27 protein-coding genes and 2 pseudogenes are annotated in these 54,186 nt (G+C 42.3%); 23 read left to right on the forward strand and 6 right to left on the reverse strand.

Features of this window, described 5'->3' with window-relative positions; genetic code table 11:
* Positions 1-186, reverse strand: a 186-nt coding sequence (locus RM347_RS29055; protein ID WP_428850631.1) for a hypothetical protein, incomplete at its 3' end; no start/stop codon positions are given.
* On the opposite strand from RM347_RS29055, the pseudogene RM347_RS29060 reads away from it, so the two are divergent.
* The 6 genes and pseudogenes from RM347_RS29060 to RM347_RS29085 all read left to right on the forward strand — a co-directional run.
* Positions 153-449 (forward strand): annotated as a pseudogene (locus RM347_RS29060) (M48 family metalloprotease); the annotation flags it as partial. The gene RM347_RS29055 and the pseudogene RM347_RS29060 sit on opposite strands and share 34 nt — an antisense overlap.
* Before the next feature lie 85 nt (positions 450-534).
* A complete protein-coding gene (locus RM347_RS29065; protein ID WP_322718801.1) occupies positions 535-1,317 on the forward strand; it encodes a COP23 domain-containing protein in 783 nt (260 codons plus the stop codon).
* Between the two features lie 267 nt (positions 1,318-1,584).
* On the forward strand, positions 1,585-1,746 hold the full coding sequence (locus tag RM347_RS29070) for a hypothetical protein (RefSeq protein ID WP_322718800.1): 162 nt from the start codon (positions 1,585-1,587) through the stop codon (positions 1,744-1,746).
* A 157-nt stretch (positions 1,747-1,903) separates the two neighbouring features.
* A complete protein-coding gene (locus RM347_RS29075; protein ID WP_322718799.1) occupies positions 1,904-7,879 on the forward strand; it encodes an SdiA-regulated domain-containing protein in 5,976 nt (1,991 codons plus the stop codon).
* Positions 7,872-8,069, forward strand: a complete 198-nt coding sequence (locus RM347_RS29080) for a hypothetical protein (RefSeq protein WP_322718798.1) — start codon at positions 7,872-7,874, stop codon at positions 8,067-8,069. The genes RM347_RS29075 and RM347_RS29080 overlap by 8 nt, the downstream gene beginning before the upstream one ends.
* 44 nt (positions 8,070-8,113) lie before the next feature.
* Positions 8,114-13,528 (forward strand): phytase, encoded by a 5,415-nt coding sequence (locus RM347_RS29085; RefSeq protein ID WP_322718797.1) that lies wholly within the window; start codon positions 8,114-8,116, stop codon positions 13,526-13,528.
* Between the two features lie 98 nt (positions 13,529-13,626).
* Here RM347_RS29085 and RM347_RS29090 read toward each other — a convergent pair.
* Positions 13,627-14,043, reverse strand: a pseudogene (locus tag RM347_RS29090) (IS4 family transposase); the annotation flags it as partial.
* Complete coding sequence (locus RM347_RS29095) at positions 14,003-14,293, reverse strand: hypothetical protein (RefSeq protein WP_416211901.1); 291 nt, start codon at positions 14,291-14,293, stop codon at positions 14,003-14,005. The pseudogene RM347_RS29090 and the gene RM347_RS29095, both read right to left, overlap by 41 nt.
* An 891-nt stretch (positions 14,294-15,184) precedes the next feature.
* Here RM347_RS29095 and RM347_RS29100 point away from each other — a divergent pair.
* The 11 genes from RM347_RS29100 to RM347_RS29150 all read left to right on the forward strand — a co-directional run bounded on the left by RM347_RS29100 (position 15,185) and on the right by RM347_RS29150 (position 44,806).
* Entirely contained in the window at positions 15,185-18,292 is a 3,108-nt protein-coding gene (locus tag RM347_RS29100) for an esterase-like activity of phytase family protein (protein ID WP_428850630.1), read from the forward strand.
* 650 nt (positions 18,293-18,942) lie between these two features.
* Positions 18,943-20,970, forward strand: coding sequence for a non-ribosomal peptide synthetase (locus RM347_RS29105; RefSeq protein ID WP_322718796.1), 2,028 nt, complete (start codon positions 18,943-18,945; stop codon positions 20,968-20,970).
* Between the two features lie 3 nt (positions 20,971-20,973).
* Positions 20,974-25,890 (forward strand): aminotransferase class III-fold pyridoxal phosphate-dependent enzyme, encoded by a 4,917-nt coding sequence (locus RM347_RS29110; RefSeq protein WP_322718795.1) that lies wholly within the window; start codon positions 20,974-20,976, stop codon positions 25,888-25,890.
* A 377-nt stretch (positions 25,891-26,267) separates the two neighbouring features.
* Complete coding sequence (locus RM347_RS29115; protein ID WP_322718794.1) at positions 26,268-27,419, forward strand: acyltransferase family protein; 1,152 nt, start codon at positions 26,268-26,270, stop codon at positions 27,417-27,419.
* Positions 27,420-27,492: 73 nt separating this feature from the next.
* On the forward strand, positions 27,493-30,774 hold the full coding sequence (locus RM347_RS29120) for a non-ribosomal peptide synthetase (protein ID WP_322718793.1): 3,282 nt from the start codon (positions 27,493-27,495) through the stop codon (positions 30,772-30,774).
* Complete coding sequence (locus RM347_RS29125; protein WP_322718791.1) at positions 30,771-35,117, forward strand: amino acid adenylation domain-containing protein; 4,347 nt, start codon at positions 30,771-30,773, stop codon at positions 35,115-35,117. Before RM347_RS29120 ends, RM347_RS29125 begins: the two co-directional genes overlap by 4 nt.
* A gap of 379 nt (positions 35,118-35,496) precedes the next feature.
* Positions 35,497-38,148, forward strand: a complete 2,652-nt coding sequence (locus tag RM347_RS29130) for an FG-GAP-like repeat-containing protein (RefSeq protein ID WP_322718790.1) — start codon at positions 35,497-35,499, stop codon at positions 38,146-38,148.
* 920 nt (positions 38,149-39,068) lie between these two features.
* On the forward strand, positions 39,069-42,071 hold the full coding sequence (locus tag RM347_RS29135; protein ID WP_322718789.1) for a peptidase domain-containing ABC transporter: 3,003 nt from the start codon (positions 39,069-39,071) through the stop codon (positions 42,069-42,071).
* Between the two features lie 87 nt (positions 42,072-42,158).
* Positions 42,159-43,742: an HlyD family efflux transporter periplasmic adaptor subunit gene (locus RM347_RS29140; protein ID WP_322718787.1), complete on the forward strand. Its 1,584-nt coding sequence runs from the start codon at positions 42,159-42,161 to the stop codon at positions 43,740-43,742.
* A gap of 258 nt (positions 43,743-44,000) precedes the next feature.
* Positions 44,001-44,498: a DUF427 domain-containing protein gene (locus RM347_RS29145; protein WP_322718786.1), complete on the forward strand. Its 498-nt coding sequence runs from the start codon at positions 44,001-44,003 to the stop codon at positions 44,496-44,498.
* 14 nt (positions 44,499-44,512) lie between these two features.
* Positions 44,513-44,806, forward strand: coding sequence for a GrpB family protein (locus RM347_RS29150; protein WP_428850629.1), 294 nt, complete (start codon positions 44,513-44,515; stop codon positions 44,804-44,806).
* A gap of 101 nt (positions 44,807-44,907) precedes the next feature.
* On the opposite strand, the gene RM347_RS29155 is transcribed toward RM347_RS29150, so the two are convergent.
* Positions 44,908-45,900, reverse strand: coding sequence for a metal ABC transporter solute-binding protein, Zn/Mn family (locus tag RM347_RS29155; RefSeq protein ID WP_322718785.1), 993 nt, complete (start codon positions 45,898-45,900; stop codon positions 44,908-44,910).
* A 744-nt stretch (positions 45,901-46,644) separates the two neighbouring features.
* Here RM347_RS29155 and RM347_RS29160 point away from each other — a divergent pair.
* The 6 genes from RM347_RS29160 (at position 46,645) to RM347_RS29185 (ending at position 51,795) form a co-directional block, all read left to right on the forward strand.
* Positions 46,645-46,980 carry a hypothetical protein gene (locus RM347_RS29160; RefSeq protein ID WP_322718784.1) on the forward strand — a complete coding sequence of 112 codons (336 nt, stop codon included), beginning with the start codon at positions 46,645-46,647 and terminating at the stop codon, positions 46,978-46,980.
* Positions 46,981-47,439: 459 nt separating this feature from the next.
* Positions 47,440-47,790 (forward strand): YtxH domain-containing protein, encoded by a 351-nt coding sequence (locus RM347_RS29165; RefSeq protein WP_322718783.1) that lies wholly within the window; start codon positions 47,440-47,442, stop codon positions 47,788-47,790.
* Between the two features lie 11 nt (positions 47,791-47,801).
* Positions 47,802-48,344, forward strand: coding sequence for a DUF948 domain-containing protein (locus tag RM347_RS29170; RefSeq protein WP_322718782.1), 543 nt, complete (start codon positions 47,802-47,804; stop codon positions 48,342-48,344).
* Between the two features lie 370 nt (positions 48,345-48,714).
* On the forward strand, positions 48,715-49,524 hold the full coding sequence (locus RM347_RS29175; RefSeq protein ID WP_322718781.1) for a TPM domain-containing protein: 810 nt from the start codon (positions 48,715-48,717) through the stop codon (positions 49,522-49,524).
* Positions 49,525-49,649: 125 nt separating this feature from the next.
* The gene (locus RM347_RS29180; RefSeq protein ID WP_322718780.1) at positions 49,650-50,279 is read left to right on the forward strand and encodes a precorrin-8X methylmutase; all 630 of its coding nucleotides are present in this window, start codon (positions 49,650-49,652) and stop codon (positions 50,277-50,279) included.
* 100 nt (positions 50,280-50,379) lie between these two features.
* The gene (locus tag RM347_RS29185) at positions 50,380-51,795 is read left to right on the forward strand and encodes a right-handed parallel beta-helix repeat-containing protein (RefSeq protein ID WP_322718779.1); all 1,416 of its coding nucleotides are present in this window, start codon (positions 50,380-50,382) and stop codon (positions 51,793-51,795) included.
* A 187-nt stretch (positions 51,796-51,982) separates the two neighbouring features.
* On the opposite strand, the gene RM347_RS29190 is transcribed toward RM347_RS29185, so the two are convergent.
* The gene (locus tag RM347_RS29190; protein WP_322718778.1) at positions 51,983-52,669 is read right to left on the reverse strand and encodes a phosphate ABC transporter permease; all 687 of its coding nucleotides are present in this window, start codon (positions 52,667-52,669) and stop codon (positions 51,983-51,985) included.
* Between the two features lie 32 nt (positions 52,670-52,701).
* Entirely contained in the window at positions 52,702-53,538 is an 837-nt protein-coding gene (gene dapB, locus RM347_RS29195; protein WP_322718777.1) for a 4-hydroxy-tetrahydrodipicolinate reductase, read from the reverse strand.
* Positions 53,539-54,186: the final 648 nt, after the last annotated feature.

The raw sequence follows: 54,186 nt of genomic DNA on the forward strand, positions 1-54,186 counted from the left end.
TGAGGGTGAGGCACTTGCTTTATGCAGGTGTTCCCGTCCACCGCAGTGGCTCACCTTTTTACTTTTGACTTCATCTTGGGGAACAGGGAGCAGGGGGAGAAAGAAAAATCTTATCTGAGTAAATTTGGATAATTTATTTTCTGGAAGTCCCTTACAGCCGCGACATGGAACGTTAAGCAGATACACTCAGCACACGCCTAATTGTTGCTAATGGCTACGCTGCTGATGGTTTACGTAACTTAATGGTGACACTAGAAAAACAGCAAAAAAATGCTCATCCTAGTTGGTTATCTTCGCACCCAGGCGGTGGTGAGCGAGTTAGTGATTTAGAAACCCTCATTACCCGTAGTAGCTACAATCGTTATGCCTACGAAAGAGTGGGGCGTCATACAGAAATTCAAGCACGGGTGAAAAAGCTACTTGAAGAGAAAAAAGCAAGAAAGGAAAAAAATAGCGTTTTTGCTGAATCAAAAGCCAGAATTATTCGTCACTTAAACTATCAGTTCCCTACTTATTTATACTGGAGGATGATTTATGTCATCACAACTGCTTCGATTGATATCTTTGGGCAGTCTTGGCTTATCTTTGTGCCTGGGCAATTCCGCAGCAATGGCACAATATGATTCTACTAGCGATGGTGTAGTCGTACCAACAGTACCATCAGGCGGCACATCAGCACCTGTTCCAATAGACACATCGACAGGTATACCACCTTCACCCTCAGCTGATGGTACAACTCGGTTTACCTGTCAAACTTACAATGGACAGTACACTGTCATGTATCAGCCACAAAGTCAACCAGGACAATTCTTTCCTTGGGCAGCACCTGCGGCTTTGGGCGGTGGTTGGGACGCACAAAAGCGTTGTGCAGCAATTGCCAGTCGTTTAGAACTTTATCGCCCAGATGGCTTACAAGAACTTCAGACATCCGTAGAAAATAACGAAAATATTGTTTGTGTGACAACTGAAGTTAACCCAACGTGTAGAATTGTGTTGACAGTACCGCGTGGGAAAGATGCCGTTCTTGTCCGCAATAGCATTTTTCAGAACTTGACTACTGCTGACAGCGGACAACAAACTATAGCCGTTAATACTTATGGCGATCGCAGTAGTGGAGGCAACGAATTATATAATTTAGGACGCACACTTCTGGGTAGTGGTAATAATCGGGTTAGTTCATCTAGAAATGGGATTAATCTGAAACCTTTCCTTGATCGCCAAGATGGCGGTACTGGAAACAATTTGCGGAGTGGTGTAGCAATTCGTCGTCAGTCTCAGCCTAACGGTGCTCGTCTAAGTCCTGGTAAGTTCCGGTAAGCAAGAGTGGCTTTTAATACTAAATCACTTTCAAATAAAAAATATCCAACTACTTATTGTGGGGCGGGCATCTTGTCCGCCTTTTTTTATGGGCGAGATGCTATTACTAACAAAGTGTATATCTGAGCGCAACTTACTACCAAATATTTGTTGTTTTAACCTTTTGCTAGCTGTTTCTTAAACTTACCGGGATAGGTTGAAGTTGAGGAATACGAATTAATACTAGTAAATTACTTAGCTATTTTGTGCTATGTAGTTTATTTTTTCATGCTGATATTGTCTTGTGTTCGCCCAAATGGTGAAGTAAGTTTTTGCATCCATCCTTTTGTGGTTATGGGAGGCGATCGCCCTGCCAATGAGTGTAATTGCTCTGGTAGGTTTAGCGATCGCTTTTGGACTGGTTACGAAGTGGTGAATAACTTTGGATAATTACCAAGGGCGATCGCACTTAATACACAAGCAATTGCAGTTCATCTAGTAAGAATTGCACTTAATACAATCCGCAATGAATTTTAACTTCTCTGAGTTTTAAGACTGTTGCTGATTGCTCAAAAAAACTATCTATTTAATTTACTGGGGTTTCAGTATGGCTGTTAGTTTCAACGGTTCCTATTCTCAAGACTTTGATGGTCTTACCACAAGTACTTCTACTACTCCTTGGAGTAATGATACTACATTAACTGGTTGGTCTCTTTTCAGTCAGCCTGTTCCTGGTACTGCTATCACGACTTACGTAGCAAACAATGGAAGTAGTAATACTGGTAGTTTTTACAGCTATGGTTCAACAGGCTCGACTGATAGAGCTTTAGGGGGGCTTGGTTCTGGAGGAGCCTACTTTGGTAGTCCCGCATCAGGAGCCGTTGCAGGATGGATTGCCTTTTCTGCCATAAATACCACCGGCTCAACCATTAACAGCCTAAATGTTGCTTTTAATGGTGAACAATGGCGCAATAATGGAAATACTACTGCCCAGTCAATGGTTCTACAGTACGGATTTGGTACATCCTTTACTACAGTTCCTAATTGGACTACCCCTGGTGGAAACTTTAATTGGACTTCTCCTGTGGCAACTGCAACTGCTGCTGCGGTTGATGGTAACGGATCTGGTCGAGTAACTAATCTGGGTGGCACACTCAATACTTTAAACTGGGCAAATAACGATACACTCTGGTTTCGTTGGATTGAAAATAATGATACTGGAAACGATCATGGTCTAGCGATCGATGATTTTTCTTTGTCAGCATCTGTAACCCCAACTGTCACGATCACAGCCCAAGATGCCAACGCAGCCGAAACTGGCACTGACCCTGGCACCTTCCGAATCTCTCGCACAGGCAGTACCACCAATGCCCTGACGGTAAATTACAATTTTGCAACGGGTTCTGCTACAAGCGCAGATTACACACCAACCCTAACAGGCACAGCAACGATCGCTGCCGGGCAATCCTTTGTGGATATCACCATTACACCTGTGGATGATACGACAATTGAAGGAACTGAAACCGTTACTCTGAATCTGAATAGCACCGCTAACTATACTCTGGGTACTGCTACTACTGCTACAGTGGCGATCGCTGACAACGATACGCCTGTAACTTCCATCGATCTCTCCACCTATGTCCGCATCGGACGTTACGATCTACCCGAACCTACGCGAACCAATCCGCCAACCAACAGCTTGCTGGCTCAAGAAGTCTCGGCAGTTACCTACAACAAGGATACCGACACGCTGTTCGTTGTCGGCGATGGCGGCAGAGCGATCGTGCAAGTATCGAAGACGGGACAATTAATCGACTCAATGACGTTAGGTCTTGGCAACAGTCCTCAAGGAACGGAATTTTACGATACAGAAGGGCTTACGTATGTTGGTGACGGCAAGTTTGTCTTGATTGAGGAGCGAGACAGGCAGGCTAATTTGTTTACCTATGCCCCAGGAACCACCCTTACCAGAAGCGATGTCCAGACTGTAAAGCTCGGTACGACGGTCGGAAATATTGGGATTGAAGGTATCTCCTATGACCCACAGACTGGTGGCTTCATCGCAGTTAAGGAGATTACACCCGAAGGAATTTTTCAAACAAACATCGATTTTGCTGCGGGAACTGCCAGCAACGGTTCGGCCACCACAGTCAACTCTACCAACCTTTTCGATCCAGCTTTAGCTGGGCTTGCAGACTTCGCGGATGTTTTCGCATTGTCGAATCTATCGTCCTTGAACGGGCAACCCGACTCAAGCCGCCTGCTGATTTTGAGCCAAGAATCGGGCAAGATCGTCAACATTGATCGCACTGGGAATATCTCTAGCTCATTAACCATCGTCTCCGATACGGGTAATCCTTTGTCGGTTGTGGATCAGGGGAATGAAGGAATCACGGTAGACAAGGATGGATTGATTTATGTCGTTAACGAGAATGGCGGAGGTGATATCGATCACCCTCAACTTTGGGTCTATGCACCATCCTCATTTACCTATGCTAATCAAGCTCCTGTAGCCGTCAGCCTTGCAAATACCGTCACCAGCTTGTCTGAAAGCACCAGTACTGCAACTCCCTTTAAAGTCGCCAACATTATCGTCAGTGATGACGCTCTGGGAACAAATACTCTCAGCTTGACTGGTGCAGATGCCAATTCCTTTGAGATTACGGGCAATGCTTTGTTCCTCAAAGCGGGAACCATGCTAGATTTTGAAACTAAGACCAGCTACAACGTCAGCGTCAATGTAAATGACACCACCGTTGGCAATAACCCAGACGCAACTACGGCATTTACCTTATCAGTCACCGATGTGAATGAGAATCCCACCACCAGCAGTATCTTCATCACTGAAGTAGCTCCTTGGAGTAGTGGCAATTCGCCCGTCGGCGCAGACTGGTTTGAGCTTACCAACAAGGGTTCGAGCGCCGTGGATATCACAGGCTGGAAAATTGACGACAACTCGAATAGTTTCGCAGCGTCTGTCGCCTTGAACGGGATCACCAGCATCGGCGCAGGTGAATCGGTGATCTTCCTCGAAGGAGCTACCGTCAATCCTACTTTCCTATCCAACTGGTTCGGTGCGAACCCACCAGCTAGCTTGAAGATCGGCAACTACTCTGGTTCGGGCGTGGGCTTGGGTACGAGTGGTGATGCCGTGAATATCTATAATTCCACTGGTGCTTTACAGGCTAATGTTGTCTTTGGAGCATCTCCAGCCGCAGCCCCATTTGCCACCTTCGACAATGCCGCCTTGTTAAACAATGCCACGATCGCAACGTTGAGCGCTGTGGGAGTCAACGGTGCATTCGTAGCTGTAAATTCAAGCACGGAAATCGGCTCTCCAGGGACTATTGTTTCGTCTCTACCCACGATCGCGATCGCAGCCCAAGATGCCAACGCAGCCGAAACTGGCACTGACCCTGGCACCTTCCGGATCTCTCGCACAGGCAGTACCACCAACGCCCTGACGGTAAATTACAATGTTGCCACGGGTCTTGGACAAGCCATAAGCGCAGATTATACACCAACCCTAACAGGCACAGCAACGATCGCTGCCGGACAATCCTTTGTGGATATCACCATTACACCTGTGGATGATCCGACAATTGAAGGTACTGAAACCGTCACTCTGACTCTAAATAGCACCGCCAACTATACTCTGGGTACTGCTACTACTGCAACAGTGGCGATCGCTGATGATGACGCAGTTCGGATTCACGACATTCAAGGAGCGGGGCATATCTCACCCTTGAGAAGTCAAACCGTCAGCAATGTAGCGGGAATTGTCACGGTTAAAACAAGCAACGGTTTTTACTTGCAAGACCCCACCCCAGACAGCGACGATCGCACTTCCGAAGCAATTTTTGTCTTCACCTCATCAGCGCCAACCGTATCCGTTGGAGATTCTATATTAGTCAATGGAACAGTCACGGAGTTTCGTCCCGGTAATAATGCCAATAACCTGACGACTACAGAAATTACTAGCCCCACGATAGTCAAACTCTCCAGTGGAAATGCTTTGCCAACTGCTACGATTTTGGGTAATAGCGGCAGAACTATTCCAACGACGGTAATTGATAACGACACTACTGGTAATATTGAAACTGGAACGACCACTTTTGATCCAGCCCAGGATGGCATTGATTTCTACGAAAGCTTAGAAGGAATGCTAGTACAGGTAAATAATCCTGTGGCAGTTAGTCCGACAAATTCTTTTGGGGAGATTTGGGTACTTGCAGACAGTGGCGCTAATGCCACCGGACGTACAACCCGTGGCGGGATCGTGATTAGCCCTAACGATTTTAATCCAGAGCGTATCCAAATTGATGACACGCTGTTTACCTCTGGTAGCTCACCTAAAGTTAACGTCGGTGCTACTTTCAACACGATTACAGGTGTGGTCGATTATAACTTCAGCAACTATGAAGTTCTACCTAGCTCAGTGACTGTGACTTCAAACACACTGACCAAGGAAGTCACTAATTTAACTCCCACCGCCGACCAACTTACAGTTGCTACCTTCAACGTCGAAAACCTTGACCCCGGCGATGGTGCAACTAATTTTAACAATCTTGCCAGCCGCATTGTCAATAACCTAAAATCGCCAGATATCATTTCTCTAGAAGAAATTCAGGACAATAACGGGCCGACCAATGATAGCGTCGTTGATGCCAGCCTTACCTTCCAAACATTAATTAATGCGATCGCATCTGCTGGTGGCCCCACATATCAATATCGCCAAATTAACCCAGTAGACGATACTAATGGCGGTGAACCTGGTGGAAATATCCGGGTAGGCTTCTTGTTTAATCCCAATCGTGTCAACTTTGTAGATCGCCCTGGTGGTACTTCCACTTCCAATACCACAGTCAGCAACGTCTCTGGTGTTCCTACAGTTTCTAATAGTCCTGGTTTGATTGACCCCACCAACTCGGCCTTTACTAGCAGTCGTAAGCCGTTAGTTGGGCAATTTACTTTTAACGGTCAAACTGTGTATGTAATTGGTAACCACTTTAATTCTAAAGGTGGCGACCAACCGCTATACGGGCCAAATCAACCGCCAACCCTTAGTAGTGAAGTGCAGCGCCAGCAACAAGCTACGCTAGTGAAAAACTTTGTCGAAAGTATTTTAGCGATCGACCCCAATGCCAATGTAGTAGTAGCGGGTGACTTGAATGACTTTGAGTTTTCCAACCCTGTTAATACCCTAGAAAGCGCTGGACTGACTTCCTTAATTGAAACTTTGCCTCAAAATGAGCGTTACACCTACAACTTTGAAGGTAACGCCCAAACCCTTGACCACATTTTGGTGAGTAGTAGCTTGCTCAACAAGCTAGATGGGTATGATGTAGTTCATATCAACTCAGAGTTTGCCGATCAGGATAGCGATCATGAGCCTAGCCTAGCTCGGTTTAATATACCTGCAAACCAAGCACCGACAGCCGTAGCTGATACAGTCAATATCGCCGAAAACGCAACCACATCTAATCTCTATCTCAGCTTACTGAGCAACGACACCGACCCCAATCAGGGAGATACTAAAAATATTGTTGCTGTTAACACCACAGGCACAAAAGGGCAAGTTTCCTTTAACCAGAATACGCAAAACTTGAGTTACACAGCCTCTAATTTTGACTATCTATCCCAAGGGCAAACAGCCAGCGATAGTTTTACTTATGCGATCGCAGACAGTAAAGGTTTACAATCTACTGCGATCGTTAACGTCACCGTCACTGGTGTCAACGATGTCCCCACGCTGGTGCAACCGATTGATGACCAAATCATCTCTACCAACAAGTCGTTTTCTTTCAATGTCAGTAACAAATTTGCTGACATCGATCAAGCTGACACCCTCAGCTACAGTGCAACGGGTTTACCTACAGGCTCTAGTATCGTTGCAAACACTGGTTTGATATCCGGCACTATTTCCCAAGTCGGCATTTTTGCAGTTACAGTTACCGCTGCTGATGGCAAAGGTGGCAATGTTAGCGATACCTTTGACCTGACTGTTGCCAATAACAAAGCGACAACTGGCAACGATATCATCTTTGTCAGCGAACTTACTGGTTTGAACAAATACATAGTCAATGCTCTAGCAGGGAGCGATCGCGTAATCGGCACTAATGGCAATGAGTTAATCGACGGTGGATCAGGCAACGATTACCTTGATGGCAAGGGAAGCGCCGATGTACTCCTTGGGGGCGATGGCAATGATACAATCTTGGGTGGACTTGGCAGTGACGCACTTTCGGGGGGTAATGGCAATGACCGCCTGATTGGTTGGGGGGGTGGCACAAAGGAAATCGACCTCCTCAACGGTGAGCAGGGTGCAGATACTTACGTTTTGGGTGATGCCAGTTCAGTTTTCTATACTAAATCCGGCAACAGTGACTACGCTGATGTTATCAACTTCCAAGCAAACGATCAGATTCAGCTTAAAGGAGTTGCTAATAATTACTCACTAGGATCGGTTAGGTCGGCTGTAGGCATTTTCACCAACAATGGGACGGAATTGATTGCTGTTGTGGAAAACGGGTTAAACCGCAATACAAATTTGGCTACAGATACTCGTTTCGTCTTTGTTTAACGCAGATTCAAGCGATCGCGATCGCCCTCAAGTTTTCGCAAAGGGCGATCGTTTTAGTTACGCAGAGATATTCAAACACAGAGAGTACGAGTTTGAAATGAAGGCTTTCTCTGCAACGCCCATTCCATACTCGGCGTTGCAGAGAAAGCGGGATGATTTAGCAACTTCCAAAATCCCTGCCTACTCCTAATTTTCCAAGCAGTCTCATATCTGGAATCTTTCTCAGAATTAAACATGGTAACTACTAATACAATTCGCTTTTCACAGTTCAATGCTTCTTTGAATCGTAACGCTGAAGGTCAGTTAGTAAGTGATTTATCTACCCCTAACAATGCTCAGGCAAAGGCGGTTGCGGAAATCATCCAGCGTAATAACCCGGATGTACTGCTGATCAATGAGTTTGATTACTCCCCAGAGGCAGTTCAACTATTCCGGAAAAATTATCTAACCGTTAGCCAGAATGGTGCAACTCCTATTGATTACCCTTATTTTTACATCGCTCCTTCCAATACTGGTATTGCCTCTGGCTTTGACTTGAACAACAACGGCACAGCAGTTACAACCCCAGGCGCAGCCGGATACGGCGATGATACCTTCGGATTCGGTAATTTTGGTGGTCAATACGGAATGTTGCTGCTGTCTAAATATCCCATCGATACTGCCAACATTCGCACCTTCCAAAACTTCCTCTGGAAGGATATGCCAAATGCCTTGCTTCCAGATGATCCCACAACACCACAGCCAAATGATTGGTATTCTGACGAGGAACTGGCAGTTCTACGCCTTTCATCCAAGAGTAATTGGGATGTACCCATCCAAGTGAATGGAAAGACAATTCATGTCCTCGCCAGCCACCCTACACCCCCAACCTTTGATGGCGCAGAAGATCGCAACGGTAAGCGCAACCACGACGAGATCCGCTTTTGGGCAGACTACATTACCCCTGGTAAAGCTAATTACATTTATGATGATGAGGGTAAAACTGGCGGTATTGCTTCTGCATCAAGCTTTGTGATTGTAGGCGATCAAAATGCAGACCCGTTGGATGGTGATAGTTTTGACAATGCTATTCGCCAACTGTTGCAAAATCCCAATATCAATACTAATGTCATTCCTAGCAGTCTGGGTGGTCTCCAACAAGCAGACTTACAAGCTGGTGCAAACGCTAGCCAAAAGGGTAATCCTAGCTTTGATACCGCAGACTTTGCTGATAATGCTCCCGGAAACCTGCGGACTGACTATGTGCTACCCTCTGCTGACCTGACAATTGCCAACTCAGGAGTATTTTGGCCTCTAAATACCGATTCAACGTTTCCCTTGGTAGGTACTTTTCCCTTTCCCAGTTCTGACCATCACTTGGTGTTTGCAGATGTGCAAACACCAAGTGAACCAGGTAAAACCATCCCCAATGTAGGATTTGTGGGACAAACTACCTTCGCTACTAGCTTTATTCCTGCTGGCGCGGCAGGAACTGTGAATAGCACACCGACTCCACTAGGGGGGCTATCTGGTGTTACCTACGATGCTGTTAACAACCGCTACTACGCTATCTCAGACGATCGCTCCCAATTTGGCCCTGCCCGCTTCTATACTTTCACTGCCGATTCCGGAGTGACTTTTACAAATGTTACACCCCTAAAAGATAGCACTGGCAACTTTTTTGCACTCAATAGCCTTGACCCAGAAGGTATTGCTTTAACCAACAATGGCACAGTCTTCATCTCTTCTGAAGGTGAAGTTAATCCTGGGGCTGGTCGTGTTACCAATCCGTTTATTAAAGAGTTTTCGTTAGCCACAGGGCAAGAAGTGCGATCGCTACTTGTCCCCAGCAAATTCTTACCAGTAGTTGAAGATACCAACAAAAATAGTATTGTCGATGCAGGTGACATGCAGACATCAGGTGTTTACAATAACTTAGCCTTTGAAAACCTCACCATCACACCCGACCAAAAAACCTTATTCACAGCTACTGAAAACGCACTGTCCCAAGATGGATTAAAAGCTTCACTCACCAGTGGCAGCCGTTCCCGAATCCTGCAATACAATCTGATTAGTGGACAACCAGAAAAAGAATACCTCTATATCACCGATGCAATCGCCCAAGCACCCAACCCTAGCACAGGCTCCGGTGACAATGGTTTGACAGATTTACTCGCGATCGACAACCGAGGAACCTTACTGGCCTTGGAACGCTCTTTTTCTGCGGGTGTAGGCAACACCATCAAAATCTACGAAGTTTCCTTGCAAGGATCAACAGACATTAGCTTCTACGATTCTCTCAATAATTTGAGTGCTGAACAACTAGCAGCGATCAAACCCGCTCAAAAGCGTTTACTGTTGAATTTAAATGATCTGGATCTACCTACAGATAACATCGAAGGCATCACCTTTGGTCCCAAACTAGCAGATGGTCGCCAGTCGATTGTGCTAGTAAGTGATAACAACTTCAACCAAAGCCAATTTACCCAAATCCTCACTTTGGATGCAGACTTAGTTCCAACTGCTGTACCCACAGTAGAAACCCGTCCCGATTTGTTGGATGATGAAACACTGCCAGTAGATCAACGTGCTGATGCTGATGATCCTGCCATTTATGTTAATGCCACCAACTCTGCCGACAGCCTAGTATTAACCTCAGTGAAAAATGGCGGACTGCGGGTTTATGACTTGTCTGGTAATTTATTGGAAACAGTTAATCCCGGTGGTATTCGCTACAACAATATTGATCTGCAATACGGTTTTAAATTAGGCAATCAATCGGTTGATATTGCCGTAGCTAGCGATCGCGGCAATGATAAACTAGCAATCTTCAAAATTAACCCCAATCCTGGCGCTAACGGTAATTACCTGCAAGACATCACCGATAGCAGTATCGGGACTCTCTTCCAAGCAGCACCTTTTGCAGAACCTTATTCCTCCTCTTCTCGGAGTGCTTACGGACTTACTTTATACCGTAGCCCCATCACCAATGATTATTACGTCTTTACCAGTCGCCGAGAAACCGGAGATATCGCTCAGTTTAAACTTATTGACAAAGGTAATGGCAAAATTGGGGCTGAACGGGTGCGGGAGTTCACCATCCCAACAATTGAGGGTCGCGATCCCCAAACCGAGGGTATGGTGGTAGATCAAGAAACTGGCTTCCTCTACATTGGACAGGAAGATGTTGGTATCTGGAAGTTTCAAGCAGAACCAAATGGTGGCACAACTGGCAAGCTAATTGATAAAGTCAAAGATTTGGGCGGTACTCACCTCACCAATGACGTAGAAGGACTGACCATTTATTACGGTAAAAATGGCACAGGCTACTTACTAGCCTCCAGCCAAGGCGACAACACCTTTGTTGCCTACACTCGTGAAGGGAACAACGAATATGTGGGTAACTTTGCGGTTGGTAACAATGGGCCAATTGACAGTGTACAAGAGTCAGACGGTGCAGATGTTATTAACGTACCATTGGGGACTAACTTCCCATTTGGTTTATTTGTCACCCAAGATGGCTCCAATGAACCTGCCAAAATAGTTAGTGATGGAGATGAAGAAGAAAACATCAGTTCTAACTTCAAGCTGGTACCTTGGGAAAATATTGCCAATGCCTTCCCCAATTCTCTAACTATTGACACCACTAGTTACGATCCCCGTAATCCTGTTGCTCAACCCAAGCTAACTATCTATGAATTTGAAGACCTACCCAAGTTAGGTACGACCTCTAAAGGCCAAGATATTTTCTTAGGCGGTTTCTCTGGGTTGTATTTTCAAGGATTTGCAGCAAATGGCAATCTGAAGTTTGTCACTCACACTGACCGAGGCCCCAATGGAGAACCTGATGGTGTAAATAGACCATTTTTATTACCCAACTTCCAACCAGAAATAGTCAGCTTTGAACTCAACCGCACTACAGGCGAAATCAGCATTACCAAAAGAACGGGACTATTCCGCCAAGATGGGACGACGCCATTAACTGGGCTGCCTAATTCGCAAGGTGTAGCAAACGGTTTGGCTTACACAGATGAAATTGCCATTGACTTGGACAACAAGATCCTAGCTAACGATCCTTTGGGTGCTGACTTAGAGGGGATTGTAATTGCGAAAAATGGAGATTACTGGATGGTAGATGAATACCGTCCAGCAATTTACCACTTTGATGTTAATGGTAAACTGATTGACCGCTTTATCCCCAAAGGAACTGCTACTGCACCCGACCCAGATCAACCAGCGGGAACTTTTGGCACTGAGATATTGCCAGCGGTTTATGCCCAACGCCGCAATAACCGAGGATTTGAAGCTGTAGCCCTAGAAGGTAATAAATTATATGCCTTTGTTCAGAGTCCAATTGATAATCCAGATGTCGCCAATGATGCGACTTCCAAGAGTTCTCTCAACCTACGAATTCTAGAGTTTGATATCGTCACCAAGAAGGTAACAGGAGAGTATTTATATCGCCTAGAAGGTTTACCGGGAACCGATAAAATTGGTGATGCAGTCTCCTTGGGTAACGGCAAATTTGCGGTAGTTGAGCGAGACGACAATGCTACATCTGCTGGCAATAAACTGATTTATAAAATTGATTTAGCCAAGGCGACCAACATCAATAACCCTGCTAACTTTATCTTGCCAGCCAATAAAACTATTGAACAACTTACTTCTGCGGAGTTAGCTGCTGCTAATATTGCCCCTGTCACCAAAAGCCTAATCGCTAATGCTGCTCAGTTGGGTTACACCGGGGTGGAAAAATTAGAAGGACTGGCACTGGTAGCACCCAACACTCTAGCCTTGATTAACGACAACGACTTCAACGTTACGGGTAATACGGCTGCTGAAAAACTCGGCATTCTCGAACTCCCCAAAAACCTGACAACTATACAGCCTACTTTCCCAAACGGTTTTGGTTCTAGCAACAGCGATACTGTCAATCTTCAGCCAGGACAATTCTTTTTTGCAGGTGACGGGGCAGACTTTGTAGAGGGTACAAAAGGTAACACAATCGAGGCTGGGAACGGTGATGACACAGTGCTTGCAGGCAGTGACTCCTCAGTATCCGGGAATAACGGTGACGATCAGATATTTATTGGTCAAAATGGCCCAGTTAAAAATACCAGTGCCGATGGTGGCAATGGTGATGATGTTATTACCATAGTAGAAGCCAGTGGTAGTAATAATTTGTTTGGGGCAGCAGGTGATGATACTCTCACAGTAATTGAAGGTTCTGGTCAATTGTTATTTGGTGGCTCAGGAAATGACAGTCTCACCAGTAACGGCAGCAATAACCGTCTATATGGTGGTTCCGGTGATGACATCTTGTTCTCGAATGACAATGACTGGTTGTTTGGTGGCGATGGTGATGATATCTTATTTGCTGCTCAGAAGGGTGACAATCGCCTCAATGGCGGTACTGGTGCTGACCAATTCTGGATTGCTAATAGCAGTCTGCCAACTAGCAAGAACATCGTCACTGACTTTAAAGTTGGGATTGACAAAATCGGACTTGGCGGTATTGTTGCCACTCAATTTAGCGCTTTAACCCTATTGCAACAGGGTAATGACACCTTAGTGAAAATCGGAAATACAGAGTTGGCTTCATTGGTTGGAATTAAATCAACTAGCCTCACAGCAAATAATTTTGTTTTCTCTGCTAGTGTCGTGGTTTAATTTGTTCGCCTAGTTTCTCGTAAAGAAGATACAGCCGTTTGTAATTGCGTACTAAAAAGGTTTTTGGTAGGGGCGTATAGCTGTACATTGGTGTCAACTTAAGAAGATAAAGCCCAAATTTGTTGGGTGTAAGCGTCAATCTCTCGATGGCGCTTACGCCTGGTTTTGATTAATCCAAACAGCTTTTGATGTTCGACAAGATAAGGAACAGCCTCAGATGCATCACCACGGAGAACAGCTTGTGAAAAATGGTATAAAGCACAAAATACCATTTCTGTAGAAATTCGGTCTAAAGGTTGGTTGAGAGCGATCGCTACATCGATACACAATTGGTTAAGAACAGCATAAAAAATCCAAGTAGCCAGAATTTGGATTTGTACGCCATTTGTATCGCCTACCCAGATATAAGCTAAACCTAAAAGCCTTTTTGTGAGCAGAAAAGCATCTTCCACACGCCAACGCCTGCGGTATAGTTCACAGACTTGTTGTGCAGATAAAATTTGCGGGTCGAGTAATCTGACGATAAACTAAACTCACAACAATCGCGATCATTACTGGCAATGTTAATATTCGCGATGCCTGCGGCGGGCTGCGCCTACGCAATTTTTTCTTGTCTTTGCCTTCACACAACTTGAGTGGCTTGAAGTTGCCTGGTGAGAGCAATGAATATAGTTGTTTGTCGATTTCCTCTATCGGCAGTGCTGGTAGATGCTTTTGCTGCCGCAGATCCGGGTTTCCTTTTCGCGCTGGACATTTTGTACTCATGATGTATCACTAAGAACATCTTGATTGATGTTCTTAGTGATACATCTTATGGTTACTTCTTGCTTAAGTTGACACCAATGATAGCTGTACGCCCCTACAGTCGATTTATTTGTTGCAAAGATTTTTGCAAATGGCTAATGCCATTGCGAGTGAGAGGAAATTTTATGCGATCGCTAGCCAATTTCAACTGCAAAAATTCAACTTTTATTTTTTAAAACATTTCAAAAATAGTTTGCAGACTAAAGCATAAATATTTAAAATATATTTTTTAAAATTGAGCTTTATATATTTTAATAAATATTACTTTTTATCTAAGTGGATTTTAATCGTTTCTTTCGTTTAATTTATTCTTTTCTTAATCTTCTAATGAAAACATCTTTAAGGCTAGCTAAGTTCTCTTGTAACTACTATCAAAAAACTTAGAGGATTTTTTAAAAGTATGTATGAAATACCAAAAACCTCAGAACCTAACCCTCTAGACCTCATATCCTTATAGGGAATGAGGTTTTCAAAGCCTCTTTCATTGCATTAGAGATATTTTAAGAGGTTTTTAGTATACATCATTTTGACTTTTAAAACATCCTCTTAAACTTAGAATGAAAGTGTTATACACCCTTAGCCACTAACACAGATTAGTAGTTGACATAGCATTATCATTACTCAATCTTTCGATAACTCTGGGAAAATACGTTTTTTGTAAATGTATTCTCGGTGTTAATGGTGAAATCGGACTTAACGGACTTATTCCAACTATATGCTTGTGACCCTGAACTTTACCCGTAGCTCCGATTTTTAGCGTAAAAAAAACAATTGTTTGTTTCGTACAACTAATGCAATTAGAGAACTTGTATAGCTGGCGATAAAGCGAAAATCAAATATCCAAAAAACATTCTGATTATGGCAATTGAATTAGTAGGTTTTGCTTCATTACCCGCTGATACCTATGGTGATGGGCCAGCTTCTGGTAAGGAAATTTCCGCCAACGGCAGAACGGGACCTTTCCCAGGACAGCCAATACAGGGCTTCAGTGGTGTCCAATTTGCTAACAGTAACTCTTTCTACTTCCTGTCAGACAATGGTTACGGTAGCAAAGACAATAGTGAAGACTTTCTATTGCGGATCAATCGTCTAGACCCGAATTTTAAGGGAACAGAAAATGGAGACGGCAGCGTTAAAGTTTTAGACTACATTCAACTGTCTGACCCTAACCACAAAGTTCCTTTTGGAATTGTTAACGAAGGAACTAATGACAGATTACTAACTGGTGCAGACTTTGATGTAGAGTCATTCGTCTTTGATAAAGACGGTACAATTTGGATTGGAGACGAGTTTGGCCCTTACCTGCTGCATTTTGATGCCACTGGTAAGTTATTAGAGGCTCCCATTGCTACACCTGACCATTTCAAAACTTTAGATGGAGAAGCACCTAAAGTTATAGGTCACAGAGGTGCAAGTGGCTATCGTCCAGAACACACCTTAGAGTCTTATAAGCAAGCAATTGAGCGAGGTGCTGACTTTATTGAGCCTGACTTAGTTGTGACAAAAGATGGTGTACTAATTGCTCGCCATGAGCCTGCTTTAGCAGTTTTGAACGCTGATGGCACTGTCAATTTCAACAATACAACCACAGATGTTTACAAACATCCAGAGTTTGCCGATCGCAAAAAAACAGTAAGCTTAGATGGAAACACAATCACAGGTTGGTTTGCTGAAGACTTCACTTTAGCTGAAATCAAGACTTTACGGGCAGAAGAGCGTCTACCTTTCCGCGACCACTCCTTTGACGATCAATTTGAAATTCCTACCCTCACGGAAATCATCAATTTGGTTAAGCAAGTAGAAGCCGAGACAGGTAAAAAGATTGGCATCTACCCTGAAACTAAACATCCAACCTATTTGGCCGATGAAGCCACTTATGTAGGCACTACGGACAAAGTTAACAGAAACATCAGTCAGTTATTAATTGATACCCTCAAGGCAAATAACTTCACTGACCCCAGTCGTATCTTTATCCAGTCCTTTGAAGTGAGTAACCTCAAAGAACTGCATGATGTTATCATGCCTGCGGCGGGAGTGGATATTCCACTAGTCCAATTGCTAGATGCAAAAGACATTGATATTAACGGTAAGATCATAGAAAGTCAGCCTTATGACTTAAAGGTGAGTGGTGATACTCGCACTTATGGCGACTTGCGGACTCCAGAAGGTTTGGCTGAGATTGCCACCTATGCTGATGGCATTGGCCCTTGGAAGCGGATGATTGTTAGCGTCAAAGGTACTGATGCGAATGGCGATGGCAAAGCCGATGATGTCAATGGAGATGGAGCAGTCAATGATGCTGATAAGACTACATTACCTCCCTCTACCTTAATTCAAGATGCTCACAATGCAGGGTTGCAGGTTCATCCTTACACCTTCCGGGCGGAAGATCAATACTTAGCAGCAGATTACAAAGGTAAGCTAGCACTAGAAATTCAGCAGTTCTATCAATTAGGCGTAGATGCGCTATTTACAGATTTTCCAGATATTGGGGATCAAGTACGGGATCAACTCAAAGATGATCCCGAGTATAATGTAGTGCGATCGCCACAAAATCCTGATGTCCTTTCAGGAGATGCCTTTGCTAACTTGGGTGGCTCGAAAGGTTTTGAAGGTGGAGCAATCAACGCCAGCAAAACCAAGCTTTATTTCCTACTAGAAGGTACGGTTCAAGGTGATACTCCCGCTGCTTTGCGGATTAACGAATTCGATTTAGCCAGCCACGAGTACACTGACAAAAAGCTTTACTACAGATTGGATAATCCGTCAAATGCGATCGGGGATTTGGCAGTCATTAATGACAATGAGTACCTAGTCATTGAACGGGATAACAATCAAGGTTCTGCGGCTAAATTTAAGAGAATCTACAAAATAGACTTGTCTAAGACAGATTCTAATGGCTATGTAGCTAAAGAAGAAGTTGCAGACTTGTTAAACATCCAAGACCCCAACGACCTGAATGGGGACGGTAAGACCACCTTCGACTTCCCATTCCAAACCATTGAAAATGTTCTAGTTGTTGACAAAAACACCATTTTGGTAGCTAATGACAACAACTATCCCTTCTCAACAGGTCGTCCGGGGAAGGATCCTCAAAATCCAGTCATAGACAACAATGAGATTCTAGAACTGAAGTTAGAGAAGCCTCTTAACCTTGCTCCCGGTTTAGGTCAACCTCAAGCTGAAGAAATTAATTTTGGCTCCACTACCAGCGATGATATTACCGTTCAGCCAAATCAAACCCTATTTACAGGTGACGGAGCAGACTTTGTAGAAGCTACTACGGGTAACACAATCCAGACTGGAAACGGTGAAGACACGGTGCTGGTTGGCAGTAACTCTTCAGTATCCGCAGGGGATGGTGATGATAATATCTTTGTTGGTCAAAATGGCCCTGCTAAAAACACTAGTGCCGATGGTGGCAATGGTGATGACCAACTTACAGTAGTCGAAGCTAATGGTAGTAATAATTTGTTTGGAGGCGCAGGTACTGATACTCTCACAATAGTTGAAGGTTCGCATCAATCATTATTTGGTGGCTCAGGCAATGACACCCTCAAGAGTGAAGGTAGCAATAACCGTCTCTATGGTGGTTCTGGGGATGATAAACTTTTCTCCAGTGTCAATGATTCGCTGTTTGGTGGCGATGGTGATGATGTGCTATTTGCTGGTCAACAGGGCGGTAATCGCTTGAGTGGTGCTGCTGGTACTAACCAATTCTGGATTGCTAACGCCAGTCTGCCAACTAGCAAGAACATTGTGACTGATTTTACAATCGGCATTGATAAAATCGGGCTGGGTGGTATTGGTGTTACTCAATTTAGTGCCTTAACACTGTTGCAACAGGGTAGTGATACTATCGTGAAAACCGGAAATACAGAGTTGGCCTCGTTGCTGGGCATTACATCAACCAGCCTGACTGCAAATGAGTTCGTTTTCTCTGCTAGCGTCCTGGCTTAGTCCATTCACCTAGTACAGCACGGCTGAAATAACTATCCAGTTGAAACAGCGGTTATCAATTACGTAGACTACAGCAAATAGTTCCTTATTCTGGGGTGAGCATTGTAATGCTCACCCTATTGTCGTTTCGTTGGTCATATCCTGCTACCTGCGAAGGAAGAGTTTTTATTGCTTATACCAATTCTTTCTGAAGCTGCACAAAATCCACCTTGGTGAAACAATTTGCTTTGAGCAACTGGTTCTATCCAAGCTCACAGATAATCATATTACTTATTGGCTGTTAAAATCGCTGTGTTCCTTACCCCTCAAGACATTAATTCTTCTTATCCTCTCAAGATGAGCGAACGTACAGTTAATACTCCCATTGCAAATCATCTCTAAAGTTTTAATTTTCAATGAAGATGAAGTAAAAATAACTACGATTTTGACGAAATAGGTCAGAATGAGATAACTAAATCTTAAAGTCAGTGCCATTTCATACAAACATTGTAGGATTACGGCATAATTTCTTGTTGAGTTAGTTTCTCAATATAATTTCAAGACTAACAATGTCACTATAAATCAAAAGAAAAATATTAATAAATGTGTTGATTTTAAAATTCAGCACTAGTTAAAAAACACGTATTTTGCAAATTTTTTTGAAATTGAATATGGAAAAAATAACTGATTCATTGGCTCACAATCAAAATGAATTGCTGGTAACTGAGCATCAAACCTCATTATTAGAAAATAATTTAGAACAAGATGATTTAATATTACCTATTTTGAAAGAATCCGAAAAATACCTAATGGTAGAGTTGAATTATACTCAAACTGATTATCCTCGGCAAGCGTGTATTCATCAGTTATTTGAAGCACAAGTAGAGAAAACACCTGATGCTATAGCACTAATCTTTAATAATCAGCATCTCACTTATAGAGATTTGAATAGTCGTGCTAATCAACTAGCACGACATCTGCAATTACTAGGGGTAGGAACAGAAATTCTTGTAGGAATCTTCATAGAGCGCTCCTTAGAAATGGTTGTAGCACTTTTAGCTATCCTCAAAGCAGGTGGAGCTTATGTACCACTAGATCCAGGGTATCCACAAGAACGTTTAGCTTTCATGCTCTCAGATACTCAGGTATCAGTACTATTAACTCAAAAAGAACTGGTTGGCAAATTACCTACTCATACAGCATTTGTAATTTGCCTAGATTCAGATTGGAATGGAATCACCAAAAATAAAAAAGAGAACCTAAGCACTAGCTTCACTGGCGATAACTTGGCTTATGTCATGTATACCTCAGGTTCTACAGGTACACCCAAAGGTGTTAGCGTTATCCATCGTGGTGTAGTTAGGTTAGTCAAAGAAACTAATTATGCTCACCTCACGGCTGAAGAAGTAATTCTGCAACTGGCTCCTATTTCCTTCGACGCTTCAACTTTTGAAATTTGGGGTTGCTTACTTAACGGTGGGCGACTAATAATTTACCCTCCTCATACACCATCTTTAGAAGAATTAGGGCAGATTATTCAGCAATACCAAGTTACTACTCTTTGGCTGACAGCCGGCTTATTCCATCTGATAGTGGATGAAAAAATTGATGCTTTAAAATCCTTGCGTCAACTTTTAGCAGGTGGTGATGTCTTATCTGTTCCCCATGTTCAAAAATTTCTCCAAACAGTAGAGAACTGTCAGCTAATTAATGGTTATGGCCCAACTGAAAATACAACTTTTACCTGCTGCTATACGATCACAGCGCCACTGCAACCAGATGTCTCTATTCCTATTGGTCGCCCAATTGCTAATACCCAAGTTTATATATTAGATAGCAACTTCCAAGCAGTAGCAATTGGAGAAGTTGGCGAATTGTACATTGCTGGAGATGGATTAGCTAGAGGGTATTTGAATCGCCCCGAATTGACTGCTGAAAAATTTATTTATCACTCTTTTGATAGCAATTTAGCAACGCGCCTTTACAAAACTGGAGATTTAGCTCGTTATCTTCCAGATGGTAATATCGAGTTCTTAGGTCGGATTGACAATCAGGTAAAAATTCGCGGTTTCCGAATTGAACTAGGGGAAATTGAGCGGGAGATTGCACAACATCCTGATGTTCGGGAAATTGTTGTTTTAGCTCGTCAGGATGAAACAGGTGAAAAGCAGTTGACTGCTTATATTGTTCCTCACTATAACAGTAGATATACACACAATAATTTACGTAGTTTTTTACAGCAGCAACTACCTCATTACATGGTGCCATCAGCGTTTGTGATGTTAGAATCATTGCCTCTAACCGCAAATGGCAAAGTAGATAGACATAAATTGCCAGCACCAAGTAGAGAACGTCCGCAACTCGAACAAGCGTACATTGCTCCCCAAACTGATTTAGAACGTTTGCTTGCAGGTATTTTATCCGAACTGCTCAAAATCGATCGCGTTGGGATTGATGATAATTTCTTTGATTTGGGAGGAACTTCAATCTCAATTCTACAAGTTGCTGCACGAGTCAAACAGGAACTTGGTATTGAACTACCTGCTGTGAAGCTATTTCAGTATTCAACGATTGGCTCTTTAGCAAAATATTTAGATTCAAACCAGAACAGCCAACCGTCTCATGACAAGCTGCAAAATCGCGCTCAACGCCAACAAGCAGCTCAAGCTCGTCGCCGTAATCATCAACAAGGTGTTTAAGCAATGGTAAATATGCAAACCTCAGATAATCAAGATCCTATTGATGGTGTTGCCATTATCGGCATGGTAGGAAGATTTCCTGGCGCTGGCAATGTCGATGAGTTTTGGCGCAATCTGTGTGAGGGATTAGAGTCAACGACTTTTTTTCAAGATGAGGAATTAGATCCCAGCATTGACCCGAACCTTTGCAAAGATCCCAGTTATGTAAAAGCTAGAGGAATCATTCCTGGGGGAGAAACTTTTGATGCAGCCTTCTTTGGCATTAATCCAATGGAAGCTGTGGTTATGGACCCACAAGCCAGAGTTTTTCTAGAGTTGGTTTATGAAGCTCTAGAAAATGCTGGTTATGAATCAGAATCTTTCGATGGTTTGATTGGTTTATACGCTGGTTGTGGTCAAAATACTTATTTTGCCAACCATATTTCTGGACGCATGGAAATTGTCGATCGCATCGGCGAGTTCCAGACCATGTTAGCAAATGAAAAAGACTTTTTAACCACCCGTGCTGCTTACAAGCTCAACCTCAAGGGTCCGGCTGTCAGTGTTAATACAGCTTGCTCTACTTCTTTAGTAGCAATTATTCAAGCTTGCCAAGCCTTAAGCAGCTATCAGTGCGATATGGCTTTAGCTGGTGGTGTATCTATGACTACACCTCAAAATAGCGGTTATATGGCTCAAGAAGGCAGTATGCTGTCTGGAGATGGTCATTGTCGTCCCTTTGATGCCAGCGCTCAGGGCACAATGTTCAACAATGGTGCAGGAATAGTTGTCCTCAAACGTTTAGAAGATGCACTCAATGAAGGCGATCGCATCTATGCTGTAATTCGTGGTTCAGGTATTAATAATGATGGTGCTGATAAAGTAAGCTTTACAGCTCCCAGCGTAGACGGACAAGCAGAAGCCGTTGCAATGGCGCAAGCTTATGCCAACTTCCACCCAGAAACCATCTCTTATATTGAAGCTCACGGTACAGCTACACCTTTAGGCGACCCCATTGAAATCGAAGCGCTGACGCAAGCATTTCGTGTACATACAGATGCCAAACAATTTTGTGCGATCGGCTCTCTGAAAAGCAATGTCGGACATTTAGTTGCGGCTGCTGGGGTAGCAGGATTAATTAAAACCGTTCTTGCCCTGTATTATAAAAAGATTCCACCTAGCTTAAATTTTGAGGCTCCCAACCCCAAGATTGACTTTGCCAACAGCCCCTTCTATGTAAATACCAAACTAGCTGAATGGTCAGAAGGTGAAACTCCGCGACGAGCCGGTGTAAGTTCTTTTGGTGTCGGTGGGACTAATGCTCATATTGTGCTGGAAGAAGCGCCACAAATTCAAAATTCTGGATCTTCTCGTCCACAGCAGCTATTGTTGCTCTCGGCAAAAACTAGCACAGCCTTAGAAGCTGCAACAGCAAATTTACAGCAACATCTTCAGTACAATGCTGAAATTAACTTAGCCGATGTAGCTTATACCCTACAGCGAGGGCGCAAAGCCTTAAATTATCGACGTAGTGTAGTTTGTCACGACATCACAGATGCGATCGCAGCGTTACAATCTTTAGATCCCAATCAAGTAAATACCCGCCATACAGAAATCCGTAATCCAGCCGTTGCCTTCATGTTCCCCGGACAAGGGTCGCAATATGTGGATATGGGACTGAATCTCTACAACCGCGAACCTGTGTTTCAGGAGGTAGTAGATGAATGTGCAGAAATCCTTAAACCATTACTGGGCGGTGATTTACGAAAAATTATATATCCCGCGCCAAGCGATCGCGAAACTGCGGCTATCTCCCTACGGCAAACCTGCTTTACCCAACCAGCATTATTCGTCATTGAATACGCTTTAGCGCAACTGTGGCAAAGTTGGGGAGTCAAGCCCCAAGCCATGATTGGTCACAGTATTGGTGAATTTGTCGCCGCCTGTGTTGCGGGTGTATTTACCTTAGAAGATGCGCTGATGTTGGTTACAACTCGCGGTCGCTTCACGTGGGAGTTACCAAAAGGGGCTATGCTCTCAGTGCGCTTACCAGCCAAAGAAGTAGAGCCGCGATTGAGTGCAGAACTAGCGATCGCAGCAATTAACGGCCCTTCCCTGTGTGTAGTTTCTGGCCCCATAGAGGCGATCGCGGCTCTGCAAAAACAACTAGAAAGCGAAGAAGTTGTCTGTCGCCATTTACACACTTCCCATGCTTTCCATTCCCCAATGATGGATGGAATTATAGCCCCCTTTGCTGAGGTAGTTAGGAAAGTTAAATTATCACCTCCTCAAATTCCCTTTGTTTCCACAGTTACCGCCGACTGGATTACAGCCCAGCAAGCAACTGATCCGATGTATTGGGCTACACATCTACGTCAGACTGTGCGATTTGCACAGGGCATACAAACCTTATGGCAGCAACCAGAACGCGTACTGTTAGAAGTTGGGCCGCGAATCACAACTACGACCCTAGCCCGCCAACAAGCAAAAGATATTAAACAACAGATAGCGATCGCTTCTCTGAGTGATAACGCCGAGAACGAAGCCGAATGGACAGCATTACTCAAGGCAGTAGGACAACTGTGGCTAGCAGGAGTATCTATTGACTGGAGCAACTTCTATCAAAGGGAAACGCGACAACGAATTCCTCTGCCTACCTATCCCTTTGAACGCCAACGCTTCTGGATTGATCCTTTACCTCATCCCAATCGCGCAGCAACTCCCAAACCTTCAAATCCCCATTTAGAAAAAACCCAAGATATGACAAAATCTCCTCAGCAAAAGCTTATTCCTCTGCTAAAAGAAATTATTGAAGAAACGTCAGGATTGGAAATCGCTAGTGTTGACGATTCGACAACATTTTTAGAAATGGGATTAGATTCTTTATCACTGACTCAAGTGGGGCTAGCGTTAAAGAAAAAATTTCAAGTAAAGGTAACACTTCGGCAGTTATTAGAAATTTACCCCAATTTAGAAACACTGGCTGACTTTATCAATCCAGCCTTGTCTCCCGAAACTTTATCCGCATTAGGATTAACAGAAACCGTTGCAGAATCCATTCCAGAAGTACCATTACCAGCACCTGCAACCACATCACCCACTTTGGTAGTGCATGAAGTTCATACAAATGGATCTGCACCTCAGATTTCTCCCCAACCTGCTGCATCCAGTTTCTTCGAAAATGTGATTAATCAGCAGCTACAAATCATGAGTCAGCAATTGGCACTATTGAGTAACAACAGTCAACCTGTAACAATCCCAATTGTACCTGCAGCGACACCTCAAAATAATGGTGTCAAGCCACAAAATGCCGTATCTATCCCAGCGACTCAAACGAGCAAAGAATCACCTGCATCGGTAGACACGGAATCAAATGGCGCTAAAAAGGCATTTGGTGCGGCTGCTCGAATTGAAAAAACCCAGACTAAAACTCTGACAACGCAACAACGCACTCATCTAGACAAAATTATTCAAAGATACACACAACGGACTAAAAAATCCAAAGAATATACTCAATCCCATCGCCCTTATCTGGCAGATCCAAGAACTGTTTCTGGTTTTAATCCGACGATGAAAGAGATGGTTTATCCCATCGTAGCGTCTCGTTCATCGGGTTCTAAACTTTGGGATCTTGATGGTAATGAATATGTCGATTTAAGCAATGGCTTTGGTTTGAATTTGTTTGGTTGGTCGCCACCTTTCATTACCGAAGCAATTGAAGCGCAACTGAAACTAGGCATGGAAATTGGGCCGCAGACTCCCTTAGTTGGAGAAGTGGCAAAGCTGATGTGTGAGTTGACCAACTTTGACCGAGCAGCCTTTTGCAACACAGGTTCGGAAGCGGTTTTGGGAGCGATGCGGATGGCACGCACCATCACAGGGCGTAATTTAATCGCCATCTTTTCGGGAGCTTATCACGGTATTTTGGATGAAGTAATTGTTCGGGGGACAAAAAAACTCCGGTCAATTCCTGCTGCTCCTGGTATCCCACCTGAAATGGTAGAGAACATTTTGGTGGTGGACTACGATTCACCTGAGTCTCTAGAAATTCTTAGAAGTCGGGCTGATGAATTAGCAGCAGTGATGGTTGAATCTGTGCAAAGCCGTCGCCCTGAATACCAGCCCAAGGAATTCCTTCAGCAATTGCGTGATTTCACGGAAGAAGCTGGTATTGCTCTAATTTTTGATGAAATCGTTACCGGATTTAGAATTCATCCAGGTGGCGCTCAGGCACATTTTGGTATCAAAGCTGATATAGCAACCTACGGCAAGATTGTGGGCGGTGGACTACCGATTGGAGTCATTGCTGGAAAATCGCAATATATGGATGCTTTAGATGGTGGATTTTGGCAGTTTGGGGATGACTCAGTTCCAGAAGTTGGCGTGACTTACTTTGCCGGCACTTTTGTCCGCCATCCTTTAGCACTAGCAGCCGCCAAAGCAGTACTTCAACATTTAAAACAGAGTGGCCCCAGCTTGCAGCAAAATCTCAATGCAAGAACCGATAAGTTTGTAGCGGAACTTATGGGCTATTTCCAGAAAGTTCAGGCTCCGTTTACAGCTTATAACTTCGGCTCCCTGTTTATGGTGAAATCTGCACCAGAGTTTCCTTATGGAGACTTACTATTTTATTTACTGCGGGATAAGGGAGTGCATACTTGGGATCACCGTCCTTGCTTCTTGACGACAGCCCATTCCGAAGCCGATTTAGCTTTTGTAATGGCAGCCTTTAAAGAAAGTATTGCCGAAATGCAGTCTGCTGGCTTTTTGTCTGCACCGCCCATAGAAGTAACAAACAGCGAAGTTACCAATAACAGCCTACGTAATCGTCCTCCGCAACCTAATGCCAAATTAGGACGAGATCCCCAAGGCAACCCCGCCTGGTATATCCCCGATACCGAGCGGCCTGGGAAGTATTTACAAGTTGCAAGTGTTTCCTAAGTGCTTTAAAAATTTGGCGTTGCTGATTGAAAGTATGAAGCCATATCAAAAAATGTCAATTCTTACTCCAATTCAGCAACACCAAAAATTAACTGTTTTTGCAAATATTAAATACTCATCGATTAGGGCTTTTATATTAACTGATAATGTAATTAAACCTGGTTCAAGTAAGTCTTAATCAGATCATAGTAGAAATTAAAAGCTAAACTTTTGACAGATTTGATATAGCAAAATGATTTTGATAAATAGCGTGGGTAATGCCCAGCAAAACCATAATCTGGTGAACAATGTTTAGCATACTTTTATTTCAAACATCCTATGAAACCATCAATATTATCCTAAAAATATCTAACTGTTTATATTCTTGAGATAATTCAATGCCAAAAATATCAATGTATAACCAAATCAATTCGCTCACCGCTCTGCGTGGTATTGCAGCTTTGGTTGTTGTTGTACATCATTTTTCATATTACACTTTACCTAAAACTGGTTCAACTTTATCAGCATATAGCAATTTTTTTCGTAATGGATATTTATGGGTTGATTTTTTCTTCATTCTGAGTGGTTTTATCATGACCCACGTTTATATTGAAGATTTTTCATTAAAAGTTAATTCAACTAAATATCGATCATATTTATTTTCACGTTTTGCCAGAATTTATCCTTTACATGTATTTATTTTATCTCTATTTATCGGATTAGAAACTTTAAAAATATTTTTACTAGATAATTCTGCTTTTACTGGTAAATTTAACTTAACCGCCCTTTTTGCTAATATTTTCCTTCTTCAAGCATTCGACTTAAATTGCCCACCTTTATTTTGGTGTGATACTTATTGGAATGAGCCAGCTTGGTCAATTAGTGTAGAGTTTGTTGTTTATTGCATATTTCCATTTCTCTTATTTTTATTATTACGAAATAAGCAGAAAAATGATTTAAAGATTTATGTTTTTGCTCTCTTCAGTATATTACTACTAATCGCTTTTTCCCGTGGAAATCTAGATAGTATTATTGGCATACCTTCCATAGCTAGGTGCGGGCTAGAGTGCATACTCGGCATTATAACCTATAAAATCTATCGCAGAGGTAATTATAGAAATTATTTTAATCTTAACTTACTAGCAATCATAGCTGTAATTTGGATAATTTTGATTATGAATTACTACTGGACTTATTGGCGTAGTCTTCATGATTGGCTCATTTTGCCAGCTTTTTCTCTCCTAATTTTAGCTGTATCTATAAACAATAATAGTGTAATATCAAAAATTTTAAATTCACGGTTAATGCTGTATTTCGGGAATATATCTTACTCGATTTACATGGTTCATTGGTTTGTTCAAGAATTGTTAAAAACATTATGGATTTATAAATTTCACCATGCTTTTGGTAAAGGATTCACAGAATATGAAGCCTTGACATCTCTAGGAGTATTTCTTATGATTATCATATTGGCTGCATCATTGACATATAGATTTGTAGAGGTTCCAATGCGTAATTATTTAAAGTCTACAATCTTGGCTAAACAATGAATTTAAATGCCAATATTTTGACAAGTAAAAATTAAATTTTACTTAGAATAAACTGAGAAAATAAGAGAATTTTATGAGCTTATTACCTGTAGATTACCAATCCAGTTTAACTGCGGTTGATTTCGATCCATTTGCAGATGGAGAATTACTTCTAACCGCCCCTGCCACAGAATCACAAAAAGAAATCTGGGCTTCTGTACAAATGGGGGATGCTGCCAATTGTGCTTACAACGAGTCCCAATCTTTGCGGCTAAAAGGCGAACTTGATGTCAAAGTTTTCCAGTCTGCGGTGGAAAAGTTAGTACAACGTCATGAAGCACTCCGAACAACTTTTAGCACCGATGGCAATACACTCTGCATTGTTGCTTCTGGGCAAATTGAAATCCCTATTATTGATCTTTCCAGCTCAGAACCACGGGAAAAACAGGAAAAATTAGCTAGTATCTTGCGACAAGAGGTAGAACAACCTTTTGATTTGGAACATGGGCCGCTATTTCGGGCAAAAATTGTCAAATTGCAGCCGCAGGAGCATCTAGCTACTTTGACAGCACATCATATTATTTGTGATGGTTGGTCTTGGGCAGTGCTGATGCCAGATTTGGGTAAACTTTATTCTGGCTTGCAACAGGGTATTGTTCCTGAATTAGAAGAACCAGACAATTTAAGTGAATATGCGATTTTGCAGGAAGAAGAGGCGGATAGCCCAGAAGCGATCGCCACAGAAAAATATTGGTTGGAACAATTTGCTGACTCTGTACCTGTTGTAGATTTCCCCAGCGATCGCCCCCGTCCACCACTCAGAACCTTTAACGCCGCGCGTGAAGATTGGCATTTAAGTCCCGAACTAGTTGCCAACCTCAAACAACTAGGCACAAAACTAGGTTGTAGCTTTATGACTACTATCCTGGGAGGATTTGAGGTTTGGCTGCACCGTCTGACGGGACAAAACGACTTGGTTGTTGGGATTCCAGCCGCCGGACAAGCTGCTTTGGGGCAGTATAATCTTGTAGGTCACTGTGTAAATTTATTACCATTGCGTAGCCAGATTGATGGCGAAAAATCTTTCAGCGACTATTTGCGATCGCGGCGATCGGCTGTATTAGATGCTTACGATCATCAACAATTTACCTTTGGTAGTCTGGTCAAAAAATTAGTTTTGGCACGGGATTCGAGCCGTATTCCCTTAGTTCCCATTACATTCAATATTGATCAGGGTTTAGACAGTGATAAACTCCCCTTCACTGGGTTAGAAGTAGAATTTTTCTCTAACCCCCGTTCCTTCGAGAATTTTGAACTGTTCATCAATGCTACAGAATTACGTGGTCAGATGACCCTGGAATGTCAGTACAATACTAATTTATTTGACGCTGACACTATTCGCCACCGGATGGCAGAATTTGAAACTTTGTTATTGGGTATAGTTGCTAACCCCAATCAAAGTATTGCTAAACTGCCAATTTTACCAGCAGTAGAGCAACAGTTATTAGCAACATGGAACCAGACACAAACAGGCTATCCCCAACATAAATGCATTCATCAGTTATTTGAGGAGCAGGTAGAACGTACTCCCAATGCTGTGGCGTTGGTATTTCAAGAACAACAACTTACTTATCGAGAGTTAAATATTCGCGCCAACCAATTAGCGCAATACCTGCAAACATTAGGAGTAGGTGCAGATGTTCTTGTGGGGATCTGCGTTGATCGCTCCTTAGAAATGGTAGTAGGTCTTTTAGGGATTCTGAAAGCAGGTGGAGCTTACATCCCCCTAGATCCGGGGTATCCGCAAGAACGTTTGGCTTTCATGCTTTCAGACACTCAGATCAAATTACTATTGACCCAAAAACAGTTAATTAACAAACTACCTGCTCACGCAGCAAGTGTAATTTGTCTAGATACTGACTGGGATACTATCAACCAAGCAACGCCAGAGAACTTAATTAGTAATGTCAAGGCTGACAACTTGGCTTATGTAATGTACACATCTGGTTCTACAGGTCAGCCCAAAGGTGTTAGTGTTATCCATCAAGGTGTAGTTAGATTAGTCAAAGAAACTAACTATGTAAGCCTCACTAACAAAGAAGTATTTCTGCAAATTAGCCCTATCTCTTTTGATGCTTCAACTTTTGAAATTTGGGGTTGTTTGCTTAATGGTGGAAAACTAATAATATTCCCTCCCCATACGCCATCTTTAGACGAATTAGGGCAATTTATTCAGCAATATCAGGTGACAACTTTATGGCTAACGGCGGGTTTATTCCATCTAATAGTCGATGAAAAAATTGATGCTTTAAAACCCTTACGTCAACTGTTAGCAGGTGGTGATGTTTTATCCGTTACCCACGTCCAGAAATTTATCAACACAGTAGAAAACTGTAAACTAATTAATGGTTATGGTCCGACAGAAAGTACAACTTTTACCTGCTGTTATGACATTACATCACCACTAAAGCCAGGGGCTTCTATTCCTATTGGTCGCCCCATTGCTAATACCCAAATTTATATATTAGACTCCCATTTACAACCCGTCCCAATTGGAATCATAGGTGAGTTGTATATTGGTGGCGATGGTTTAGCACGAGAATATTTCAATCGCCCGGATCTTACAGCTGAAAGATTTATTGCCAATCCCTTTAGCTCAGATATCCAATCACGCTTATATAAAAGTGGAGACTTAGCTCGCTATTTGCCAGATGGAAAGATTGAATACCTGGGTCGGATTGACAATCAGGTAAAAGTGAGCGGTTTCCGCATAGAATTGGGTGAAATTGAAATTGCACTTTTGCAATATCCGGCAGTAAAAGAAGCGGTAGTAATTGTTCGAGAAGATGCTCCTGGTGAGAAAGTGCTGGTTGGTTATTTTGTAGCAGAAACTAGTCAAGATAACCCGCAAATAATCTCCGAGTTACGTCGATTCTTAAAACAGCAGCTTCCTGAGTATATGGTGCCCAAGATTTTTATGGCACTGGAAGCCTTGCCGCTAAATGCTAACGGCAAAGTTGATCGTCGGGCACTACCAAAGCCTGATTCTTTCCGTCCAGAACTGGAAGCAAATTATGTAGCGCCTCGCACTGCCATTGAGCAGCAGATTGCAGATATCTGGACACAGGTTTTAAATGTCAGGCAGGTTGGGATTTACGACAACTTTTTTGAACTGGGTGGATATTCTCTACTAGGAATTCAAGTGGTTTCTCGACTGCGCCAAGCCTTGCAAGTAGAAATTCTCATGTCCAATTTATTTGAATTACCAACGGTGGCAGAATTGGCTGAACGAGTGGAAACTCTGCGTTGGGCCACCCAAGGAGTTCAGGCTGCTGATAGTGAAACAGCTGATGATTACGAGGAAGGTGAGCTATGAAAACATTAGATGAACTACTCTCTGAACTACGTCAGCGCGATGTCAAACTTTGGCTAGAGGGCGATCGCTTACGCTATCGGGCAGCAAAAGACAGTCTCACACCAGAATTGCTCACCGAGTTAAAAACTCAAAAAGCCGAAATCATCAACTTTCTCCGACAAATTACTACAGCTGCCAGTTCACAGATTCCCCCAATTGTCGCTTGTGAACGGAATGGCAACTTGCCGCTTTCCTTTGGTCAGCAACGGATATGGTTCCTGCATCAATTTGAACCTAATAGTTCCTCAAATAATATGCCCGTTGTGGTGCGTTTTACGGGGAATCTCAATGTTGCTTTCTTAGAGGAAAGTTTGAGAGAAGTCGTCCGTCGCCATGAAGTCCTGCGGACAACTTTTCCAGCAGTGAATGGAAAACCTACTCAAGTCATCGCCACTGATGTTTCTTTGACGCTGCCAATAATTGATTTGCGGCAAGTACCAGATGAAAAAAGAGAGGCAGAAGCTCTCTTACTGGCAACTAAAGAAGCTCATCAACCCTTTGATCTCGCCAATGGGCCGATTTTGCGGTTGCTGCTGCTGCGGTTGAGCGATCGCGAGCATCTGCTAATCTGGAATATGCACTGCATAGTTTGTGATGGAGCTTCTTCCGATATATTTTATCAAGACTTCACTACTATCTATAAAGCATTATCGGCAGGGAAGGCTTCTCCCTTAACTCCCTTACCAGTGCAGTATGCCGATTTTACCAATTGGCAATACCAATGGCTCCAAGGAGAGGTTTTAGAGTCACAGGTAAACTACTGGAAGCAAAAGCTAGAAGGCAATTTACCAATTATTGAGTTACCTTACGATCATCCGCGTCCTCATGGTGTGCAGACATATCGAGGCGATCGCGCTGCCCTGCTGCTATCAAAGACGCTGAACCATGCCCTGACAGACCTGAGTCAAAAATGGGGTGTTACCCTCTTTATGACTCTCCTGACAGTGTTTGAGCTATTGCTCTACCGTTATTCTGGACAAGAAGACCTACTGATTAGCTTTGCAAGTGCAAGTCGGGGACAAGTAGAAACCGAGCGGCTGATTGGATTTTTCTCTAATACTCTTGTAATGCGGGGTAACTTAGCAGGAAATCCAACTTTTCGACAATTGTTAGACCGCGTGCGTAAGGATTGCTTAGAGGCTTATACCCATCAAGACTTACCATTTGAGAGACTAATTGAAGAACTTAGACCAGAACAACAAAGTCGGAACAGTTCGCCTTTATTTCAAGTAAAGTTCTCCCTCAATCCTCCTTGGTCAAATGGTCGTGGTATGGGAGCATTGCAACTACCTGATTTGACTATTACTTCTCTATTTGGTTACATCTATCATGGTAAAACCAAATACGATCTGACATTAGTCTTGCGGGAACAGGATAATGGTCTAGGTATGGTATTTGATTACAATGCCGAGATGTTTGATGCCAGTACCATAGAGCGAATGTTGGGACACTTCAAAACTTTACTCGAAGGTATTGTTGCTAATCCCGATCAGCCGATATCTGAATTACCTCTGTTGACAGCACCTGAACAGCATCAATTATTGGTTGATTGGCATGGCAAACAGGCTGATTATCCGCAAAATACTTGTATCCATCAGTGGTTTGAGGCTCAAGCTAAACGAACTCCAGATCATATTGCAGTAAGTTTTGAAAATCAGCAACTAACTTATCAGGAACTCAACCAGCGTGCAAATCAATTAGCCAACTATTTGCAAACTCTAGGGGTAAAATCGGGGATATTCGTCGGTCTTTATGTAGAGCCTTCGCTAGAGATGATTGTGGGGCTGTTGGGTATTTTGAAAGCTGGGGGAACTTACGTACCGATAGCTCCGACATCTGGGCAAGATAGTCTGTCTTTCATTTTAAAAGATGCCCAAATATGCTTATTGTTAACCCAAAGCTCATTAGTTGAGAAGTTCTCTGAGCATCAGGTACAAGTTATCTGTTTGGATAATAATTGGGAAGCGTTGGCAAAGCCTACCGTTCGCGTAGCGTCTCGCAGAGAAGGTATCGCACTACACACAACAGAAAATCAAGATTACTATACCACAGATCAGACTCTCGCCTGTGTGATGTATGTGTCCGGCGGCAATGGAAAACCCAATGGTATAGCCATTACCCACCGTAATCTTGTCACCCACAGCCTAGCAATCAGTGACACTTGGGAATTGACCCAGAGCGATCGCCTCCTACTCTCACCTAGTATCACTTGCAATTCTTTTATAGAATCATTGTTCCCTACTTGGATTGCTGGTGCTACTGTAATTCTCCAGTCTCAAGAGCTACAAAACTCGACGACACAGTTTTTCCCATTCATTGCTCAACAACAGATTACCGTTGTTAATCTATCTACGTATTTTTGGCATCAGTTAGTTAAAGAGCCATCTCTATCTCCACAAACCTTGCCAGTCAGCCTGCGCTTAGTCATGGTTGGTGGAGAAAAAGTCTCACGTAATGCTTATTTAACTTGGGTAGAAAAAGTTGGCAAGCAAGTACGTTGGCTTAATGCCTATGGATCGCTAGAAACGACTTTAACCGCCACGGTTTACGATCCGGTAACTGCCACTGAAGTCAGTAACAATCGATCAGAAATTCCTATAGGAAAAGCGATCGCCAATACAAAAATCTACATTCTCGATCAGCGATTGCAACCCTTGCCAATTGGCGTTACTGGCGAAATCTACATCAGTGGTATCGGTGTTACACAAGGCTACTTCAACCGTCCCGAATTAACATCTGAGAAATTTATCTCCAATCCCTTTAGTAGCGAATCTGGGTCATACCTTTACAGAAGTGGCGACTTTGGACGCTACTTAAGTGACGGCAATATTGAGTTTATTGGTCGCCGAGATAATCAGGCTAAAATTCGCGGTTTTCGGATTGAGTTGACAGAAATTGAGACAATTTTGGCTCAATATCCAGGCGTGCAGAACGCTGCGGTGATTGCCAGAGAAGATGTTTCTGAGGACAAACATTTAGTTGCTTATCTTGTCCCCAAACAAGACGAGACGATTGGGAGTGAGCAACTACTGAGTTTTCTCCAGCAAAAGCTACCTGAGCATTTGTTGCCTACCTTTGTCATAGTTGATTCTCTGCCGTTGAATGCTAATGGTCAAGTTGATCGTAAAGCCTTACTTGCTCTTAATCCAACTAATACTGAAAGAGAAAAAATATTTGCTACGGCAGAAAATCCATTACAACTTCAATTAACAGAAATCTGGGAAAATGTTTTAGGAATTCATCCGATTGGAATAACAGATAACTTTTTTGATTTGGGTGGACACTCACTGCTGGCAGTACGTCTATTTTCTCAGATTGAAAAGATAGTGGGTAAAAATCTAGCTCTATCTATCCTTTTGCAAGCCCCAACTATTGAGCAGTTAGCTAATATTGTTGAGCGAGAAATATGCTCAAAACCTGGGATTGCGGCGGTGCTAACAGCTGATGTCAAATCTGAAACATCAATTCCTTGGTCATCTTTAGTAGCTATTCAGCCCAACGGTTCTAAGCCCCCTTTCTTCTGTGTACATGGTTTGGGTGGAGAAGTTCTACGTTTCCGTGAATTGGCTGTGCATTTAGGATCAGATCAACCATTTTATGGACTACAACCACAAGGGTTAGATGGAAAACAGCTTCCTTATACCCGAATTGAAGATATGGCAGCGCACTACATTCAACAAATCCAAACTATTCAGCCCCGTGAGCCTTATTTAATCGGTGGATACTCCTCTGGGGGTATAGTTGCTTACGAGATGGCTCGGCAATTGGTCATGCAAGGTAAAGAAGTAGCTTTATTAGTTTTATTTGATACCTACGGCTCAAAACATACTGAATCTATATCATTGCAAAAGCCAGCCTCTCATGATTGGAAGAGTCTTTTAGCAATTGCATCTAACTATCTTATTGAGCAGGTAAAAGGAAATACAGAACGGTTTAAGTATCAAATTAAAGAGATACTCTGGCGGTTTGTCTTTTACTTTCACCTGATTCTCGGTCGCCCCTTACCTTACTCCAACCGGAAATACATGGTGGAACATGCTACCATACAAGCGCTCAGAAAATATGCTCTACAAGTTTACTCAGGTCGAGTAACCGTATTCCGAACAGAAGATGGTCTTGTGGTTGGACAACGAGAGGCTGATTCCAAAATGGGTTGGGGTAAATTGGCATTAGGGGGAGTGGATATTTACGATATTTCTGGGATTCATAATTCCATTTTTAAAGAACCCCATGTACGATCTGTGTCCGAAAAAATGAAGTCTTGCATAGATCAAATTATTGCAGAAACCATAGGAAAGAAGTAACTCAGTGAAGTACAAAACTTAAGTCTTTAAGTCAGATATAAAGGCTATTTTTACCCGCTCAAAGTTCTTTCTGAATTGTGCTTTAGTGATAGCTTCTCAACCTCATCTCACTTGCGGGATGGGGTTGTTTTATATTTGCGGGTAATAACTTCCACTGGCGGCTTGATATATGTGTAAATGCGATTGCTAATAAAGCCTTTGCATAAGCCTTAAATTGGGATTTGCTCAGTATATTTACTGAGGTAATATCGCGATTTATACAATAAGCTGTATGGTGTATTCCTCACCTTGCTAGCAAAGAATATTACCTTTACTAACTATCTTGCAATCTCAATAGAAACAGGTGTGAGGCAACCAAATATCATACTTCAAAACAATTATGACCGCATCATTTACAAATGCAACTAACTTCATAGCTGGGACAAATCCTTATTCCGTTGCAGTGGAAGATATTGACGGTGACGATAACAAGGATTTGGTGGTAGCTAATTCCGGTTCCAACAATGTTTCGGTGCTGCTGAACGATGGTAATGGCAGCTTTGGCACTGCCACCGACTACCCAGCTGGAACATTTAGCAATTTTGTTGCTGTAGCGGATTTCAACGGTGATAGTCAACTAGATTTTGTAGTCACGAACTATAATTCCAGCACTGTCTCGCTACTAGTGAACAATGGCAGTGGCGGCTTCAACGCTGCCACCAGTTTCTCAGTTGGGACACAACCCAATTCCATTGTGGTAGGAGACTTTAACGGTGACACCAAACTGGATTTGGTAGTAGCTAATTATGGTGGCACCGATGTCTCGCTACTAGTGAACAATGGCAGTGGCGGCTTTAACGCTGCTAACAGTTTCACAGTCGGGACAGCACCTCGTTCCGTTGCTGTGGGAGACTTCAATGGTGACGGCAAACTGGATATTGTAGCCGCAAACTATAATTCCGCTAATGTCTCTGTATTGCTAAACAATGGCAGTGGTAGCTTTAACGCTGCTACCAACTTCACGGCTGGGTCAAATCCCGGTGCTGTTGCTGTGGCAGACATTGACGGTGACACCAAAATGGATTTGGTGGTAGCTAATTATGGTTCCAACGATGTCTCGGTGCTTCTGAACGATGGCAATGGGAGCTTTGGCAATGCCACCAGTTTCGCAGTAGGGACAAGTCCCGTTGCCGTTGCCGTGGCAGACATTGACGGTGACACCAAACTTGATTTGGTGGTAGCTAACTCCGGTTCTGGCAATGTTTCAGTGCTAGTGAACGATGGCAATGGTGGCTTTGGCACTGCCACTGATTTCACAGTTGGTTCAAATCCTGAGTACGTTACCGTGGCAGATATTGACGGTGACACCAAACTGGATTTGGTGGTAGCTAACTCCGGTTCTAGCAATGTCTCAGTGCTTCTAAATACTTTCAATTCTGACCCTACAGACTTGGACTTGAGTGCTCTGGTTGTGGATGAGAATGTGGCTGGCGCAAGTGAAATTGGCAATTTCTCCACCACCGACCCAGACACTGATGATGAACACATCTATAGTTTAATAGCTGGTACTGGTGATACTGACAACGCCTTATTCACCATTGTCGGCAATAGCTTACAAATAAATAATTCCCCCGACTTTGAAACCAAATCAACTTACAACATCCGAGTAGCTAGCACCGACCTTGGCGGAATCTCCTTTGAGAAAGATTTAGTTATCAATGTCAACAACCTCAATGAAAAACCCACAGACTTGGAATTGAGTCCTGTAGGTGCGGATGAGAATATAGAGGCAGGAAGTGAAATTGGTACTTTCACTACCACTGACCCAGACCAAAACGATGACCACACTTATAGTTTAGTGGCGGGTACTGGCGATACTGATAATGATGCATTCATCATTGACGGAGATAGCTTAAAAATTAAATCTGACGCGATTAAATCTAGTTATAAAGTTCGCGTCCGCACAACTGACCTTGCGGGACTTTCTTTTGATAAAGAGTTGGATGTTAATATTGATGGCTTTGGGTCTACTACAAATACCCAGATAACAACAATTTTCCAACTGATCAATATTACTCAGAATATCTTTATCGTCAACAGTAAAGTTAAGGGTCGTAAAGGAAAGCTCTCTCTTAAAATTAAAAACAACACCGCTAAAGAGGTGAACGAACTGTGTGTATTTGCCGTTGACGATGAAGAAGGTAGGATTAACGGTATAGCCCCTGGTGCAGAAGGTTATACGCGAGTCGCTCTAGAGCGTTCAAAGGTGATTTTCTCCTCCATTGCTAAACTGCCCAAGGGTTTTAAGAACGAGGATCTGAAAAATATCTTAGAATTCGAGTCTGGTACGAAACTCAGATTCTATCTGGTATCCAATAGTACTACTCAGGCTGTACTATCTGGAACAACTTCTTTCTCAAGTGTCCTTTTTTCCTCAGCTACAAATAACAACACAGAACAAGAAGGGTTTTCTCTCAACTTCCAGGATTTCGTTGTGACGGTTCAGGCAACAGAAGAAGAGGTATCTTTAGGTACTGGTCTGCAAGGCAAAAAGCAAGGCGAACTGATTGATTTTCGAAGTGTGACACAATTAGTAACAGCTGAGTTTGCAGTCAACAGAGAAGCATCTTATAACAACTTTGTCGGCTTCTATCAGGTGGCTGATGAAAATGGTGGTATTGACACCAATGGTGATGGTAAAGCAGATATTCTCGTTGGACAGGCTGGTTATGCCAAAGCCGCTGTAAGTGGGCGTGTTGCAGGCATTGATTTGGCGGTGGACAACCAAGGTACTGCAAAATACACTGGCACTTTTGAGCCTAATTCTTTGTTTGCACCATTTATTATTGTGGATGGTAAACCCGATGCCATTCTCAATAGCGATGCCAATAAGAATGTTTACTTCGCATTCTTGGGCGCTAACTCAGATAAGGTAGATCACATTCGGCTGTTGGGAAATAACACCTTTGGTTTTGAGGATTTACCAAATGGTGGTGACAAAGATTACAACGATGTGATTGTACAAGTTAAATTGAGTGTCAATGCTGCGTAATATCAAATGCGAGTAATTACGTAGTAAAATTGAACAGCCTCATCCCGGTTGCGGGATGGGGTTATTTTATGCATAGTGATTAAACTGGCTTGATATTAATTAAACTAGTAAATCTACTGAAGGCAGTTATGATCTTTCCTTCATAAATTTAATAGTTGATTCCTCTAATACCAATTCTCTATGAAGATGCACAGAATAAAACACTTGAAATTCCATGCCTTGCAAGGGAATTATTCTATGCAGGTTCACATAGATTTGGTATAAAGTGATAAAAATCTTCACTTTTACTTTTCCAGTTAATTTTTATTAAATTAAGCTCCCAAAAAAGTGGTAAAGAATTCTTTCATAAATCGGGCATGACTTTGTTTACCCAGGAAAGCTTACTGTCTTTCGCCATTAGTGATACTGTCAATCTCTGTATTCAATAATTTGTAAAAAACAATTCAGAAATTTAAGGTTTTTTTTATTACATAATTTTTAATTAGGGTATTTACTTAGGAAAGCATCTGTGATAGTTTCATGTTGATTATCATAAATTAAAATATGCGAGGCTAAATTTAACAACCGCGTTTCTGTATCTTGGTTTGATGATAAGTATCCACCTTGCATACTTGCAATTTTAAATATTAATTTTAAACTTGTATAAATTATGTAGCATATTAACCAAGTAATAACTTGTCTTATATCTATTTACACTATCTTTGTTTTGAACAATGGATAACAGTAGGAACCCTGTGATGCAAATGCAGGTATGCAATTAGACGAAACTACCCTCTGTGCATTTACATATTTAGGCACACTGAATGCCACAGAAGTCTTGCCACTGGTGGCATAAAACCAAACACTGCCACTGTTAGTAAAAGAGAGACTCCCTAATATTTTCGACTTTATTCCTCACTTTTACCTGCGACTTGTTTTATATGACTTATATTAAGAACACTTTTCTCGAATTTCTCACCACCCTAGAAGGGTTTGATCGCTTACCAGATGGAGCGATCGCTAATCTATCAGAACAGCTGCAAGCTTGGCGCTATCGCATAGGTCAGAAAATCATCGGTAAAGAAAGTCTCCCGGAACGCATCACCATTATTTATGAGGGACAAGTGCGCCTGTTGGGATATGACCCCCAGACGCAAATGCCTATCACCCTAAAATTGCTGCAACCTGGGGAAATTATTGGCGAAATTGGTTTGTTGCGCGATATCCCTTGTGAAACAGCGATCGCCTCCACCGAAGTAGTATGTTTAACCTTGAGTGCAGCAGCATATTTTAGCTTTCTGGCTTCATACCCATCTTTTGCCGATGCTCGTAAGAACCGCAGTTATTTGGTGGAAGTTTTCGATATTCTCGGTTCCTATTGGCAAAAGCAAGCGATCGCTACTTTAAATCTTAGAGAACTCGCAGAAAAAGCCTTACCACAGGCGAAAGTACAATACTTGCCTCCGGGAAAAACTCCATTCAACCAACTCGATAACGAAAATGTTTGGTTTGTGAGTGGCGATGGTACAGTAACGAATTTATCACCTGGCGATCGCCTAGAATCAAACGACGACAGAGATAAGATCCAGGTAATAGGTCAAAACCCCGCACGGTTGCTTGGTATACATCCGTCAGATTTGATCTTGGAAGATAGTCATCAGATAGAACTTGTAGTAAGTGACACCAAATCCGATACCGCAGAAGAACTAGATATTCCCTACGCATCAGACGAAATAGTTCCACAGACAGCCCCCCAGACCTCGAAGAGTTCGTCAAAACAAAAATACCCATTTTTTAGTGGTAAGGGAGAATTAAACACAGCCTTCGCCTGCTTCCAAATGATTGCGAAGCACCTAGAAATGCCGTTTCGTCGAGAAGTGGTTCGCCGTATCTTAACTGAGCAAGTCAAACGTCAGGGGGTTATATCGTTTCAAGTTACTGCTTACCTGGCAGAGTTAATCGGACTTAAGGCGCAGTTGATAGAGTTACCAGTCGCTTCACTGACGCGCATTCCTACACCAGCATTGATTCGCTATGGTGATAGTTTTGCCGTTTTATATGCAGCGGATGCAAATACCGTGGTTGTAGGTGTTCCATCCCAAGGAATTGTGCGCTGCAAACCCGCTCAATTAGTTGAACAATTAGATGTCGATCCAACCAACTTTCCACCCCAAGTTAGGGTATTACTGCTCACTGCTACCAAAGAAACACCCCAAGAGCGCTTTAGTTTACGGTGGTTCATACCCTATTTGTCACGCCACCGTCGAGTCCTGATAGAGGTCTTTATTGCTTCCTTTTTCGTGCAGTTGGCAGCGTTGGCAAATCCTCTGGTCGTTCAGTTAATTATCGACAAGGTTATCACTCAAAATAGTATTGGCACACTACATATTTTGGGGATTTTACTATTAGTAGTTGGGCTGTTTGAAGCAGTACTAACTACCTTACGAACCTACTTATTTGTCGATACCACTAATCGGATCGATATGGGTTTAGGGTCGCAAATTATTGACCACTTACTACGTTTACCGCTGCGCTATTTTGAACGCCGACCGGTCGGCGAACTTTCCACTCGCATCAATGAATTAGAAAATATCCGTCAATTCCTCACAGGTACTGCCTTAACAGTGGGGTTAGATGCTCTATTCTCGGTGGTGTATATCGGTGTGATGCTGATTTATAGTTGGCAACTCACCTTAGTCGGCTTAAGCACAATCCCTGTGTTTGTCGTGATTACCTTAATTGCTTCTCCCACTATTAGTAGACAGTTACGTGCCAAAGCCGAACGCAACGCCGAGACTCAATCTTATTTAGTGGAGGTGATGTCAGGAATTCAAACAGTAAAAGCGCAAAATATCGAATTGCGATCGCGCTTTTCTTGGCAAGAGCGTTACGCTCGGTTTGTCGCCGCTGGTTTTAAAACAGTTGTAACTTCTACACTCGCCAATTCTACCAGCAACTTTCTCAACAAACTCAGCAGCTTATTAGTTTTGTGGGTAGGAGCTTATCTAGTACTCCAAGGAGAATTAACTTTAGGCGAATTAATTGCCTTTAGAATTATATCGGGTTACGTCACCAGCCCAATATTACGTTTAGCTCAACTCTGGCAAAGCTTCCAAGAAACAGCCTTGTCTCTAGAGCGTTTAAGCGATATTGTCGATACACCACAAGAAGCAGAAACAGACCGCTACAATATACCCTTACCTGGGATCAAGGGAGCAGTGAAATATGAAAATGTTTCCTTCCGCTTTGGTACAAGTGGCCCTCTACAACTTTCTAATGTCAACCTTGAATTTGCGCCAGGGAAATTTATTGGCATCGTCGGACAAAGTGGGTCTGGTAAAAGTACGATGATGAAATTACTGCTCAGACTTTACGAAACTGAGTCCGGCAGAATTTTGATTGATGGTTATGATATTGCCAAAGTAGAACTTTATTCACTGCGACGACAAATTGGTGTAGTTCCCCAAGAAACGTTGTTGTTTGACGGAAGCGTTCAGGAAAATATTGCCCTAACGAATCCCGATGCGACAACCGAAGAAATTATCGAAGCGGCTCAAGTTGCTTGTGCTCACGAATTTATTATGAACTTACCCAACGGTTACAACACGCGGGTAGGAGAACGGGGATCTGCACTTTCTGGTGGACAACGACAAAGAATTGCGATCGCTCGTTCTGTTTTACAACGACCAAAATTATTAGTATTAGATGAAGCAACTAGCGCTTTAGATTATCCCACAGAGCGACAAATATGTCTCAATTTAGCCAAAGCATTCAAGGGTGATACAGTATTTTTTATTACCCACCGACTGAATACTGTAAGTAATGCAGACATGATTGTTGTAATGGATAATAGCAGGGTTATAGAACAAGGTAGCCATCAAGAATTAATGGCTACTAAGGGTCATTATTATTACCTGTATCAACAACAAGATGTGAACTTGTAATTAGTCATTGCTGGGAGCAAAGGTTTTTAGCATCGGTAAACATTGCTCACCCTAGAAAAAATCCAAAATCCACAATCCAAAATTGTTATGACTCAACTTGATGGGAATCACCTCAACGGCAATCAGAAAAACAGTAATCAGAAAAATGGAGTCAAGCAAGATTCACCCGTACTCACAAAACAACAGAAAGCTGCTCAAGAGTCTTTAATTAACTCAAGTACTCAAGAATTTGAGCAATCTGTTGTCTTGCGCCAATCTCCAGTTTGGTCACGTACAATTATGGTGACCCTAATGGGGCTAGCCTGCTTTGGAATTGCTTGGGCTTATTTTGCAAAAATTGAGCAAGTAGTGCCAGCCACAGGACAATTAAAGCCAGAAGGAACAATTAAAGAAGTTCAGGCTCCTGTTAGTGGAGTGGTGAAAACAGTTAATGTTAAAGATGGACAAGAAGTCAAGCCAGGAGATTTGCTGCTGACTTTTGATTCCATAGCTACTGTTGCGGAATTAAATTCTTTGAATAAAATTCGCGTTGCATTAATTAAAGAAAACCAGATTTATCGCCGATTAATGGGTGCAAGTACCGCCACGGGATCTGAACTGTTATATTTGCGCGGGAATTTGCCACAAGAAACTGCTTTTCTGCTGAAAAGTCGGTCAGCCTTAGTAGCAGAAAATGACTTATTGCGGACTCAATTAAAAAATTCTGGTCAAGATTCTAGACTGGGAATTGATGAACAGCAACGTCTACTAGTTGCCAAAAGAGAATTAGATTCTCGGTCTGCTGCGGCGGAATTAGAAGTAGAAAAAACCAAGAAACAACTTTCTCAAAACCAAGTCAAACTAGAAGATACGAAAGCAGGTTTAGCAATCCAACAGCAGATTTTAGATAAACTGAAGATATTAGCAGAAGAAGGCGGTATTTCTCAGCTTCAATATCTTAACCAGCAACAACAAGTGCAAACCCTCGCCGCAGAAGTAGCACAACTAGGTGAAGAACAGAAACGCCTCCAATTTGATATTCAAAAAGGACGGCAAGAGCTAAGTAATACGGTAGCCGTTTCTGATAAAAACATTTTGGATAAGATAGCTGATAACAAACAGCGAATTGCCACAATCGATAGCCAATTCATGAAAGTTATCTTAGATAATGAGCAGCGTTTAGCAGATGTCAATAGTAAAATCTCTCAAACCCAATTAAATGTTAAATATCAAGAACTCCGTGCGCCTGTAGCTGGAACAGTTTTCGATTTGCAAGCAAAAAACCCTGGATTTGTAGCTAATCCGACTACAAAACTGCTGCAAATTGTCCCAAATGAAAACTATATAGCTGAAGTTTTCATCACTAACAAAGATATCGGTTTTGTGCGAAAAGGCATGAAGGTAGATGTTAGAATTGACTCTTTTCCTTACAGCGAATTTGGCGATATCAAAGGGGAAGTAATTGGGATAGGATCAGACGCATTAGAGCCAGACCAAACCCATCAGTTTTATAGATTTCCGGCAAAAGTATCATTGAATAAACAATCCTTAGTGATTAAGGGTAAAAACGTCACCTTACAATCAGGTATGTCCATCAGTGCCAATATAAAAGTGCGTGAAGAACGGACTGTGCTTAGTTTATTCACTGAGTTGTTTACCAAGCAAGTTGATAGTCTTAAAGAGGTACGGTAAAAACGATATCGATGACGGGCTATTTGTTGAGGCCGATTCATCACTGCTTGCAGCTAAGTACAGCCTTGGCTAAGTTCGTAGTGAATATAGTCAAACAAACTTTGTACTCCTCTAAAGTTCAGATGCCTGCTAAATTTCAACCCTCAATTGTCCACAAATTTACGAAATTGTCTACTAAGACTTGATGTGATCGAGCGATCGCTTTATCATAAAGCTTGAGAGCGAATCGTTCAAAGCCACTCACATCAAGATTTTACGATGGTTTATTCTCAACGCATCGAACCTGCTGCCGGACAAGAATCAGTTTGGGATTACCCCCGTCCTCCTCGTCTGGAGGATACAAACAAACATATCCAAATAATCTTTAACGGAGTAATAATTGCAGATACCCACAACGCCAAACGTGTTTTAGAAACTAGTCATCCTCCTTCTTACTACATTCCCCCTGCGGATATCAAAATGGAATATCTACATCTAACACCGCAATCTAGCTTTTGTGAGTGGAAGGGAAGTGCTGGTTACTACACAATCCGATTTGGTGATAAAGAAGTTCATAATGCTGCCTGGTTCTACCCCAACCCCACACCAGCCTTTGAATCCATGAAGGATTATGTAGCTTTTTACGCTCATGTTATGGATAAATGCTACGTGAATGGAGAAGAGGTGCAACCACAACCAGGTAACTTCTACGGCGGTTGGATAACCAGTGATATTGTTGGACCATTTAAAGGCGCTCCTGGTACTTGGGGATGGTGAGTCAATTTTAGATTTTGGATTTAAATTTTGGATTCAAAGTAAGTGAAGCGATATTTTACGCGTCTACTTCAATAGTGTTGTTTCTAAATCCTGATGAAATTCGAGATTACATGATTGCACATACCGAAGATGCACATAAATATAGTGAATTAAAACGTAAGTTAGCGAAGCAGTATCCTAACGATATCATCGGATATATGGATGGGATGGGAAAGATGGGTTTATCAAAGAGATGCAAAGGAAAGCATTGCTATGGTGGACACCTGAAAAAGCTGAATAATACAATATATTTTATCCATCTTTACTAACGTTTAAAACACCAATTATGTCTTTAAAAAAGAGCTAATAAACCGAGTTTTGTGTAATCTCCAAAAACCCGGTTTCTAGGTTTACTGAATTGATGTTCTAGCTACCTAGCAGGTTTCACTTCAAACATCAAATATGTTCCTCCTAATCCTTCTACAATTGTGCGTGTATTGGCAATCATCATTTTTTGATAAGTGTCCGCATCACTTCCTGGTTCGCTAAGTCCCTCAGCATACAGCTTCCTGTCAGAGATTTTCACTTCAGCTTCTGTGGCTACAGATTCAATCAAATTAGGGTTAATTTCCACATCAGCAAAAATTGTTGAAACTTTAGCCCGTTTAATGTTTATAGCCAAATTTTTGACTCGTGCGGCTGTCAGTTTTTCGTTAGTACTAATACCTTGCAATCCCCCTACTAATGAAATGCCGTATGCTTTGGCGTAATAACCCAGTGCATCAGAGGTTGTAACTAACTTTCGTTCTTTGGCAGGAATACTAACAATTCTTGATTTAATCCAGCGATCTAGTTGAGTGAGTTCATTTTTAATTTTTTTAGTATTGCTAGTATAAGCCTCTGAATCACTAGATTCTAATTTTCTCAGGTTACTATTAATTACTTCGACCATTCTGATAGCATTTTTGGTATTGTGCCAAAGATGAGGATCGCTTACATTCCTACCGCCTGCTTGAAATATTTGTGGCTTAGGAACTGCCAGTTGCCCGACGGCTATTTTCGGCGCAGAGTTTTTAGTCGCTTTAATTAATTTGATCAGATTTGGTTCAAAATTGTAACCAGTATAAAGAATAAGATTAGCTTGCTCAATAGCTTTACGATCTTCCGGTTTTGGTTTATAAAATTGGGGGTCGGCAGTAGGGGAAATTAAGCAGGTGAGGTTAACTGTATTCCCAGCAACCTGTCTGGTTAAGTCACACAGTACGCTTGTAGTCGCTACGACTTGGGGAAGATTCTCATTTACCTGGGTGCTAGTCTGAGTGAATGTAGTTCTTGCAGCTTGATTTCCACACCCAACAAATCCAATTGTCAAGGCAACAAGAATAGCTTGGAAAAAATTATTAAATGGTAATTTTTTTGACATCCTCAACTCCTACTGGATGTATAAAAAAGATAATCATTATCGTTAAAGTATTCGTGAAATACTAGAGAGAAGTTTTCAGCAGGGAAGAGGTTAAGAGGAGATAGAGAGACGGGGAAGCCTTCGGCTGAGAAAAGGGTAAAAGTTGAGGGAAGAGAAATTAATCGACTCTCTCCTTTCCTGAGTCCACACCCAGCAATTTTTAGTTGGTGAACCACGAGTGAGGTTTTTATAGGCAAAATATTAGTTAACTTCACGCGACAGGCTGGAAAACTGGTAGAGGTAGGAACACAATAATAAAGGCGATGCTTGGGAGTCTCCAAGGAGTGTAGGTCTCTCACCGTCTGTTGAAGGGGCTATGCCATTGTGCTTACATACGACAAAGGTTGCAAATTGACTAGGATTATTAGGTTAAGGAGTGGGAAGTAGTAATGATGGGGCTTATTGAGCATACGGGTTGATTTCGCAAACCGAGTCGTGAATCTTAGGCAATTGTAGCTGTGGTTTTGCGAGGTGTGGATATCTAATTGTTACAAAATTGGCAAATTGGCGATTTTTTAGCCATCAGCCTTTGTTAAACTAATTTTTACCTATTAAAACCTTTCAATATCTAACTACTCTTTATTGCCAGAATCTAGAGTGTATTTTATCCCATAATTTTTATCCTCTAGTTTCTTCATCATTAAATAAGAGCCAAATCAAGTATATAGAACAATTCCTTAAAGTTAATATTGGTCAAGATAAACAATGGTAATTTTAGTTGTCATAATTAACACCTTATTTTCGCTGTTACTACTCTATGTGGCTTGGCGGGTGTGGCAACTCAAACAGCAGCTAGCATACATAACAGATAGGTTAACCGCCTATGAAAGTTGTACCCATACAGCACTGAATAAAGCACCCGAAAATATTTATCTCAGCCAGCAGAATATTTATAACTTACGGCAGAGAAATCAAGCGCTACAAATGCAAATTCAACAAGTGCGGCAAATTATCAGTCTACTTTTGCTAGGACAGCAAATCTGGCAGCGTTATTTTCTTAAGCTAAAGTTAACATCTGGGAAAAGAACAGTTGAAAAATGAGTTATATCAGGTTCACATGAACATTTATAATTAGGGCTGGCACTGAGATAAGTCCGTATCAAGATCCCACAGTTTGCATTGGCTTCTGGCGTAGGCATAGCCCGCCGCAGGCATCGCTTTGCCTTTCCATACCCCTACTCTTAAAGCTTGCTAGCAAGAGCGTCTCCCTCAGGAAAAGGGTACGGAACCAGAAGAGATGTGGTAACACAAAGAGAAGTCTGAACGTCATTTGGGCTTTAGACCCCACCAGAAGGCTTACCGGAGGTATGAAAACTTTGTCAGACACGGGGAATTTTGAATTAATTTTGAATTATAAGTAATTAATGCTTTTGATATTAATGAATAAACGCAACATTTATGGCTGATATTTTGTCACGATAGATTAACTGGATAAAATCGGTCGAGTCTTGCAAGGGGAGAAAACCCACCTAAAATAGGTGTAAGGAGAGAAACAACAAGATGTCTAATAACCGTTCTGGAGTATTTATTGGCGGTTTGATGCTAGGAGCTACTATCGGTGCTTTGACCGGTTTGCTTGTGGCTCCACGCACAGGGCGCGAAACGCGTAAAATTTTGAAAAAATCTGCCAATGCTATCCCAGATTTGGCAGAAGACTTATCCACGAGTGTGCAAATCCAGGCAGATCGTCTCTCTGCTAGCGCATTACGAAACTGGGATGAGACTTTAGATAGATTACGGGAAGCGATCGCAGCAGGTGTAGATGCCAGTCAGCGGGAAAGCCAAGTCTTGAAGCGACAAACATCCCTTGAAGACCCAGATTCGTTTCCCCAGCAATTAGAACGCTCATAAATGACACAACCGTGATTGACCCCCTGTTTTGGTTGGGACTTTCCTTACTTTTAGTTGCCACAAGCTTAACTGCGGTTTTAGTGGCGGCAATACCGGCTTTGCAGGAGTTAGCACGCGCAGCTCGCAGTGCAGAAAAGCTATTTGATACCCTCTCACGTGAGTTACCGCCCACTCTAGAAGCTATCCGCGTGACTGGCTTAGAAATTACTGACTTAACTGATGATGTCAGTGAGGGTGTAAAAAGTGCTAGTCAAGTCGTGAAACAAGTTGACCAAAGTCTTGATAGTGCCAGAAAACAGGCTCAAAATCTGCAAGTAGGTACACGCAGCATCTTAATTGGCGCGAAAGCTGCTTGGAGAAACTTCACGCGCCAAAAACCAGCGAGGCGAATAAGCGATCGCTTGCCAAGCAATGAAAAACCACCACTAACGTTGCGAGAACGAGAAGTGCTGAGGCAAGAAAATCGCCGGATCAAAACAGAAGTATACCGCGCTCATGACGGTTACAACGACGCCGCTAGTTGGGAAGCCACCAATTTTGATGACGAAGATTAAATTTGGGCATGGGGTATGGGTCATAGAGAATACAAAATAGCGAGATGAGGGAGCAGGGGAGCAGAGGAGAAGTTGGAGCAAGTCTTTCTTCTCACCCCTCTACATCTTCCCAATACAACTCTTGGAGAGGCTGCGCCCTAAGCGTAGCTATGCCGCAGGCTTTACGGCTTCTCTACGAGACACTACGCGTAGCTTGCTTCCCCGCAGGGGTACGCTCAGTACAAGTGCCCAATTCTCAATGCCCAAAAACGCTTTGCTTTGATCCCTTAGATTAGAGTAAAGTAAACAAGTGTAAAGAACTATCATTTTTCCAGTACTCTTTTAAAACAACTTGTTCACTTCTACCGTTGATATTTGTATAAAAACGTCCATGCAATCTTGTTTTTGGCGACGAATTTTAGTGTCCATTGCAGTATTTTTCCTGGCTGGGTCAATTTGGGTCATGCATTCTCCCCCAGCACTGGCTTATGACAATCCTGAGTTACTCCCTGACACCTTTACTCCAGTTGTAGACTTAGCTAAATCTCTGCCTGTCCTGCAAGAAGAAAAGCTTGTCAAAGATTTAGAGCAGTTTGAAGCCGACACAGGCTGGAAACTGCGAGTATTGACCCAGTACGATCGCACCCCAGGTCGTGCAGTTATAAAATATTGGGGTTTGGATGACAAAAGCATTCTACTAGTTGCCGATTCTCGTGGCGGTAACATTCTCAGTTTTAGTGTCGGCGACGCTGTTTATGAACTTTTACCCCGGACTTTTTGGATAGAACTGCAAACCCGCTTCGGTAATTTGTACTTTGTCCGCGAACAAGGCGAAGACCAAGCTATTCTGCAAGCCTTAGAATCGGTTAAAGGCTGTTTACTCAAAGGTGGTTGCAATGTTGTTCCCGGGCTACCGCGAGAGCAATGGATTCTCACCTTGATTACCTCAGTTATTGGTGGGGTGATTTGTGGATTTGCGGCTCAACCCCGCGATAAAGGACAAGTTTTTGCTTGGCAATGGGCTTTAATTTTCTCACCTTTGTGGGGAATATTATTTATTGCCTTTGGCATTGGGCCAGTGGTGACACGTACAAGTGACTGGTTACCTCTAGTTCGCAATATATCTGGGTTTCTGATTGGCGTCTTGGTTGCCTACTTATCTCCTATTTTCAGTCGCCCTTCTTCGAGTAATGAGTTATGAGTGGGTAGTTATGAGTGAGTAGTTAGGAGTTAGTAGTTTTTAATTAACTTATAACTCCTAACTCCTAACTCTTGACTCTCTGAAGCTGATAAGCTGAAAGCTAATATTTGAGAAGCTCAACAAAAATGGAATGGCACGTAACTGATGCTCAAAGTTTAGCAATCATTGATAGTGAAATTGGCGATCATGTCTTTTCACCCGCAGAGTATGAGATTGTGCGTCGGGTAATCTACGCGACGGCTGACTTTGAGTATAAGTCTTTGATTCGCTTTTCTGAGCGTGCCTTGCAAGCTGGAGCAGCAGCACTAGCCGCGCGTACCACGATTGTAGTAGATGTGCCAATGGTACAAGTAGGCATTGCCTACGACATTCAAAACACCTTTGCTAATCCGATGTATTGCAGCATGGAAGCTTTAACACGCCCCCAAAAAGAAAAAACTCGGGCAGCATGGGGAATAGAAACCTTAGCAAAGCGTTATCCAGAGGGCATTTTTGTGGTGGGGCAAGCGCAAACAGCACTGACAGCACTAGTGGATTTAATTGAAGCTGAGGAAATTAGACCTGCTTTAATAATTGCGACTCCAGTAGTATTTGTAAATGTTGATGAAGCTAAGGAGCGCTTACAAGACTCTCTAGTGCCTCACATTACAATTGACAGTCGCAAAGGTAATGCAGTTGTAGCAGCTGCGATCGTTGATGGATTGGTAGACTTGGCTTGGCAAGCCTATGGACAAGATGGAAATCGGGGGAGTTAAGAAAGCCAACTCTATCTTATTCTGTATCCAAAAGAGTATTCAAAATCACTGAATATCCTGATATTTTTGTTAAGTAGTGCCGATCAAGGAGCCTTTTCTTGTGGTAATTCAAGGTTTCAGTTTAAGTGCATATCTTGCAATTCCTGTGGTATTAAGTCTTTTGCCTAAGGGAGAAAGTATAAAAGTATCTTTAGTTGAAAATGTCCGTCAGGTATCCACTGATAAGGAAATACTCCTATCCAGCCGCCAGCTAATCAGCACTAAAGCGACACCGAAAACATATTATGTTAGTGCTACTGGAAACGACAAAAATAGTGGAGTTTCTTCTTCATCCCCTTTTAAGACTATTCAAAAGGCGGCAAATCTTACGCAGCCTGGGGATACCGTATTAATTATGAACGGAGTCTACACGAATGCTAACCCCAATGGGAACGTAGTATCTATTACTCGCTCTGGAACAGCAAATGCATGGATTAAGTTTAAAGCATATCCTGGACATCAGCCGAAAATTCAGCACAATGGATGGAATGGAATTTTGATTCACAATGGAGCGTCATATATTGAGATAAATGGGCTGGAGGTCATAGGAAACAATGCCAACATAACCCTTGATTATGCGATGAGTCAGAAAACTAACAAAATAAACCCGCTAACAAATGGAAACTGCATTAGCGTGGATGGACGAAAAAATGGTCATAGTCACCATATACGTATTCTCAACAACAAGGTACATGGGTGTGGAGGAGCAGGCATTTCAGCGATTGAATCGGACTATGTGACAGTAAATAATAACGTGGTGTTCGATAATGCCTGGTATAGCATTTATGGTTGCAGTGGCATTTCGATGTTGAACAATTGGAATTCTGATAACAACCGCGGATACAAGATGTTTGTGACCAACAACAAGTCCTACAACAATCGTATGTACATCCCTTGGATTGCAGTCGGAAAGATCACAGACGGTAATGGCATTATTATCGATAGCACAAGAAACGATCAGAATAACTCAAAATTGGGTGCATATAAAGGACGTACTTTAGTTCAAAACAATCTTACATTTAATAATGGTGGATCAGGTATTCATGCATTTTTAAGTGACCATGTTGATATTGTAAATAACACAGCTGTTTTAAATAATCAAAGTCCAGAAATTGGAGGGAGTCAAATATATGCTCATACCTCATCTGACGTTAGAATTCTGAGAAATATTCTCTATGCTTTTCCTGGCAAAAGTATTAACACTAACACTAAAAATAAAAATGTTGTTTATGATGATAATATATACCTAAATAGTTCTAAGATAAGTGTTAAGGGTCCTCGCGATATTGTTGCAGACTCACAATTTTTAAGGAATTTTCCCACTCTAGAAAAAATATCTGACAATTGGAAATTGCAGCTAGATAAACAAAATCCGCCAAAGCGGACTTATGTAGAACCTAAGTCGGCAGGTTTTGTTTGTGGGACAGTAACTTATCGTTTGCAAGGGAAACTCATCAAAGCGGGATGTTCTCTTTAACATAAGTTCGACGAACCTCTCCCAGCCTTGAACTAAAGTTTAAGTATTTCCCTCTCCTACTCGGAGAGAGACTATTTTGTATGGTAAAACCTCTAAGAGGTCTTTTCTATTCAGCTAATTAGACCGACACTATAGTAAGCCGTCTAATTAACGTTGATTACATCATCCGGACTGCTTCACTTATTCTTCAATCCTCTACTGTACGACGCCGCCGACGCGGCTTTTTTTGTTGCTCTTCACGCAAGCGGCGACCGACTTCGTTAAAGAAATCTCGCCGCAGATAAGGATAATCGCTGACCCACAGGTCACGATTGGGAAAGTATATATCACTGAATTCGTCAATGCTGCTTAAATCTGGGCGATTTGACATTACTACCATTTCTGCAATTTGACCGCGAGTAATAACTTTATAGGCAGAACGTAATGGTGCTACAAATTCAATGCTAAATCCTGTGTCATCACCTATCTCTAAGTTTATTTGTTTTTCTCGGTTTTCTACAATCACCAATTCGCCTTTGTTGTTGACTGTTTCAGTTTTACCTATCAACTGGTCTGTAATCCACCAATCTAGTACCCGACCACGGAAAAAGCCGCCGTACTTGTAACGGCGGCATTGTAAATTCCGCATACTTGCTTGAAACACTGGATACCACAGCCAAAAAAAGGCGCTAACTACCCCTAGCACAAATACTATTGAAGCAAACTCAAGCCTGAAAACGACTGTTAAAAGCAAAATAACAACTACGGCAACTACAGAAATTAACAGCCGTTGCAAAAAATTTGAGAACTTCCCCCAGTAGTACTTGTACTGCAAACCAGTGGCAATTAGGGGGACAACTTGTTCAAATTTCTGGCGAGTCAGTGGTACTAACATGAGTGCTAAGTAATGAATACCCAATAGTGAGTTTAAAGTATCTTTTCTAATCCATATACTAACGACTTTAGCGCTAAGACTTTGCGAATCGCTAGTAGCACTCCTGGCATATAACAAGCGCGATCGCTCGTATCATGTCGTAAAGTATAAATCTGTCCTGCTGCGCCAAAAATAACTTCCTGATGGGCAATCAATCCCGGCAAGCGCACGCTATGAATTCTAATCCCTTCGTTTGCGATACTGCCTCTAGCTCCTGGTAACTTCTCCGTTTCTTCTACAAGAGCAGGGTTAAAAGTTTTACCCAATTCTCCTAATAACTGCGCCGTTTGAATGGCAGTACCACTGGGAGCATCAGCTTTTTGGTTGTGATGCAGTTCGATAATTTCCACATGGTCAAAATATTTGGAGGCTGCGATCGCGGCTTGTTGCAACAGTACCATGCCAATGGAAAAGTTAGGAATAATTAGACAACCAGTGCTAGCTTTGTCGGCAAAATCTGCCAAGTCTTGAATTTGTTCTGGACTTAACCCAGTGGTGCCGACTACAGGACGAATACCGTAAGCGATCGCACTGCGAATATTGTCATAAACTGAATCGGGATGGGTAAAATCTACAATCACCCCTGGAGGAGACTGTCTATCCCCAGCCACATACCCCAACATCGGTTCTAATTGATTGGTAATCGGCACTTCCAAAGGTTCACTTAAACCCGCCAACTCCCCAGCATCTTTATCTTGATGTTCCAAACTGTAGTCAATTGCACCCACTAGGTTTAAGTCAGGCGCTTGTGCCACCGCCTTAACCACTTCACGGCCCATTTTGCCAGCAGCACCGTTGACAATAACCGGGATAGGAGCTTGATTCGTCATAGGTCGAGAAATACTTTTTGAGTCAACAAGGGAATTGTAAAGACTTTCGCGATCTAGTAGCTAGCTTCTCAAATCTCTGGCTTAATTCCACCTACCCTGAATTGTGCAGCTAATCGCTTAGTTTTTCTACTCCCCAAAATATCGGTTCTCGTTTTCACTGCACTATCTTACCCAGTAACCCGTTTTATTTGCCGATCGTACTACCTTAATAAGTATTCCTTATAGTATATATCAGCCTTTTTTTGTCAAGTCTAGTTGACCATTTGTAATATTATTGTTATATTTATTTACATAGCTTAGTAAAGCCCCAAAGTAAGCTGCATAGCTAAAATTGCACCTTGTCTATTACCTATATAGTTTTGGTTGTATTGGGTGTTAACTAAGAAAAACAGACTTCGGTTTTAAAATATCCCATCGACATTTGGACTTCTCCCATCTACCTCGGCTATCAAGTCGGGGTTTTTTATGTTCTCGATTAGCCCTTTCTTTAACTTTTATTTATTAGTTATTGTTGATTTAATCATTTAGGTTGCGGTACTACTACGCATATTAAAGGATTTAAAAATACTTAAGGATTGAGGATTAAATAAGATCCAAAAATAGACAGAGCAATGATAGGGTGAACTTATCGAGTGACTACCAACTGAA

Origin of the sequence: Nostoc sp. ChiQUE02, from assembly GCF_034531305.2 — a bacterium.
Classification (GTDB): domain Bacteria; phylum Cyanobacteriota; class Cyanobacteriia; order Cyanobacteriales; family Nostocaceae; genus Nostoc.

What these genes read in the sequence shown, in the direction of transcription:
- RM347_RS29065 (WP_322718801.1), top strand. Translation starts at nt 535, where the DNA reads ATGTCATCACAACTGCTTCGATTGATATCTTTGGGCAGTCTTGGCTTA.
- RM347_RS29070 (WP_322718800.1), top strand. Translation starts at nt 1,585, where the DNA reads ATGCTGATATTGTCTTGTGTTCGCCCAAATGGTGAAGTAAGTTTTTGC.
- RM347_RS29075 (WP_322718799.1), top strand. Translation starts at nt 1,904, where the DNA reads ATGGCTGTTAGTTTCAACGGTTCCTATTCTCAAGACTTTGATGGTCTT.
- RM347_RS29085 (WP_322718797.1), top strand. Translation starts at nt 8,114, where the DNA reads ATGGTAACTACTAATACAATTCGCTTTTCACAGTTCAATGCTTCTTTG.
- RM347_RS29095 (WP_416211901.1), bottom strand. Translation starts at nt 14,293, where the DNA reads ATGAGTACAAAATGTCCAGCGCGAAAAGGAAACCCGGATCTGCGGCAG.
- RM347_RS29105 (WP_322718796.1), top strand. Translation starts at nt 18,943, where the DNA reads ATGGAAAAAATAACTGATTCATTGGCTCACAATCAAAATGAATTGCTG.
- RM347_RS29110 (WP_322718795.1), top strand. Translation starts at nt 20,974, where the DNA reads ATGGTAAATATGCAAACCTCAGATAATCAAGATCCTATTGATGGTGTT.
- RM347_RS29115 (WP_322718794.1), top strand. Translation starts at nt 26,268, where the DNA reads ATGCCAAAAATATCAATGTATAACCAAATCAATTCGCTCACCGCTCTG.
- RM347_RS29120 (WP_322718793.1), top strand. Translation starts at nt 27,493, where the DNA reads ATGAGCTTATTACCTGTAGATTACCAATCCAGTTTAACTGCGGTTGAT.
- RM347_RS29125 (WP_322718791.1), top strand. Translation starts at nt 30,771, where the DNA reads ATGAAAACATTAGATGAACTACTCTCTGAACTACGTCAGCGCGATGTC.
- RM347_RS29130 (WP_322718790.1), top strand. Translation starts at nt 35,497, where the DNA reads ATGACCGCATCATTTACAAATGCAACTAACTTCATAGCTGGGACAAAT.
- RM347_RS29135 (WP_322718789.1), top strand. Translation starts at nt 39,069, where the DNA reads ATGACTTATATTAAGAACACTTTTCTCGAATTTCTCACCACCCTAGAA.
- RM347_RS29140 (WP_322718787.1), top strand. Translation starts at nt 42,159, where the DNA reads ATGACTCAACTTGATGGGAATCACCTCAACGGCAATCAGAAAAACAGT.
- RM347_RS29145 (WP_322718786.1), top strand. Translation starts at nt 44,001, where the DNA reads ATGGTTTATTCTCAACGCATCGAACCTGCTGCCGGACAAGAATCAGTT.
- RM347_RS29155 (WP_322718785.1), bottom strand. Translation starts at nt 45,900, where the DNA reads ATGTCAAAAAAATTACCATTTAATAATTTTTTCCAAGCTATTCTTGTT.
- RM347_RS29160 (WP_322718784.1), top strand. Translation starts at nt 46,645, where the DNA reads ATGGTAATTTTAGTTGTCATAATTAACACCTTATTTTCGCTGTTACTA.
- RM347_RS29165 (WP_322718783.1), top strand. Translation starts at nt 47,440, where the DNA reads ATGTCTAATAACCGTTCTGGAGTATTTATTGGCGGTTTGATGCTAGGA.
- RM347_RS29175 (WP_322718781.1), top strand. Translation starts at nt 48,715, where the DNA reads ATGCAATCTTGTTTTTGGCGACGAATTTTAGTGTCCATTGCAGTATTT.
- RM347_RS29180 (WP_322718780.1), top strand. Translation starts at nt 49,650, where the DNA reads ATGGAATGGCACGTAACTGATGCTCAAAGTTTAGCAATCATTGATAGT.
- RM347_RS29190 (WP_322718778.1), bottom strand. Translation starts at nt 52,669, where the DNA reads ATGTTAGTACCACTGACTCGCCAGAAATTTGAACAAGTTGTCCCCCTA.
- dapB (WP_322718777.1), bottom strand. Translation starts at nt 53,538, where the DNA reads ATGACGAATCAAGCTCCTATCCCGGTTATTGTCAACGGTGCTGCTGGC.